Raw genomic sequence first — 50311 nt, 5'->3', positions numbered from 1 at the left:
ACCCCGGACATCCCCGCTGTTGACCCGGCCGCGGCTCAAATGTCCGCCCCCCCGCGTCAACCCCGCGGCGCCTTGGTCTAACTCAACCCGTGTTTGATCCCGGGCGTTCGGGGCCGCGCGGCCCGCCACTCCTTTCGCGTCGAAGGGAGGCTGCGTAACGCGAAGAGTGCGAAAACCTCTTTCCTGAGGGCCGCAAACAGGCCTTCAGGAAACGGGTTTTCTCCCGTTTCTGGCCCGCCGCCAATTGGCGCCGGGTGAAAAGACAAGAAGCCGCCGACAGGCGGTGGGCAACAAGACAGGGCCGCCAAGGTGGCCCGAGATGCAAGGCGAGCCGCGGCGAGGCTCGTCCCGAGAATTGAGCTAAGGAGCGACGATGGCCCAGACCCAGACTTTCAATGGCCGCAGACGCGTACGCAAGTTTTTCGGAAAGATCCCGGAAGTTGCGGAGATGCCGAACCTGATCGAGGTTCAGAAGGCATCCTATGACCAGTTCCTGATGGTGGAGGAGCCCAAGGGTGGGCGTCCTGACGAGGGACTGCAGGCAGTTTTCAAGTCGGTCTTCCCGATTTCCGATTTTTCCGGCTCCTCGATGCTGGAATTTGTGAAGTATGAGTTCGAGGGACCGAAATTCGACGTTGACGAATGCCGTCAGCGCGACCTGACCTATGCGGCGCCGCTCAAGGTGACGCTGCGCCTCATCGTGTTCGATATCGACGAGGATACCGGCGCCAAGTCGATCAAGGACATCAAGGAGCAGGACGTCTACATGGGCGACATGCCGCTCATGACCTTGAACGGCACCTTCATCGTCAACGGCACCGAGCGCGTCATCGTCTCGCAGATGCACCGTTCGCCAGGCGTCTTCTTCGACCATGACAAGGGCAAGTCGCACTCGTCCGGCAAGCTCCTGTTTGCCGCGCGCGTCATTCCCTATCGCGGTTCGTGGCTCGACATCGAGTTCGACAGCAAGGACGTCGTGCATGCCCGCATCGATCGCCGCCGCAAGATTCCGGTGACGTCGCTGCTGATGGCGCTCGGCATGGACGGCGAAGAGATCCTGTCGACCTTCTACAACAAGATCACCTACAAGCGCGCCGGCGACCATTGGCGCATCCCGTTCAACGTCGAGCGTTTCCGCGGCCTCAAGGCCGTTGGTGACCTGGTCGACGCCGACACCGGCGAAGTCGTCGTCGAGGCCGGCAAGAAGATCACCGCCCGCCAGGCCAGGGCGCTCGGCGAAAAGGGTCTCAAGGCGATCAAGGCGACCGACGAGGATCTGCTCGGCAACTACCTTGCCGAGGATATTGTCAACTACGCGACCGGCGAGATCTTCCTCGAAGCCGGCGACGAGATCGACGAAAAGACGCTGAAGGTGCTGCTTGGCACCGGTGAGGATGAGATCAAGGTCCTCGACATCGACCACGTCAACGTCGGCGCCTACATCCGCAACACGCTCAACGTCGACAAGAACGAGAGCCGCCAGGACGCGCTGTTCGACATCTACCGCGTCATGCGCCCCGGCGAGCCGCCGACGCTGGAAACCGCTGAAGCCATGTTCAACTCGCTGTTCTTCGACAGCGAGCGCTACGATCTGTCGGCCGTCGGCCGCGTCAAGATGAACATGCGCCTCGAGCTCAAGGCCGAGGATACCGTGCGCGTGCTGCGCAAGGACGACATCCTGGCCGTGGTCAAGACGCTGGTCGAACTGCGCGACGGCAAGGGCGAGATCGACGACATCGACAATCTCGGCAACCGCCGTGTGCGCTCGGTCGGCGAGCTGATGGAGAACCAGTACCGCGTCGGCTTGCTGCGCATGGAGCGCGCGATCAAGGAACGCATGTCCTCGATCGAGATCGACACGGTGATGCCGCAGGACCTGATCAACGCCAAGCCGGCGGCTGCCGCCGTGCGCGAGTTCTTCGGTTCCTCGCAGCTGTCGCAGTTTATGGATCAGACCAACCCGCTTTCGGAGATCACCCACAAGCGCCGTCTTTCGGCGCTTGGACCGGGCGGTCTGACCCGCGAGCGTGCCGGTTTCGAAGTGCGCGACGTGCACCCGACGCATTACGGCCGCATCTGCCCGATCGAGACGCCGGAAGGCCCGAACATCGGCCTGATCAACTCACTTGCGACCTTCGCGCGCGTCAACAAATACGGCTTCATCGAGAGCCCGTACCGCAAGATCGTCAATGGCAAGCTGACCAATGAGGTCGTTTACCTGTCGGCTATGGAAGAGGCCAAGCACCACGTCGCGCAGGCCAATGCCGAGCTCGACAAGAATGGTCATTTCGTCGACGAATTCGTCATTTGCCGCAACGCCGGCGAAGTGATGATGGCGCCGCGCGAAAACGTCGATCTGATGGACGTGTCGCCGAAGCAGATGGTGTCGGTGGCCGCGGCCCTGATCCCGTTCCTCGAGAACGACGACGCCAACCGTGCGCTGATGGGCTCGAACATGCAGCGTCAGGCCGTGCCGCTGGTGCGCGCCGAAGCGCCGTTCGTCGGCACCGGCATGGAGCCTATCGTCGCCCGTGACTCGGGCGCCGCCATCGGCGCCCGCCGCGGCGGCATCGTCGACCAGGTGGACGCGACGCGCATCGTCATCCGCGCCACGGAAGATCTCGATCCCGGCAAGTCCGGCGTCGACATCTACCGGCTGATGAAGTTCCAGCGTTCGAACCAGAACACCTGCATCAACCAGCGTCCGCTGGTGCGCATGGGCGACCGGGTCAACAAGGGCGACATCATCGCCGACGGCCCGTCGACCGAGCTCGGCGATCTGGCCCTCGGCCGTAACGTGCTGGTCGCGTTCATGCCGTGGAACGGCTACAACTACGAGGATTCCATCCTCCTGTCCGAGCGCATCGTCGCCGACGACGTCTTCACCTCGATCCATATCGAGGAGTTCGAAGTCATGGCCCGCGACACCAAGCTGGGGCCGGAGGAGATCACGCGCGACATTCCCAACGTCTCGGAAGAAGCGCTGAAGAACCTCGATGAGGCCGGCATCGTCTACATCGGTGCGGAAGTGCAGCCGGGCGACATCCTGGTCGGCAAGATCACGCCGAAGGGCGAAAGCCCGATGACGCCGGAAGAAAAGCTGCTGCGCGCCATCTTCGGTGAAAAGGCCTCGGACGTGCGCGACACCTCGATGCGCATGCCTCCGGGAACCTTCGGCACCGTCGTCGAAGTGCGTGTCTTCAACCGCCACGGCGTCGAGAAGGACGAGCGCGCCATGGCCATCGAGCGCGAGGAGATCGAACGCCTCGCCAAGGACCGCGACGACGAGCAGGCGATCCTCGACCGCAACGTCTATTCGCGTCTTTCCGACGTTCTCGTCGGCAAGGAAGCGATTGCCGGGCCGAAGGGCTTCAAGAAGGGCTCGAAGCTGTCGAAGGACACGCTCGACGAGTATCCGCGTTCGCAGTGGTGGCAGTTTGCCGTGGAGAACGAAAAGCTCCAGAGCGAACTGGAAGCCCTGCGTGGCCAGTACGACGATTCCAAGAAGGCGCTCGAGCAGCGCTTCATGGACAAGGTCGAGAAGGTGCAGCGCGGCGACGAGATGCCTCCGGGCGTCATGAAGATGGTCAAGGTCTTCGTGGCCGTGAAGCGCAAGATGCAGCCCGGCGACAAGATGGCTGGCCGACACGGCAACAAGGGTGTCGTGTCGCGGATCGTTCCGGTCGAGGACATGCCTTTCCTCGAGGACGGCACGCATGCCGACATCGTGCTCAACCCGCTGGGTGTGCCGTCGCGCATGAATGTCGGCCAGATTCTGGAAACGCACCTGGGCTGGGCCTGCGCCGGAATGGGCAGGAAGATCGGCGATCTGATCGATGCGTACAAGACAGCGGGCGACATCAAGCCGCTGCGCAAGACGCTCGAGAGCTTCATGCCGGCCAACGACCGCAACGAGCCGGTCCGCGAATATGACGACGAGAGCATCGTTCGCCTCAGCGAGCAGATGCGCCGCGGCGTCTCCATCGCGACACCGGTGTTCGACGGCGCGCACGAGGCCGACATCAACATCATGCTGGAGCAGGCGGGCCTGCACACCAGCGGTCAGTCGCAGCTCTATGACGGACGCACCGGCGAGCCGTTCGATCGCAAAGTGACGATGGGCTACATATATATGCTCAAGCTTCACCACCTTGTGGACGACAAGATCCACGCGCGTTCGATCGGTCCGTACTCGCTCGTTACCCAGCAGCCGCTGGGCGGCAAGGCGCAGTTCGGTGGCCAGCGCTTCGGCGAGATGGAGGTCTGGGCGCTCGAAGCGTACGGCGCCGCCTACACGCTGCAGGAGATGCTGACGGTGAAGTCGGATGACGTCGCCGGACGCACCAAGGTCTACGAGGCGATCGTCAGAGGCGACGACACCTTCGAGGCCGGCATTCCCGAGAGCTTCAACGTTCTCGTCAAGGAAATGCGGTCTCTCGGCCTCAATGTCGAGCTGGAGAACACCAAGCTCGACGACAACCCGATCCGGCTGCCCGACGCGGCCGAGTAAGCAAGACGTCCGGCCGCGGTCTTCCCGCGACCGGACGCACCAAATTCTCGGCCGATGGCCGATCAAGTCGGCGGGCGTTTGGCCCGCGCTAGATGCAAGGGGTTTTCGAGGACCCCGAAAAGGAGAACGGCATGAACCAAGAGGTCATGAATCTCTTCAATCCCCAGGCGCCCGCGCAGGTGTTCGATTCCATCCGGATCTCGCTTGCCAGCCCTGAGAAGATTCTGTCCTGGTCGTTCGGCGAGATCAAGAAGCCGGAGACCATCAACTACCGCACCTTCAAGCCGGAGCGTGACGGCCTGTTCTGCGCGCGCATTTTTGGCCCGATCAAGGACTATGAGTGCCTGTGCGGCAAGTACAAGCGCATGAAATACAAGGGCGTCATCTGCGAGAAGTGCGGCGTCGAAGTCACGCTGTCGCGCGTCCGCCGCGAACGCATGGGCCATATCGAGCTGGCGGCACCGGTCGCCCACATCTGGTTCCTGAAGTCGCTGCCGTCGCGCATCGGCACGCTGCTCGACATGACGCTGAAGGACATCGAGCGGGTCCTCTACTTCGAGAACTACATCGTTACCGAACCCGGCCTCACCGCGCTGAAGGAGCACCAGCTGCTCAGCGAGGAAGAGTACATGATGGCCGTCGACGAGTATGGCGAGGATTCGTTCACCGCCATGATCGGCGCCGAGGCGATCCACGACCTTCTGGCCGGCATGGACCTCGAGAAGATCGCCGGCGACCTGCGTTCTGAGCTGGCTTCGACCACCTCCGAGCTCAAGCAGAATAAGTACCTGAAGCGGCTCAAGGTCGTCGAGAACTTCATGGAGTCCGGCAACCGTCCGGAATGGATGATCATGAAGGTGGTTCCGGTGATTCCGCCGGACCTGCGCCCGCTTGTCCCGCTGGACGGCGGCCGTTTCGCCACGTCGGATCTGAACGACCTCTATCGCCGCGTCATCAACCGCAACAACCGCTTGAAGCGGCTGATCGAGCTGCGCGCGCCCGGCATCATCGTGCGCAATGAAAAGCGCATGCTGCAGGAAGCCGTCGATGCGCTGTTCGACAACGGCCGCCGCGGCCGCGTCATCACCGGCGCCAACAAGCGTCCGCTGAAGTCGCTGTCCGACATGCTGAAGGGCAAGCAGGGCCGGTTCCGCCAGAACCTGCTCGGCAAGCGCGTCGACTATTCCGGCCGCTCGGTCATCGTCACCGGTCCGGAGCTCAAGCTCCACCAGTGCGGCCTGCCGAAGAAGATGGCGCTCGAACTGTTCAAGCCCTTCATCTACGCCCGTCTCGACGCCAAGGGCTACTCCTCGACCGTCAAGCAGGCGAAGAAGCTGGTCGAGAAGGAGCGTCCGGAGGTCTGGGATATCCTCGACGAGGTCATCCGCGAGCATCCGGTGCTGCTGAACCGCGCACCGACGCTGCACCGCCTCGGTATCCAGGCGTTCGAGCCGATCCTGATCGAAGGCAAGGCGATCCAGCTGCACCCGCTGGTCTGCACGGCCTTCAACGCCGATTTCGACGGCGACCAGATGGCGGTCCACGTGCCGCTGTCGCTGGAAGCGCAGCTCGAAGCCCGCGTGCTGATGATGTCGACCAACAACATCCTGCACCCGGCTTCCGGTGCGCCGATCATCGTGCCGTCGCAGGACATGGTTCTCGGTCTCTACTATCTCTCGATCGTCAATCAGAACGAGCCTGGCGAGGGCATGGTGTTTGCCGACATGGGCGAACTCCAGCACGCGCTCGAGACCAAGGCGGTGACGCTGCATGCCAAGATCAAGGGGCGCTTCCGCACGGTCGACGCCGACGGCAAGGTCGTGTCGAAGATCTACGACACCACGCCTGGCCGCATGATCATCGGCGAGCTGCTGCCGAAGAACCACAACGTGCCCTACGAGACCGCCAACCAGGAGATGACCAAGAAGAACATCTCCAAGATGATCGACACCGTCTACCGCCATTGCGGTCAGAAGGAGACGGTCATTTTCTGCGATCGCATCATGGCTCTCGGCTTCAGCCACGCCTGCCGTGCCGGCATTTCGTTCGGCAAGGACGACATGCTGATCCCGGACGCCAAGATCAAGCTGGTCTCCGACACCGAGGCTTTGGCCAAGGAGTACGAGCAGCAGTACAATGACGGTCTGATCACCCAGGGCGAGAAGTACAACAAGGTCGTCGACGCCTGGGCCAAGTGCTCGGAAAAGGTCGCCGACGAAATGATGGCCCGCATCAAGGCGGTCGAGTTCGAGGACAACGGCCGTCAGAAGCCGATGAACTCGATCTACATGATGTCGCACTCCGGTGCGCGCGGCTCGCCCACCCAGATGCGCCAGCTCGCCGGCATGCGCGGCCTGATGGCCAAGCCTAGCGGTGAAATCATCGAGACGCCGATCATCTCGAACTTCAAGGAAGGCCTCACCGTGCTCGAGTACTTCAACTCGACCCACGGCGCCCGCAAGGGGCTGGCCGACACCGCCTTGAAGACGGCGAACTCGGGTTACCTGACGCGTCGTCTCGTCGACGTGGCGCAGGACTGCATCGTCAACTCGCTCGACTGCGGCACCGACAAGGGCCTCACCATGCAGCCGATCGTCGATGCCGGTCAGGTCGTCGCCTCGGTTGGTCAGCGCGTTCTCGGCCGCACCTCGCTCGACGACATCACCCACCCGGTCACCGGCGAGGTTCTGGTCAAGGCCGGAACGCTGATGGACGAGCGTGACGTGGAACTGATCGAAAAGGCCGGCGTGCAGTCGGTCCGCATCCGTTCGGCGCTGACCTGCGAGGTCAGGGTCGGCGTCTGCGCGGTCTGCTACGGCCGCGATCTGGCCCGCGGCACGCCCGTCAACCAGGGCGAGGCTGTCGGCGTCATCGCGGCGCAGTCGATCGGCGAGCCGGGCACCCAGCTCACCATGCGTACCTTCCACATGGGCGGCACGGCGCAGGTGGTGGATTCCTCGTTCCTTGAAGCCTCGTACGAGGGCAAGGTCGAGATCCGCAACCGCAACGTGGTGCGCAACTCCGACGGCCAGCTGATGGTCATGGGCCGCAACATGGCGGTGCTGATCCTCGACGAAGCCGGCAAGGAACGCGCCACGCACCGCGTCACCTACGGTTCGCGTATCTTCGTCGACGATGGCGACAAGGTGAAGCGCGGCCAGCGCATTGCCGAGTGGGATCCTTATACCCGCCCGATCCTCACCGAAATCGAGGGCAGGGTGGCATTCGAGGATCTGGTCGATGGCATTTCCGTTCAGGAAACCGCCGACGAATCGACCGGCATCACCAAGCGCGAGGTCATCGACTGGCGTTCGACGCCACGCGGCAACGACCTCAAGCCGGCGATCGCCGTCCTGGATGCCAAGGGCAAGGTCGGCAAGCTGTCGAAGGGCGGCGACGCCCGCTTCCTGCTCTCGGTCGAGGCCATTCTTTCGGTCGAGCCGGGCGCACAGGTTCGCCCCGGCGACGTGCTGGCGCGTATCCCGATGGAAAGCGCCAAGACCAAGGACATCACCGGCGGTCTGCCGCGTGTGGCCGAACTGTTCGAGGCACGCCGTCCGAAGGATCACGCCATCATCGCCGAGATCGATGGCACGATCCGCTTCGGCCGCGACTACAAGAACAAGCGCCGCATCATCATCGAGCCGCATGACTCGACGCTTGAGCCGGTCGAATACCTGATCCCGAAGGGCAAGCCGTTCCATCTCCAGGACGGCGACGTCATCGAGAAGGGCGACTACATCCTCGACGGTAATCCGGCGCCGCACGACATCCTGGCGATCAAGGGCGTGGAGGCGCTTGCCTCCTACCTCGTCAACGAGATCCAGGAAGTCTACCGACTGCAGGGCGTGTCGATCAACGACAAGCACATCGAGGTGATCGTTCGCCAGATGCTGCAGAAGGTCGAGATCACCACGCAGGGCGATTCGACCTACATTCCGGGCGACCACGTCGACGTGATCGAGCTGGAAGAGGTCAATGAGCGCCTGGTCGAGGAAGGCAAGAAGCCGGCCGAAGGCCAGCCGGTGCTGCTCGGCATCACCAAGGCCTCGCTGCAGACGCCGTCCTTCATCTCCGCCGCTTCCTTCCAGGAGACGACGAGGGTGCTGACCGAAGCTGCGGTTGCGGGCAAGACCGACATGCTGCAGGGTCTGAAGGAAAACGTCATCGTCGGCCGGCTGATCCCGGCCGGTACCGGCGGTACGATGAGCCAGATCCGGCGCATCGCCACCTCGCGCGACGAGTTGATCATCGACGAGCGCCGCAAGGCGTCCGGCGTCGAGGTCGCCGAGCCGATGCTGACCGACATGGTTAACGCGGCGCAGTAAGCGCGCAAGAAAGAGAAGATAGAAAAGGGGCCCAAGTGGCCCCTTTTCGCGTTGTGGTTCCCCAATCGGATCGGAGGAGAACGATGAGCAGGAAGATCTGGGCTTCTGTCGACGACTACATTGTCGAAGCTCTTTTCGAGGCGGATCCCGCCCTCGATGCCGTTCTGGCGGCCAACCATGATCAGGGCCTGCCGCCTATCGACGTTTCCCCGGCACAAGGCAAGCTGCTCTCACTTCTTGCGCGAATGCAGGGAGCGAAGAAGGTACTCGAAATCGGCACGTTGGGCGGTTATTCGACAATCTGGATGGCGCGAGCATTGCCGATGGACGGCAAGGTCGTGACGCTCGAGCTTGATCCGCACCACGCCAGTGTCGCGCGGTCGAACTTTGAACGAGCAGGGGTGTCTGACCGTGTGGAACTGCGGGTCGGACCGGCGCTTCAATCGCTTGCGGCCTTAGGCGCCGAGAATGCCGGGCCGTTCGACTTCATCTTCATCGACGCCGACAAGCCGAACAACCCGCACTATCTGTCCTGGGCCATGCGTCTTTCGAGGCCGGGGACCGTCATCGTCTGCGACAATGTCATCCGTGACGGCGCGGTGGTGAATGAAGATGGTCGCGATGCCAATGTCGAAGGGGCACGCGCGGCGTTCTCGTTCATCGGCAGCGACAAACGTCTGGAAGGCACCGCGATCCAGACTGTTGGCGCCAAGGGCTATGACGGCTTTGCAATAGCGATCGTTAATTGAATTTGTGCGGTGCGCCGGCCGGACCTGCGATCCGGCGGCGCCCACTGATCAATCGAAAAAAGCTTCCACCACATTGCGCTTGCCGAGCATGAAGGCGTCGGCGACGTGCTGCAGGGGCGCGAGATCGACGTCGGAGGTGCCGGCGCGCACGATCTCGGCGAAGCGCTTGTAGAGCATCGGATATTCGGCTTCCGGCTCCTCGTGAACGACGCGGCCATCGATGGCGAGCGTTGAGCCGCCGCCAGAAAGCACCATCGATCCGGCCTCGGTATCGGCCAGGATGTCCCAGCTTTGCGGGCCGGTCTGACGCCAGTCGAGTTCCATCGTCACCGGCAGACCGTTCGAAGTGCGGAAAGCGATATGGGCGGCGATCGGTGCCGCGCGGTTCTCGGGGAAATCGAGTTCTGCCGAGCTGATGAACATCGGCGGCAGGATGTGGGTAGCGATCGACAGGGCGTTGATGCCGGGATCGAACACGCCAAAGCCGCCGGGAGCCCAGATCCATTCCTGATTCGGATGCCAGCGGCGCACGTCTTCTTTCCAATTGATGGCGGCCGACCTGATCGTTGTCGATCCAAGGAATGCGCGCGCAGCTTCGACAGCCGGCGCATAGCGTGAATGCCAGCTGGCGAACAGGCAGACGCCGTTCGCTGTCGCCAGCGCCTTCAGGTCTTCGACCTCGCTGACCGTGGCGCCGGGCGGCTTTTCCAGGAAGACATGCTTTTTCGCCGTGAGCGCCAAGCGCGCGGCGTCGTAACGAAACTGCGGCGGCATGCACAGCGACACCGCCTCGAGCTCCGGCACCGCGTCGAGCATCGCCTCGATCGTCGGGAAATTCGGGATGTCTTCGACTTTGCCGTGGCGGCTGGCTGCGGCGACCAGGCGATAATCCTGGTCCTTCGCCAAGGCCGGCAGGTGCTGGTCGCGGACGATCTTTCCCACGCCGACGATGCCGAGCTTGATGGGATTAGAGGACATGGGAGCTCCGCAGGTTAAGTGTGCTTGGTTTTGCCAGAGGTCGCTTCTTAGCAGAGAACTTGTGCCGGGCAAGTCGCCGGGCTTTGTCGCCGGCCCGTGAGATCGACCGCGATTCAGATCTCTTCAGATCGGCACATCGAACGTCACGATCGACACTTCGCCTTCGAGCGCGCCCTGATAGGCGGACAGATGCGGCTCCTCGTCGGGCACGCCGTCCAGGTCGCCGATCTGATCGAGCTCGGCCTCGGCATAACCTTCCGCGGCAAGTGATTCGAGAGCGCGGCGCACCGCCGAATCGTCGTCCGGCGCGACCAGCATCACATGCACGCCTTCCGGCTTGCCGCCTTTGCGCTTCCACACCCGGCCGGTAATAATGGTGACCGGGCGCTCCTCATTGTCATTCACGGGTTCGTACCTCCGGGCGAGGGGGTTTGGGCTGCTCATGCCGCCTTTTCGCACGAAGCACGGCCTGGAAACAGCCGCAAGCCGGTCACTTTCTGGCTTCCTCTTGAAAAACGGCGCAAGAAAATTACATGCGCTTTTCGCATGGCTGCCACGCCTCGGGTTCAGCGCAATATTTGCCGCTCCGGGGTTGACGGACAGTGGCCATACGAGTAGAAGCCGCCCAGTCAGAACCGATGTGAGGCTCTTGCTTCCGAAGCGACACGCTTTGGAGTTTGCCTCAAACAGGGTTCGTTTTACGAGCGAAAAGACATTTCCGGCGTGCATGAAGCGGCTTCCGCTTCCTCTGCCATTTGTTCGGGCAAGACCGCGAGGCGCGGTTTGTGGCCCGAATTTGCGTATGGAAATGACGCTTTGAGCGGCCCTGACCGGGCGAGACACGGAATTGAGAGACAAGAGGGTTTAATGCCTACCGTCAACCAGCTGATCCGCAAGCCGCGCATTGCGCCGGTGAAGCGCAACAAGGTCCCGGCCATGCAGCAGAACCCGCAGAAGCGGGGCGTCTGCACGCGCGTCTACACCACGACGCCGAAGAAGCCGAATTCGGCGCTGCGCAAGGTGGCCAAGATCCGCCTGACCAATGGTTTTGAAGTGATCGGTTACATCCCCGGCGAAGGCCACAACCTTCAGGAGCACTCGGTGGTGATGATCCGCGGCGGTCGCGTCAAGGATCTTCCGGGCGTCCGCTACCACATCATCCGCGGCGTGCTCGACACGCAAGGCGTGAAGAACCGCAAGCAGCGCCGTTCGAAATACGGCGCCAAGCGTCCGAAGTGACCGAAGCGTAGCCAAGGTCGTTCCGGGCGGCGTCAAGCGACGATCCGGGATCCAGGCCACCGCGTAGAATTGAGGCAGAGAAAAAATGTCCCGTCGTCACAGTGCAGAAAAGCGTGAGATCAATCCGGACCCCAAGTTCGGCGATCTGATCGTCACCAAGTTCATGAACGCCGTCATGTATGACGGCAAGAAGTCGGTTGCCGAGACCATCGTCTACGGCGCGCTCGACCAGGTTCAGTCCAAGACCAAGCAGGAGCCGGTCACCGTCTTCCATCAGGCGCTCGACAATGTCGCGCCGCATGTGGAAGTGCGTTCGCGCCGCGTCGGCGGCGCCACCTACCAGGTTCCAGTCGATGTGCGCCCCGAGCGCCGTCAGGCATTGGCCATCCGCTGGTTGATCGCCGCCGCCCGCAACCGCAACGAGACCACTATGGTCGACCGCCTCTCCGGCGAGCTGATGGACGCGGCCAACAACCGCGGCACCGCCGTCAAGAAGCGTGAAGACACCCACAAGATGGCAGAAGCCAACCGCGCTTTCGCGCACTACCGCTGGTAAAGCGCGAACGAGACTGAAGAGGCACCTCCCATGGCCCGCGAATATAAAATCGAAGACTACCGCAATTTCGGTATCATGGCGCACATCGACGCCGGCAAGACGACGACCACCGAGCGCGTCCTCTATTACACGGGCAAGTCGCACAAGATCGGCGAAGTCCACGACGGCGCTGCCACGATGGATTGGATGGAGCAGGAGCAGGAGCGCGGCATCACCATCACGTCGGCCGCGACCACGACCTTCTGGAAGGGTCGCGACGGCAAGATGCACCGCTTCAACATCATCGACACCCCCGGCCACGTCGACTTCACCATTGAAGTCGAGCGTTCGCTGCGCGTGCTCGACGGCGCCATTGCGCTGCTCGATGCCAATGCCGGTGTCGAGCCGCAGACGGAGACCGTCTGGCGCCAGGCCGACAAGTATCGCGTGCCGCGCATGATCTTCTGCAACAAGATGGACAAGATCGGCGCCGACTTCTACCGCTCGGTCGAGATGATCGGATCGCGCCTCGGTGCGCATGCCGTCGTCATGCAGCTGCCGATCGGCGCCGAGACCGAGTTCAAGGGTGTCGTCGACCTCGTCGAGATGAACGCGCTGGTCTGGCGCGACGAGACGCTGGGCGCTGCCTGGGACATCGTCGAGATCCCTGCCGACCTCAAGGCTCGTGCCGAAGAATACCGCGAGAAGATGATCGAGGCCGCCGTCGAAATGGACGAGACGGCGCTCGAGAATTACCTCGAAGGCAAGATGCCGAGCAACGACGAGATCCGTGCGCTCATCCGCAAGGGCACGATCGCGGTGAAGTTCTATCCGATGTTCTGCGGCTCGGCCTTCAAGAACAAGGGCGTGCAGCCGCTGCTCGACGCCGTCGTCGAATATCTGCCGTCGCCGGCCGATGTCCCGGCCATCAAGGGCGTCGACGCCAAGACCGACGCCGAGATCGAGCGTCATGCCGACGACAACGAGCCGCTGTCGATGCTTGCCTTCAAGATCATGAACGACCCGTTCGTCGGTTCGCTCACCTTTGCCCGCATCTATTCGGGCAAGCTCACCAAGGGCATCTCGGTCGACAACACCGTGAAGGGCAAGAAAGAGCGCATCGGCCGCATGCTGCAGATGCATGCGAATTCGCGCGCCGACGTCGAAGAGGCGTTTGCCGGCGACATCGTCGCCCTCGCTGGCCTCAAGGACACCACCACCGGCGACACGCTCAGTGATCCGCTGCATCCGGTCATCCTCGAGCGCATGGAATTCCCCGATCCGGTCATCCAGATCGCCATCGAGCCGAAGACCAAGAACGACCAGGAAAAGATGGGTCTCGCCCTTCACCGCCTGGCCGCCGAGGATCCGTCCTTCCGCGTCAAGACTGACGAGGAATCGGGCCAGACGATCATTTCCGGCATGGGCGAGCTTCACCTCGACATCATCGTCGACCGCATGCGCCGCGAGTTCAAGGTCGAGGCCAATGTCGGCGCGCCGCAGGTGGCCTACCGCGAGACGATCACCCGCAAGCACGAGCAGGACTACACGCACAAGAAGCAGACCGGCGGTACCGGCCAGTTCGCCCGCGTCAAGATCCTGTTCGAGCCGAATCCGGAAAGCAGCGAATTCGAGTTCGAAACCAAGATCGTCGGCGGCGCTGTGCCGAAGGAATACATCCCCGGTGTCGAAAAGGGCATCAACAGCGTCATGACCTCGGGCCCGTTCGCCGGCTTCCCGATGATCGGCGTCAAGGCGACGCTGATCGATGGCGCCTACCACGACGTGGACTCGTCGGTTCTGGCCTTCGAAATCGCCGGCCGCGCCTGCTTCCGTGAAGCAGCCCCCAAGCTTGGCGTGCAGTTGCTCGAGCCAATCATGAAGGTCGAAGTGGTGACGCCGGAAGATTACGTCGGCAGCGTTATCGGCGACCTGAACGGCCGTCGCGGCCAGATCCAGGGCCAGGAAGCCCGTGGCGTGGCTGTGGTCATCAACGCGATGGTGCCGCTCGCCAACATGTTCAAATACGTGGACAACCTTCGCTCGATGAGCCAGGGCCGCGCGGCCTACACGATGCAGTTCGACCACTACGAGCCGGTCCCGACCGCGGTCGCCCAGGAAGTCCAGAAGAAATACGCGTAACTCGAAACGAGTTGCATCAGTAACTTAATTCAAGGCCCGCACGGGCTGGCAGGAATGGAGAGATCACATGGCAAAAGGTAAATTCGAGCGCACTAAGCCTCATGTGAACATCGGCACGATTGGTCACGTCGATCATGGCAAGACGTCGCTGACGGCGGCGATCACCAAGTATTTTGGCGAATACAAGCGCTACGACCAGATCGATGCGGCACCCGAAGAGAAGGCGCGCGGCATCACCATTTCGACGGCGCACGTCGAATACGAGACCGCCAACCGCCACTATGCCCATGTCGACTGCCCCGGCCACGCCGACTATGTGAAGAACATGATCACCGGTGCCGCGCAGATGGACGGCGCGATCCTGGTGGTGTCGGCCGCCGACGGCCCGATGCCGCAGACCCGCGAGCACATCCTTTTGGCCCGCCAGGTCGGCGTGCCCTCGATCGTGGTGTTCTTGAACAAGGTCGACCAGGTCGACGACGCCGAGCTGCTCGAGCTGGTCGAGCTCGAGGTGCGTGAGCTTTTGACCAAGAACGAGTTCCCCGGCGACGACATTCCGATCGTCAAGGGTTCGGCGCTTGCCGCCCTTGAAGATTCCGACAAGAAGATCGGCGAGGACGCCATCCGCGAATTGATGGCTGCGGTCGATGCCTACATCCCGACGCCGGTGCGTCCGCTCGACAAGCCGTTCCTGATGCCGATCGAGGACGTATTCTCGATCTCGGGCCGTGGCACGGTTGTGACCGGCCGCGTCGAGCGCGGCGTCGTCAAGGTCGGCGAGGAGCTGGAGATCGTCGGCATCCGTCCGACCACCAAGACGACCTGCACGGGCGTCGAGATGTTCCGCAAGCTGCTCGACCAGGGCCAGGCCGGCGACAACATCGGCGCGCTGCTGCGCGGTGTCGACCGTGAAGGCGTCGAGCGCGGCCAGGTCCTGGCCAAGCCCGGCACCGTCAAGCCGCACAAGAAGTTCGTTGCCGAAGCCTACATCCTGACCAAGGACGAGGGCGGCCGCCACACGCCGTTCTTCACCAACTACCGTCCGCAGTTCTATTTCCGCACGACGGACGTGACCGGCATCGTGTCGCTGCCGGAAGGCACCGAGATGGTGATGCCGGGCGACAACATCACCGTCGATGTCGAGCTGATCGTGCCGATCGCCATGGAAGAGAAGCTGCGCTTCGCCATCCGTGAAGGCGGCCGCACCGTCGGTGCCGGCATCGTCGTCACCATCACAGAGTAATTTGGACTTAAACCGATCTGTCGCGGGCGCTGCCCGCGCCGCGCCAGAACAAGGAAGTGACGCATGAACGGACAGAATATCCGCATCCGCCTGAAGGCGTTTGATCACCGGGTGCTCGACGCCTCGACACGGGAAATCGTGTCGACCGCCAAGCGCACCGGCGCCAACGTCCGCGGCCCCATTCCGCTGCCGACGCGGATCGAAAAGTTCACGGTCAACCGGTCGCCTCACGTCGACAAGAAGAGCCGCGAGCAGTTCGAGATGCGCACGCACAAGCGTCTGCTCGACATTGTCGACCCGACCCCGCAGACGGTCGATGCTTTGATGAAGCTCGACCTGGCCGCCGGTGTCGACGTCGAGATCAAGCTGTAAGGAACCAGAGGTCAGCGGGGCGACCCGGAACTCTGAAGGAACAAGAGGCGTGGAGGGGCGACAGCCCCGACAGGGAACTCTAAAGGAATTGAACCGATGCGTTCAGGTGTGATTGCAAAGAAGGTGGGAATGACCCGCATCTACAACGATGCCGGGGAACATGTTCCCGTCACTGTTCTCCAGATGGAGAACTGCCAGGTCGTGGCGCAGCGCACGCAGGAGAAGAACGGCTATACCGCCGTCCAGCTCGGCGTTGGCCTTGCCAAAGTGAAGAACACGTCGAAGGCGATGCGCGGCCATTTCGCGACCGCTTCCGTCGAGCCCAAGGCCAAGGTTGCCGAGTTTCGCGTCTCTGCCGACAACATGATCGATGTTGGCGCCGAGATCACTGTCGAGCACTTCGTCGTCGGCCAGAAGGTCGATGTGACGGGCACCACGATCGGCAAGGGCTTCCAGGGCGTCATCAAGCGGCACCACATGGGTGGCGGCCGCGCAACACACGGCAACTCGGTGTCGCACCGTACACACGGCTCGACCGGCCAGCGCCAGGATCCGGGCAAGGTGTTCAAGGGCAAGCATATGGCCGGCCACATGGGCGACACCCGCGTCACCACGCAGAATGTCGAGGTCGTCTCGACCGACGCCGATCGCGGCCTGATCCTGATCCGCGGTGCGGTCCCGGGTTCGAAGGGTGCATGGATCCTGGTCCGCGACGCGGCCAAGGTGGCGCTTCCGGCCAATGCGCCGAAGCCCGCCGCGATCCGCGCCCTTGCGACTGACGGTGCCGCCACGAACGAGGCCCCGGCCACAGAGGGAGCGGAATAATGGACCTCAAGATTACAACGCTTGGCGGCAAGGACGCCGGCAAGCTGAAGCTCTCCGAAGAGATTTTCGGCCTCGATCCGCGCGAGGACATCCTGCAGCGCGTCGTGCGCTGGCAGCTTGCCAAGAAGCAGCAGGGCACGCACAAGGCCAAGGGTCGCGCGGAAATCGCCCGCACCGGCGCCAAGATGTACAAGCAGAAGGGTACAGGCCGCGCCCGCCACCATTCGGCTCGCGCTCCGCAGTTCCGCGGCGGCGGCAAGGCCCACGGCCCGGTCGTGCGCAGCCACGAGCACGATCTGCCTAAGAAGGTGCGTGCGCTCGGCCTGAAGCATGCCCTCTCGGCCAAGGCCAAGAGCGCGTCGATCATCATCATCGACGAGCTGAAGCTGACCGAGGCCAAGACCAAGGCGCTGATCGCGAATTTCGCGACGCTGGGCCTGAGCAACGCCCTGGTGATCGGCGGCGCCGAGCTTGACAAGAACTTCAAGCTGGCGGCGACCAACATCCCGAACATCGACGTGCTGCCCATCCAGGGCATCAACGTCTACGACATTCTGCGCCGCGGCACGCTGGTCCTTTCCAAGGCCGCCGTCGAGGCTCTCGAGGAGCGCTTCAAATGACCGACCTTCGTCATTACGACGTGATCGTCTCGCCGGCGATCACTGAAAAGTCGACCATGGCTTCCGAGCAGAACCAGGTCGTCTTCAATGTCGCCAAGAAGGCGTCGAAGCCGGAAATCAAGGCCGCCGTCGAAGCGCTGTTCGGCGTCAAGGTGATGGCCGTGAACACGCTTGTCCGCAAGGGCAAGATCAAGCGCTTCCGCGGCGCGATCGGCCGCCAGAGCGACGTCAAGAAGGCGGTTGTGACGCTGGCCGAAGGCCAGTCGATCGACGTCGCGACGGGTCTCTGAGCAAGGTCGCGAGGACAGAACAATGGCACTGAAAAAATTCAACCCGGTAACGCCGAGCACCCGTCAGCTGGTCATCGTCGATCGCTCGGGCCTCTACAAGGGCAAGCCCGTCAAGGGTCTGACCGAGGGCCTGACCAAGTCGGGCGGCCGCAACAATTACGGCCGCATCACAGCCCGCTTCATCGGCGGCGGTCACAAGCGCACCTACCGCATCATCGACTTCAAGCGCCGCAAGTTCGACGTCGTCGGCACGGTCGAGCGTATCGAGTACGATCCGAACCGCACCGCCTTCATCGCGCTGATCAAGTATGACGATGGCGAGCTGTCCTACATCATCGCCCCGCAGCGTCTGGCTCCCGGCGACAAGATCGTGGCCGGTGAATCGGCCGACGTGAAGCCGGGCAACGCGATGCCGCTGGCCTCGATGCCGGTCGGCACGATCGTCCACAATATCGAGCTGAAGCCCGGCAAGGGCGCTCAGGTCGCCCGTTCGGCCGGCGGTTATGGCCAGCTCGTCGGCCGCGACCAGGGCATGGCGATCCTGCGCCTCAATTCGGGCGAGCAGCGTGTCGTCCACGGCTCCTGCATGGCCACTGTCGGCGCCGTGTCCAACCCGGACCACGGCAACATCAATGACGGCAAGGCAGGCCGCACCGTGTGGCGCGGCAAACGTCCGCACAATCGCGGCGTGACCATGAACCCGGTCGACCATCCGCATGGCGGCGGCGAAGGCCGCACCTCGGGTGGCCGCCATCCGGTTTCGCCCTGGGGCAAGCCGACCAAGGGCAAGAAGACGCGGTCCAACAAGGCGACCGACAAGTTCATCCTGCGCTCGCGCCATCAGCGCAAGAGCTAAGAAGAGGTAACGCCAAGTGACTCGTTCGATTTGGAAAGGCCCCTTCATCGACGGCTACCTTCTGAAGAAGGTGGACAAGGTTCGTGAAGGTGGTCGCAATGAGGTGATCAAGATGTGGAGCCGCCGCTCCACCATCCTGCCGCAGTTCGTCGGCTTCACCTTCGGTGTCTACAACGGCCAGAAGCACGTTCCCGTCTCGGTGAACGAGGACATGGTCGGTCACAAGTTCGGTGAATTCGCTCCGACCCGGACCTATTACGGTCACGGCGCGGATAAGAAGGCGAAGAGGAAATAATCATGGGCAAGGCCAAAGCTCCGCGCAGGCTTGCTGACAACGAAGCGCGCGCCGTGTTGCGCACGATCCGTATCAGCCCGCAGAAGCTGAACCTGGTTGCCGCGCTGATCCGCGGCAAGAAGGTCGCGACAGCGCTTTCCGACCTCGAATTCTCGGCCAAGCGGATTTCCGGCACGGTCAAGAAGACGCTGGAATCGGCGATCGCCAACGCGGAAAACAACCACGACCTCGACGTCGATGCGCTGATCGTGGCGGAAGCCTATGTCGGCAAGTCGATCGTCATGAAGCGGTTCCATGCCCGTGGCCGTGGGCGCGCCAGCCGTATCGAGAAGCCGTTCTCGCACCTCACGATCGTCGTTCGTGAAGTCGAAGAAAAAGGGGAGGCCGCATAATGGGCCAGAAAGTCAATCCGATCGGTCTGCGTCTCGGCATCAACCGCACCTGGGATTCGCGCTGGTTCGCGAACACCGGCGAGTACGGCAAGCTGCTGCACGAGGACATCAAGATCCGCAAATATCTTGAGAAGGAACTCAAGCAGGCTGCGATCTCGAAAGTCGTGATCGAGCGTCCGCACAAGAAGTGCCGCGTCACCATCCATGCGGCGCGTCCGGGCCTGATCATCGGCAAGAAGGGCGCCGACATCGAGAAGCTTCGCAAGAAGCTGATGGAGATGACCAAGTCCGAGACGCATCTGAACATCGTCGAAGTGCGCAAGCCGGAGATCGACGCGACCTTGGTCGCCCAGTCGATCGCCCAGCAGCTCGAGCGCCGCATCGCGTTCCGCCGCGCCATGAAGCGTGCCGTGCAGTCGGCGATGCGCCTCGGTGCCGAAGGCATCCGCATCAACTGCGCCGGCCGTCTCGGCGGCGCCGAGATCGCGCGCATGGAATGGTATCGTGAAGGCCGCGTGCCGCTGCATACGCTGCGTGCCGACGTCGACTACGGCACGGCCGAGGCGAATACGGCCTACGGCATCTGCGGCGTCAAGGTCTGGGTGTTCAAGGGCGAAATCCTCGAGCACGACCCGATGGCTTCGGAGCGCCGCGCCACCGAGGGCGATCATGCGCATGGCGGTGGTGGTGAGCGCGAACGCGGTCGCCGTCGCGAAAACGCGTAAGACATTTAGGAATTTGGAGTTAGAACGATGCTGCAGCCAAAGCGCACAAAGTTCCGCAAGCAGTTCAAGGGCCGCATCCACGGTACCGCCAAGGGCGGCACCAACCTGGATTTCGGCGGTTTCGGGCTGAAGGCGCTTGAGCCGAACCGCGTCACCGCGCGTGAGATCGAGGCGGCCCGCCGCGCGATCACCCGCGAGATGAAGCGTGCCGGCCGCGTGTGGATCCGTATCTTCCCGGACGTGCCGGTGACGTCGAAGCCGACCGAAGTCCGTATGGGTAAGGGCAAGGGCGCGGTCGACTACTGGGCGGCACGCGTCAAGCCGGGCCGCATCATGTTCGAGATCGACGGCGTCAACGAGGAAACCGCCCGTGAGGCGCTGCGTCTCGGCGCGGCCAAGCTCTCGGTCAGGACGCGCTTCGTACAGCGCATCGCAGAATAAGGACGGGCTGATCATGAAAGCCGAAGACATCCGGACCAAGACCCAGGACCAGCTGACCGACGACCTGGCCAGCCTGAAGAAGGAGCAGTTCAACCTGCGCTTCCAGAAGGCCACCGGCCAGCTTGAGAAGACCGCGCGCGTGAGGCAGGTCCGCAAGGACATTGCGCGTATCAAGACCATCGCTGCGGAAAAGTCCGCGGCCAAGAAGGCTTAAGGACGAAAACCATGCCAAAGCGCATTCTGCAGGGCACCGTCGTCAGCGACAAGAACGAGAAGACGGTTGTCGTCAAGGTCGAACGGCGCTTCACGCATCCCGTGATGAAGAAGACCGTGCGCATGACCAAGAAGTACAAGGCGCACGACGAGAACAACGCCCACAAGGTCGGCGATCAGGTGTTCATCCAGGAATCGAAGCCGATTTCCAAGGACAAGCGCTGGGTCGTGGTGTCTTCGGACCAGGCCTGATCAGGGCCAACGAAACGAATTTTGGACAGACCGGGGAGGGGTGAGAAACCCGTCCCGTTAGAAAAGAAGAAGGCGGCCAGTCATGATTCAGATGCAAACAAACCTCGACGTCGCGGATAATTCCGGCGCCCGTCGTGTCATGTGCATCAAGGTGCTGGGCGGCTCGAAGCGGAAATACGCTTCCGTGGGCGACATCATCGTGGTGTCGATCAAGGAAGCCATCCCGCGCGGCCGCGTCAAGAAGGGCGATGTGATGAAGGCGGTCGTGGTTCGCACGGCCAAGGACATCCGCCGCCCGGACGGCAGCGTGATCCGTTTCGACAAGAACGCAGCCGTTCTCGTCGACAACAAGAAAGAGCCGATCGGCACGCGTATCTTCGGACCGGTTCCGCGCGAACTCCGCGCCAAGAACCACATGAAGATCATCTCGCTCGCGCCTGAAGTGCTGTAAGGAGCCGGACCAATGCAGAAGATTAGAAAAGGCGACAAGGTCGTCGTGCTGGCCGGCAAGGACAAGGGCCGTTCGGGCGAAGTCCTCTCGGTACAGCCGAAGGACGACACCGCGCTGGTGCGCGGCGTCAACCTGATCCGTCGTCACCAGAAGCAGTCCCAGTCCCAAGAGGGCGGGATCATCACCAAGGAAGCGCCGATCCAGCTGTCGAACATCGCGCTGGCCGACCCCAAGGATGGCAAGCCGACCCGCGTCGGCTTCATCTTCCAGAAGGACGGCAAGAAGGTGCGCGTCGCCAAGCGCTCGGGAGAAGTCATCAATGGCTAAGGCTCAAACCAAGCAGGCAACTGCCCAGAACACGCCGCGCCTCAAGCAGGTCTACAACGAGACCATCCGCAAGGCGCTGCAGGAGCAGTTCGGCTACGAGAACGAGATGCAGGTTCCGCGCATTGACAAGATCGTGCTGAACATGGGCGTCGGCGAGGCGACCGGCGATTCGAAGAAGCCTTCGATCGCGGCGGAAGACCTTGCGATGATCGCCGGCCAGAAGGCCGTCGTCACCCGCGCCCGCAACTCGATCGCCGGCTTCAAGGTCCGCGAGAAGATGCCGATCGGCGCCAAGGTCACGCTGCGCAAGGAACGCATGTACGAGTTCCTCGACCGCCTCGTGAACATCGCACTGCCGCGCGTCCGCGACTTCCGCGGACTTAATCCGAAGAGCTTCGATGGCCGTGGCAACTATGCCATGGGCATCAAGGAACACATCGTGTTTCCGGAGATCAACTACGACAAGGTTGATCAGATCTGGGGCATGGACGTCATCGTTTGTACGACTGCGAAGACGGACGACGAAGCCAGGGCATTGCTCAAGGCCTTCAACTTCCCCTTCCGCCAGTAACGGCAGCGAGAAAAGGAAAAATCTGAAATGGCAAAGACCAGCTCAGTCGAGAAGAACAACAGGCGCCGCAAGCTTGCGGACCAGTTCGCTGCCAAGCGCGAGGTGCTCAAGGCGATCATCATGGATCAGTCCAAGCCGATGGAAGAGCGCTTCCGCGCCCAGCTGAAGCTTTCGGCGCTGCCGCGCAACTCGGCCAAGACCCGCATCCGCAACCGCTGCGAAGTCACCGGACGTCCGCGTGCCTATTATCGCAAGCTCAAAGTATCGCGTATCGCGCTTCGTGATCTCGGCAATAACGGCCAGATCCCGGGCCTGGTCAAGTCGAGCTGGTAAGGAGGACATAACATGTCATTGAGCGATCCTCTCGGCGATATGCTGACCCGCATCCGCAACGCATATGGCCGCAAGAAGTCGAGCGTTTCGACGCCGGCCTCGCGCCTGCGTACCCGCGTCCTCGACGTGCTGAAGGCGGAAGGCTATATCCGCGACTACAGCCAGACCGACTTCGACAACGGCAAGTCCGAAATCGAGATCGAGCTGAAGTATTTCGATGGTGCGCCGGTGGTGCGCGAAATCGCTCGGGTCTCGAAGCCCGGCCGCCGCGTCTACGTTTCGGCCAAGTCGATACCGCACGTCGCCAACGGCCTCGGCATCGCCATCCTTTCGACGCCGAAGGGCGTGATGGCCGACCACGAAGCGCGTGAACAGAATGTCGGCGGGGAAATCCTCTGCCAGATCTTCTGATCTGGTATGTGACCCGGTTGGAAACAGGTTTTCGGGATCTAGTCCCGAAAGCCGAGACCTGAAACAAGAGAAGTGACGAGGACAACAAAATGTCTCGTATTGGAAAGAAACCCGTTTCGCTGCCGCAGGGCGTGACCGCGACAGTCAACGGCCAGACCGTGACGGCGAAGGGTCCGAAGGGCGAGCTGAAGTTCGTGGTGAACGACGAAGTGCTGGTCAAGATGGAAGGCAGCGAGATCGCTGTCCAGCCGCGCGACCAGACCAAGACTGCCCGTTCCAAGTGGGGCATGTCGCGCACGCAGATCGTCAACATCCTGCAGGGCGTCAAGGACGGCTTCGAAAAGAAGCTCGAGATCACCGGCGTCGGCTATCGTGCCGCCATGCAGGGCAAGAACCTGCAGCTGGCGCTCGGCTTCAGCCATGACGTCGTCTACGAGACGCCGCAGGGCGTGACGATTTCGGTGCCGAAGCCGACGGAAATCACGGTGACCGGCATCGACAAGCAGCAGGTCGGCCAGGTCGCCGCCGAGATCCGCGAGTATCGCAGCCCCGAGCCCTACAAGGGCAAGGGTGTCCGCTATGCTGGCGAGAAGATCGTCCGCAAGGAAGGCAAGAAGAAGTAATTTTAACGCCGCGGGGAGCGGTCGCGGGAGGCTTGTCCTACCGCATATGGTCGCCCCCGTTTTTTGAAGGCAAGGAACTGATATCATGGGCTCGAAAGAATCCACCCAACGCCGCGCCCAGCGCGTCCGCCGCCAGATCAAGAAGGTTGCCGGCGATCGTCCGCGCTTGTCGGTCCATCGCACATCGAAGAACATCTACGTCCAGGTGATCGATGACGCCAAGGGCCACACGATCGCGGCTGCTTCGACGCTCGAGAAGGAGCTCAAGGGTTCGCTCAAGACCGGCGCCGACACGGCGGCGGCCGCTGCCATCGGCAAGCTGATCGCCGAGCGTGCCTCGAAGGCCGGCGTCAAGGAAGTCGTCTTCGACCGCGGCGCCTACATCTACCACGGCCGTGTCAAGGCGCTGGCCGAGGCTGCCCGTGAAGGTGGTCTGAGCTTCTAGAGCATGATTCCGAAAAGTTGCAGACGTTTCGGATAAGATCATGCGAAGGAAAAAGAGTTTTCGCCCCCGGCGACCCACAGAGGCGCCGGATATCATCATCAACCGTGCTTCCGGAAAAAAACAAGGAACAGGATATGGCACAGGAACGTAGGGATGGCGGCCGCGGCCGTGATCGCGAAGAGCGCGACGACGGCATGGTCGACAAGCTCGTCCACATCAACCGTGTCGCCAAAGTCGTCAAGGGCGGCCGGCGCTTCGGCTTTGCGGCACTTGTTGTCGTCGGCGACCAGAAGGGCCGCGTCGGCTTCGGCCACGGCAAGGCGCGCGAAGTGCCGGAGGCGATCCGCAAGGCGACCGAATCGGCCAAGCGCGACATGATCTTCGTGCCGCTGCGCTCAGGCCGCACGCTGCACCACGACGTCGAGGGACGCTGGGGCGCGGGACGCGTTCTGCTGCGCGCCGCCAAGCAAGGTACCGGCATCATCGCCGGCGGCCCGATGCGCGCCGTTTTCGAAACGCTCGGCATGCATGACGTGGTCGCCAAGTCGATGGGTTCTTCGAACCCCTACAACATGGTTCGTGCCACGTTCGACGCGCTGAAGAGCCAGATGCATCCGAAGGATGTGGCTGCAGCGCGCGGCATCAAGTATTCGACCCTTCAGGCCCGCCGCGGCACCGCCGTTGCGGCTGAAGAATAGTCGACGCTGACCAGGGATTTGACCATGGCCAAGAAAGCAACCAAGACCATCACCGTCGAGCAGATCGGTTCGCCGATCCGCCGGCCGAAGGAGCAGCGCGCAACGCTGGTCGGCCTCGGCCTCAACAAGATGCACAAGCAGCGCACGCTGGAGGATACGCCCTCGGTGCGCGGCATGATCGCTGCCGTCCAGCATCTCGTCCGCGTCGTGGACGAGGGCTGAACCAGAGCGCAGGAGAACCCAGATGAAACTCAATGATCTGCGTGACAAGGACGGCGCGACGCACTCCAAGAAGCGTCTCGGCCGTGGCATCGGCTCCGGTTCGGGCAAGACCGCCGGTCGCGGCGTCAAGGGCCAGAAGGCGCGCTCCGGCGTCGCCGTCAACGGCTTCGAGGGTGGCCAGATGCCGCTCTACCGCCGCCTGCCGAAGCGCGGCTTCAACAATATCTTCGCCAAGAGCTTCACCGTCGTGTCGCTGGCCCGCATCCAGGCGGCGCTCGATGCCAAGAAGCTCGACCCCAAGACAGTTGTAACGGCCGAGGCGCTGGTTGCGGCTGGCGTCATCCGTCGCGTCAAGGACGGCGTGCGCATCCTTTCAGACGGCGACATCAAGGCCAAGCTTGCCTTCGACGTGGCCGGAGCCTCCAAGGCCGCGATCGAGAAGATCGAAAAGGCCGGCGGCTCGGTGAAGCTGCCTGAGAAGGCAGCCGCCGAGTAACGGCAATTTGAAGCACGGCCGGCAAAGGTGGAATTCGGTTTTGCCTGCGGTCGTGCTTTGATCCGATAGATGTGACGGCCGCATCAACGCGGCCGCTTGCATGTTTGCAGTCCGGAGCTTATCTCGTGAGTTTCGGTGACACGCGCCGCCTGAGCTGCGGGCATCGAGCGTGACCAAGCGGAGAATCAGGCATGGCTTCGGCTGCTGAACAACTAGCCTCGAATCTGAATTTTTCGGCCTTCGCCAAAGCCGAGGATCTGAAGAAGCGCATCTGGTTCACCATCGGCGCGCTGCTCGTCTACCGTCTTGGCACCTATATCCCGCTGCCCGGCATCAATCCGGACGCCTTTGCCCACGCCTTCTCGTCGCAGAGCAAGGGCGTGCTTGGCATGTTCAATATGTTTGCAGGCGGTGCCGTGCAGCGCATGGCGATCTTTGCCCTCGGCATCATGCCCTATATCTCCGCCTCCATCATCATGCAGCTTATGACCTCGGTCATTCCGTCGCTGGAAGCGCTGAAGAAGGAAGGCGAGCAGGGCCGCAAGATTATCAACCAGTATACGCGCTACGGGACCGTGCTTCTGGCGCTGGTCCAGGCCTACGGCATTTCGGTCGGGCTCGAGGGCGGAAACGGCATCGTCAACGATCCCGGCATCTTTTTCCGCATCTCGACCGTCGTCACGCTGGTCGGCGGCACCATGTTCCTGATGTGGCTCGGCGAGCAGATCACCGCCCGCGGCATCGGCAACGGCATTTCGCTGATCATCTTCTCCGGCATTGTCGCCGGCCTGCCGCGCGCCATCTCCGGTACCTTGGAGCTAGGCCGCACCGGAGCGCTGTCGACCGGCCTGATCCTGGCGATCATCGTGCTCGCCATTATCGTTATCGGCCTGATCGTCTTTTTCGAGCGCGCCCAGCGCCGCCTGCTGATTCAGTACCCCAAGCGCCAGGTCGGCAATCGCATGTTCCAGGGCGATACCTCGCATCTGCCGCTGAAGCTCAACACATCCGGCGTCATTCCGCCGATCTTCGCTTCGTCGCTATTGCTGCTGCCGGCGACCGTCGCCGGTTTCTCGCAGACGACGAACATGCCCGCTTGGGCCAGCACCATCCTGGCGTCGCTCGGTCATGGCCAGCCGCTCTACATGGCCTTCTACGCGGCGATGATCGTGTTCTTCGCCTTCTTCTACACGGCGATCGTCTTCAACCCGAAGGACACCGCCGACCAATTGAAGAAGCATTCGGGCTTCATCCCGGGCTATCGCCCGGGCGAGCGCACCGCGGACTATATCGACTATGTGCTCACCCGCATCACCGTCGTCGGCGCCATCTATCTGGTGCTGGTGTGTCTGCTGCCCGAGTTCCTGATTTCAGCGACTGGCGTACCGTTCTACCTTGGTGGCACTTCGCTCCTGATCGTGGTCAGTGTAACGCTCGATACGGTGGCGCAGATTCAGGGTCACCTGATCGCGCACCAGTATGAGGGCCTGATCAAGAAGTCGAAGCTGCGCGGGGGGAAAAAGGCCAGATGAGGTTGATATTGCTTGGACCGCCGGGGGCGGGCAAGGGGACACAAGCACTGAGACTGGTAGAACGACACGGCATCCCACAGCTTTCCACGGGGGACATGCTGCGTGCTGCTGTTCAGGCCGGCACGGAAGTCGGCAAGCGCGCCAAAGCGGTGATGGACGCTGGCGAACTGGTGTCCGACGCTATCGTCAACGCCATTGTGGCCGAGCGCATCGATCAAGTTGATTGCGCAAACGGCTTCATCCTTGACGGGTATCCCCGAACTCTGGTGCAAGCGGACGCCGTTGAGGAAATGCTGTCGGATCGCGGACTGGAGCTAGACGCGGTCATCGAATTTGTCGTCGACGACAAGGCGCTGGTTGGCCGAATCGTCAAGCGAGCCGAAGAAGCCAAGGCCGCAGGCCTGCCGGTGCGCAAGGACGACAGTCCAGCGGTGTTCGAAGAACGCTTGAGGGAATATTACAAGAAAACCTCGCCGCTGATCGGCTACTACTACGCCAAGGGTAAACTCAGGGGCGTCGATGGCATGGCCGACATCGATGCGGTGACGCAGCAGATCGAGGCGGTGCTCAGGGCGACGACCCGGCGGGTTGGCCAGGCGGCCGGCTAGAGAATCGAACGATTGCGCTTGACTGGAGCGGTCCGCTGGGGTATGGCGGCCCGTCTTCCTATCAGGCATGAGGCTTGCTTGTCCGCAAGGGCAAGGCAGGCCGCTTTGAACTGGAAACTCCCGCAAGGGCCGGCCTCCACCGGACGCGGGGCAACTTGAAGCGCCGGCTCGCCCGGCCTATATGGAGAAGAGAAGAACATGGCTCGTATAGCCGGCGTCAACATTCCGACCAACAAGCGCGTTGTCATTGCGCTTCAATACATTCATGGCATTGGCAAGAAGTTCGCCCAGGAGATCGTCGACAAGGTCGGCATCCCGGCCGAGCGCCGCGTCAACCAACTGACCGACGCGGAAGTGCTGCAGATCCGCGAGACCATCGACCGCGACTACCAGGTCGAGGGCGACCTGCGCCGCGAAGTGTCGATGAACATCAAGCGGCTCATGGACCTCGGCTGCTACCGCGGCCTGCGTCACCGTCGCTCGCTGCCGGTTCGTGGCCAGCGCACGCACACCAATGCGCGCACCCGTAAGGGCCCGGCCAAGTCGATTGCCGGAAAGAAGAAGTAATTTAGGGCAGTAAGGGGGTAGGGCAGTAAGGCAATAGGGACGGCAGACATACTGCCCTACTGCCATATTCCCCTACTGCCTTCTCCCTGGTGGAGCCGCTGGCATTACGGCGGTGTAGAGATCAACTGAAAGGACTATCATGGCCAAGGAAGCCGCTCGTGTTCGCCGTCGCGAACGCAAGAATATCTCGTCGGGCGTTGCCCACGTCAATTCGACCTTCAACAACACGATGATCACCATCACCGACGCACAGGGCAATTCGATTGCCTGGTCGTCGGCCGGAGCACAAGGCTTCAAGGGATCGCGCAAGTCGACCCCTTTCGCTGCCCAGATGGCTGCCGAAGATGTTGCCAAGAAGGCTCAGGAACACGGCATGCGCATGCTCGAGGTCGAGGTCTGTGGACCCGGCTCCGGTCGTGAATCGGCGTTGCGCGCACTGCAGGCAGCAGGGTTCACCATCACCTCGATCCGTGATGTGACGCCGATCCCGCACAACGGCTGCCGTCCGCGCAAGAAGCGCCGCGTCTAAAGAATTTACCGAACGCCGCGCGAGCGCCTCAAGGGCGCTCCTCCACGGCATTCCAGGTCGCCCGCCACGATTGGATGGTGGCGGGACAACGGAAGGAAAGCACTATGATCCAGAAAAATTGGCAAGAACTGATCAAGCCGAACAAGATCGAGTTCTCGTCGAAGAAGAAGACGCTGACCACGCTGGTCGCCGAGCCGCTCGAGCGCGGCTTCGGCCTCACCCTAGGCAACGCGCTGCGCCGCGTGCTTCTGTCTTCGCTGCGTGGCGCGGCTGTAACCGCCGTGCAGATCGACGGCGTTCTGCATGAATTCTCGTCCATCGCCGGCGTCCGCGAGGACGTGACCGACATCGTTTTGAACATCAAGGAAATCGCCATCCGCATGGAAGGCGACGGCCCCAAGCGCATGGTCGTCCGCAAGCAGGGACCGGGCGCGGTTCTCGCCGGCGACATCCAGACGGTCGGCGACGTCGAGATCCTCAATCCCGACCACGTCATCTGCACGTTGGACGAAGGCGCTGAAATCCGCATGGAATTCACCGTCGATACCGGCAAGGGCTATGTGCCGGCCGACCGTAACCGCGCCGAGGACGCGCCGATCGGGCTGATCCCCGTCGACAGCCTGTATTCGCCGGTCAAGAAGGTCTCGTACAAGGTCGAGAACACCCGCGAGGGCCAGGTTCTCGACTATGACAAGCTGACCATGACCATCGAGACCGACGGTTCGATTTCGGGCGAGGACGCGGTGGCCTTCGCCGCTCGCATCCTGCAGGACCAGCTCGGCCTGTTCGTCAATTTCGACGAGCCGCAGAAGGAAGTCGCTGCCGAACAGGTTACCGAGCTTGCCTTCAACCCGGCGCTGCTCAAGAAGGTCGACGAACTCGAGCTTTCGGTGCGTTCGGCCAACTGCCTGAAGAACGATAACATCGTCTATATCGGCGATCTGATCCAGAAGACCGAAGCCGAGATGCTGCGCACCCCGAACTTCGGCCGCAAATCGCTGAACGAGATCAAGGAAGTCCTGGCGGCGATGGGCCTTCATCTCGGCATGGAAGTGCCGGACTGGCCGCCGGAAAACATCGAAGACCTCGCCAAGCGTTACGAAGATCAATATTAAGCATGATCCCGAACCGAAGGTCAGCGCAGCAAAAAGTTGCAGACTTTTCGGACAAGATCATGCGGCTAACCAACTGAGGCTCAGGCCTCTTGAAACCGCAATGAAGGAGAAGAGCCATGCGCCACGGATTTAAAGGCCGCCGGTTCGCCCGCAGCATAAGCCATCGCAAGTCGATGTTTGCCAACCTTGCCGTGTCGCTTATCGAGCACGAGCAGATCCTCACCACGCTGCCGAAGGCGAAGGATTTGCGTCCGATCGTCGAAAAGCTGGTGACGCTCGGCAAGCGCGGCGACCTGCACGCCCGCCGCCAGGTTATTGCCCAGATCGGCAATGAAGGCGTCGTCAAGCGCCTGTTCGATACCATCGCGCCGCGCTACGCCACCCGCAACGGCGGCTATCTGCGCATCATGAAGGCCGGCTTCCGCCACGGTGACAATGCCGCAATGGCCGTCATCGAATTCGTCGACCGCGACACCTCTGCCAAGGGCGCCGGCGATCGCGCCCGCATCGAGGCCGAAGGCACCGAAGAGGAAGCCGCAGCCGCATAAGGCTTGGCTTTTCTGAGTGAGTTTAAGGGGCCTGCGGCCCCTTTTTCATTGGGGCGGCTACCTCTTGCCGAGCAAAGGTGAGGTAGTTTCTTCCGCTTATTGACTTCCAATCAATCGCCTTTGCTATTTGCTCGATTGCGGGATGCGAATAGGAATAAACACTGTCGATCTCCGTTCGGTGATCGATATCGCTTATCAATTGGGACACAGTCACGCCGTTCAGATATTTTTCGGCGTCCCGATCTTCGATGAAGTCGGTATCAACGCGGAAATAAATCTGGATCGGACCCGCGCAGATGTTCAGGTCGATGTCGTTCCTCGATGCGATGTAGAAGACCATAGCTTCTTCTGGTGTCCACAGGCCCGCGTTCAGGAATTCCGATGGCTTTGTTCTGCTGTCGAACCCATCCATTGAAAGAGCAAATTGGTCGGTTATGCGCTCGGTCTTGCCGCGGATGGCATGCACATGTTCGATCTGAAACCAATTCAGATCGTGAGGCGGCTCGTTATCAAAGGAAGCTTCGAGCTGACCATATATCCAATAGACGGGAATCGTCTCGGCATACTTGGTGATCCAATCATCCGGCGCGCCGAACGCTTCGGCAATTTCGATCATTTTCATGCCGGGGATAACAGGCCCCAAAGTGCCGGTCATCAAAAAATCACGGAGTGAAACGAGCTGTTTTTTCATTTGCCGACACGGCTTTCCGGTTTCACCTCGACCTATAACCGCTTTGCCGCCCAAAATAATCGGATTTCAGCGGCTTAGCCTTTCATTTTGCACAATCGTCAGGACAATGGCGCCCGACTTGGAGGATTCGGAATGCGCGTTAAACGGCTGTCCCTTGTTCTGATCTGCGCCTTGATGGCGCTGGCCATCGTGCCGGCGGCCAGGCACGCGCTGGCGGAGGAGAACAAGCCAGACCCCGGTTTGTCCGACGTGCTGACGGATCTATTGCATGGCGTCGAAGGCGAAAACGCCACTTCCGGCCCCGACAAGCGCGTGCCGTTCGGCCGCGAGGAGGTGCAACTGTCCTTCGCGCCGCTGGTCAAGCAGACAGCGCCGGCCGTGGTCAATGTCTACGCCTCGCAAACCGCCAAGGTGACGTCGCCCTTCGACGGCGATCCGTTCTTCGAGGAGTTCTTCGGCCGCTCGCAGCCGCGCGCGCAGTCTTCGCTCGGTTCGGGGGTGCTGGTCGATCCCACTGGCGTCGTGGTCACCAATTTCCACGTCGTCAAGAACGCTGACCAGGTCAAGGTAGCGACCGCCGACGGGCGCGAATTCGACAGCAAGGTGCTGCTCAAGGATGAGACGCTCGACCTCGCCGTGCTCAAGATTTCTTCTGACAAGCCGTTCCCGGTGATCGCTATCGGCGATTCCGACGCGCTCGAGGTCGGTGATCTGGTGCTGGCGATCGGCAATCCGTTCGGTGTCGGCCAGACCACCACCAGCGGCATCATTTCGGCCGTGGCGCGCAGCCATATCGGCGTCTCCGATTCCAGCTTCTTCATCCAGACCGACGCCGCCATCAACCCCGGCAATTCCGGTGGCGCGCTGGTCAACATGGGAGGGCAGCTGATCGGCATCAACACGGCGATCTATAGCCGTAGCGGCGGCTCGATCGGCATCGGCTTTGCCATCCCTTCGAACATGGTTCGCGCCTTCGCCGACGCGGCCAAGGCCGGGCTCGACTTCTTCGAGCGGCCGTATGCCGGTGCCGAGTTCGAGGCGGTGACGCCGCAGATTGCCGAATCGCTCGGCATGGACAAACCGACCGGTGCGCTGGTTTCTTCGGTCGAAGAGGCGGGACCCGCCGCCAAGGCAGGGCTCAAGCCGGGCGACGTAGTGCTGTCGCTCAACGGCAAGCCGGTCGAGAGCGTCGGGGCGCTGGACTACCGGATGGCGACGCTGTCGATTGGTACGAATGCCAGCTTCGGCGTTCTGAGCAAGGGTCAGCAGGCGACGATGGACATCGCGCTGGAACGGCCGCCTGAGGGCGCCAAAGCTGCGGAACTCACATTGCGCGGCCGCAGCCCGTTCTCCGGTGCCAAGGTTGCTGAACTGTCGCCACGGCTTGCCCAACGGCTCGGTCTGCGCACCGATGTCAAAGGCGTCACCGTGGTCGACATCAACCGCGATTCGCCTGCTGCCGATTTTGGCTTCCAGCCAGGCGACATCGTGCGTGAGGTCAATGGCCTGACGATCGACAAGGCGGCGACCCTGGAACAGGTAGCCCAGCAGGATACGCGCTGGTGGCGCTTTACCGTCGAGCGCGGCGGGCAGATACTGCGCCAGGTGTTGCGTTACTGAGCCCGACCGTCAGCATGATCGGACTCCAGGCAGAAGAAGTTGCATGGCCGATCTGTTCACAGTCGACGAACCGGAAAAGACGCCGCCCGGCAGGCCGCTGGCGGACCGTCTGCGCCCGAAGAACCTCGGCGAGGTCGTCGGCCAGGAGCATCTGACCGGACCCGACGGCGCGCTGACGCGGCTGATCGGCTCCGGCTCGCTCGGCTCGATGATCTTCTGGGGCCCGCCCGGCACCGGCAAGACAACGGTCGCACGGCTGCTTGCCGGCGAGACAAGCCTCGCCTTCGAACAGATCTCGGCCGTGTTTTCCGGCGTTGCCGACCTGAAGAAAGTGTTCGAGGCAGCGAAGCTGCGCCGCTCGAACGGCCGCCAGACGCTGCTGTTCGTCGACGAGATCCATCGCTTCAACCGCGCCCAGCAGGACAGTTTTCTGCCCGTGATGGAAGACGGCACCGTCGTGCTGGTCGGCGCCACCACGGAGAATCCATCCTTCGAGCTTAACGCCGCGCTTTTGTCGCGCGCGCGTGTGCTGGTCTTTCACTCACTCGGCGAGGACAGTATCGCCAAGCTGCTGGCGCGGGCCGAAGAGGCAGAGGGCAGGGCGCTGCCGCTCGATGAAGACGCGCGGGCGATGCTCATCCGCATGAGCGACGGCGACGGCCGCGCGGCGCTGACGCTCGCCGAAGAGGTCTGGCGCGCAGCGAAATCAAAGGAGGTGTTCGGCGCCGAAGCTCTGCAGCGCATCGTCCAGCGCCGCGCGCCGATCTACGACAAGGGACAGGACGGCCACTACAATTTGATCTCCGCCTTGCACAAATCGGTGCGCGGCTCCGACCCCGACGCGGCACTCTACTATCTCGCCCGCATGTTCGACGCCGGCGAAGATCCGCTTTATCTCGGGCGCCGGTTGGTGCGCATGGCGATGGAGGATATCGGGCTGGCCGACCCGCAGGCGCTCGTCGTCGCTAACGCCGCCAAGGACGCCTATGACTATCTGGGCTCGCCCGAGGGCGAACTGGCCTTCGCCGAGGCGACCGTCTATCTCGCCACCGCGCCGAAATCCAATGCAGTCTATACCGCGTTCAAGGCCGCCACACAGGCGGCGAAGGAATTCGGTTCGCTGCTGCCGCCCAAGCACATTCTCAATGCTCCGACCAAGCTGATGAAACAGGAAGATTACGGCGCCGGCTATCGCTACGACCACGACGAGCCCGACGCTTTTTCCGGCCAGGACTATTTTCCGGAGAAGATGGGAAGGCAGACATTCTACGACCCGCCCGAGCGCGGCTTCGAGCGCGATATCAGGAAGCGGCTGGATTATTGGGCGAAGCTGCGCAGCGAGCGGGAAAAGTAGCTGCCAGTCGCACACTGGTGTGATCGCCGTTGTCTGGCGGGATAAAAAACCCTATCAAGGTGCGCCTTCGGCCGGCGGACAGGCCAGAAACGTACCGACGATATTCAGAACGGAATCGCGCTTGGCGCGTGGAAAAATGACAAAAAGAACTCGCAAGACCCTCCGGAAGTTCGCCATAGCGATCCCGCTGCTGGCGCTCGGCTTCTATTTCATTCCCATCCTGACGACAATTTTCATTGTCCTCGGCCTGATCGACGTGTTGCGCAACGACAACAAGAACTGGGCCCTGTTCAGTGGTTATTTCCTCGGCAACGGCATCTTCACCTGGCTGCTTTCGCCCTTCAATCTGCTGGTCGATCTGCTGTGCTACAGAAACCGCGGTGTCTGGAAACTGGACCAGTTTCCTCCGGACTATCAGCGTGAGGTCAACGAGGTTCTGGACGTCTTCAAAGCGCGCAAGGACGAGATCATCGCCGATATCGACGCCAATTTCGGCAGCGGCCGGCGCGGCATGTATGTCTACCAGTGGTATGGCAAGCACAAAATCGACAACGTTGCCGAATTCAACAAGGATTTCAAATACATCAAGACCATCGCCGTGTCGGTGTTCAGGGGCAGGGAATCGACCTCCTGGCATTTCGGACCGCTGCGGCTCAGCCTGCGCATTCTCTACAATCTTCTCCCGGTGAAGGCCGAGGTTTTCGTCGAGTGCAACAACGCCAGGAACTACTGGCACGACAATCCGCTCTATATTTTCGACGACACGCTGCTGCACCGATCGGTCAACGAATATGATGGGCGCCGCTACTGCGTGTTCATGGACATCATCCGGCCATCGCCATTTCCCGGCCTGATCGCCGCTCTTCTCGCCATCGTTTCGGTCAGCGTCGAGCGCATCAATGCCATGTTCTACAAGAACTGGAAGATGATCGGCTCCAGCAAGCCGAAGAAGGCCGGAGCCGCCTGACACCGTGGTGTGACCGGCGCGAGGGAGCACGATGTATTATCTGTTGCTTGTCTGCCTTGGTGGCGCGATCGGTGCAATGGCCCGCTTCTTCCTGTCCGGCTTCGTCGCCCGCCGGGTCGGCGAGACCTTTCCCTGGGGCACTATGGCCGTCAATGTCTCGGGAGCGTTTGCAATCGGTGTCGTTGCGCATGCGGTGGCGCGCGACGGCATGCCCGCCATCTGGGCCTTTACCGTTACCGGCGGCCTCGGCTGCTATACCACGGTTTCTTCCTTCAGCCTGCAGACGCTGGCGCTGGCGCGCGAGGGCGAATGGCGGCGCGCCGGCGGAAATGTGCTGCTTTCGGTTTTTCTGAGCCTCGGCGGCGTGACGCTGGGCTTTGCCGCCGGAAGTCTTCTGATTGGCAGCGGGGCGCGGTGAGCGGCCCGCGGAAGCTCCGCCACGACGGGACGGACACTGCCGCGGCAGGGCATGCGGCGCGCCTCATTGGCCGTCGCAGAACCAACGAAACGGTTCGGCTCTATGCGACCGTGGCCGCAGGCAGCATGATCGGCGGTGTGTTGCGGGCGCTTGCCTCATCGACGAGCACTGCCCTGTGGGGCGCTGGATTTCCCTTCGGCACGCTCCTCGTCAATTTTGTTGGCTCGTTCCTCATCGGCTTCTACGCGACATTGACGGGACCGGATGGTCGCGTCTTCGCCGGTCCGCTGCAACGTCAATTCTTCATGGCCGGCTTCTGCGGCGGCCTGACGACCTTCTCCGCTTTCAGCCTTGAAACACTCATCCTCGCGCAAGGCGGGAGGTTTGTGGCCGCGGGACTCAATATCGCGATCTCCGTGGTGGCCTGGCTTGCCGCCGTCTGGCTTGGCCACATCTTTGCAGTTCGGCTCAACCGGCTGAGAGGGTCCAGGCAATGAAGATACCAACACAGGCACAATTGCTGCGCATCTTTATCGGCGAAAACGACAGGGCAGATGGCCGTCCGCTGTATGAGGTTATTGTGCTGAGGGCCCGCGAAATGCAGATAGCCGGCGCGACCGTCCTGCGCGGCGCGATGGGGTTCGGCCATTCCAGCCGGCTTCACACCACGAAGATCCTCCGCCTATCGGAGGATCTGCCACTCGTCATCGAGATCGTCGATGACGAGGAAAAATTGGCCGCTTTCCTGCCCGTGCTTGAAACAATCATGACAAGTGGTTTGATTACGCTGGAGAAAGTTCAGGTTCTGCAATATGGAACCGACAACGAATAAGCGAGTGAGATTGCGGGTACCGGCGAATGCCGTTGCATGCCTGCAAAACGGCGATTGGAATCATGGCAGGCGTTGAACAGATCACAGTGGACGCCGGCGAGGCGGGCATGCGGCTCGATCGCTGGTTCAAGAGCCATTTCCCCGGTCTCGGTTTCGGTCATCTGCAGAAGCTGCTGCGTTCCGGCCAGATCCGCGTCGACGGCGGCAGGGTGAAGGCCGATACCCGCGTCGAAGCCGGCCAGACGGTGCGTGTGCCACCGCTCGAAGTCGACAAGAAAGGTGAAAGCCCGCTCACCGGTCATTCGATCCGCAACCAGGGCGACGCCGACGTTTTGGCAAAGATGCTGATCCATGAGGACCCGAAGGTCTTCGTCTTCAACAAGCCGGCCGGCCTGGCAGTGCAGGGCGGCTCGGGCGTCACCCGCAATGTCGACGACATGCTGGAAGCCTGGCGCAACCAGAAGGGCGAGAAGCCGCGCCTGGTGCACCGGCTCGACCGCGACACGTCGGGTGTGCTGGTTGTCGCCCGTACAAGGCTCGCCGCCATGAAGCTCGCCGAAGCGTTCCGGGCGCGTGAGACGAAGAAAACCTACTGGGCGCTGGTCAAGGGCGTGCCGCCGAAGCGCGAGGACAAGATCTCGACCTGGCTGATCAAGGAATCGACGCCCGACGGCGATCGTGTGCGTATCGCCAAGCATGGCGAAAAGGGCGCCGATCACGCCGTCTCCTATTACCGCATAGTCGAGCAGGCGGCGCAGACCCTGTCCTGGCTGGAAATGGAACCCTATACCGGGCGCACCCACCAGCTTCGCGTCCATGCCGCCCATATCGGTTGCCCGATCATCGGCGACCCCAAATATTTCGAGGCCGACACCAATTGGGATTTTCCAGGCGGCATGCAGAACCGGCTGCATCTGCACGCGCGCCGCATCGTTATCCCACATCCCGACAAGGGCTTTGTCGACGTCACCGCACCGATGCCGCCGCATATGCGCCAGAGCTGGAACCTGCTCGGTTTCGACGAGCAGAGTGCCGAGGACTAGCGCTGGTGGGCGTCGCCACAGAAACCCTCGACCGCCGTGACGCGGTCGATCTGGCGGCAGCCGCCATCATGGTTGGGTTGACTTTTTCCTGGGGGCTGAACTACGTCGCCGCCAAGATCTCCTACGCCGGCTACGATCCCATTTTCCTGTCGATCGCACGGTCGGTGATCGGCGGCCTGTGTGTTTTCGGCTGGTGCCGCTGGCGCGGCATTGCGCTGTTCACGCCCGACAAGACCCTCGTCGCCGGCATTCTGGCAGGCGCGCTTTTCGGTCTCGAGTTCCTGTTTCTCTATGTCGGGCTCGAGCACACCACTGTCGTGCGCAACACTTTGCTGGTCAACACCATGCCGTTCTGGATGCTGGTCGGCGGTCATTTCCTGCTGGGCGAAAGCATCACGGTACGCAAGCTCGTTGGTCTTCTGCTCGCTTTCGCCGGACTGATCGCGGTGTTTTCGGATAAACTGAGCGCCAATGGCGGCGCAACATTGGGCGGCGATTTGCTCAGTCTCGGTGCCGGCATTCTGTGGGCCGTGACCAATATCGTCATCAAGCGGTCGAAGCTGGTGACGGCCAGCGCCGAAAAGCTGCTGCTCTATCAGCTGGCCGGGGCCGCCGTCATCGGCATTTTGGTGATGCCTTTTGCCGGGCCGCCGGTCCGCAGCTTTGCCGTTCTGCCGACCTTGGCGCTGTTGTTCCAGGCCGTCTACGTCGTCGCCTTCACCTATGTGCTGTGGTTCTGGCTGCTGCGGCGCTACCCTGCATCTGGACTGTCGAGCTTCACTTTCCTGTCGCCGGTGTTTGGTGTGCTGTGCGGCGCCGTGTTCTTGAATGAGCCGCTGACCGTTCGTATCTTCCTGGCACTCGCCCTGATCGCGGCTGGTCTCATCATCGTCAACCGGCCGGTCCGAAAACAAAGTCCCGGATGAGCATGCGCGATATATTGAACGACCTCGAAGCTGGAAAGCAGCTCTCCGATCCGGACCCGGTGCGTCGCGCCCAGATCCAGATGAAGACGCCGCTGCCGAAGCGCTTCTACAAGACCGTCGCGGTAGCACCGGTCGAAGACGGTTTTGCCGTCCATCTCGATGGCAAGCCCGTCCGCACGCCGGCCAAGGCGCTGCTGGCGCTGCCGACCGAAAAGGCGGCTGCTCTGGTCGCCGAGGAATTCGCCGCACAGGAGGAGACCATCAACCCGGTGACGATGCCGGTGATGCGTCTGGTCAATACGGCAATCGATGGCGTCGCCAGTGATCCCCAGGCCGTGCTGGAGGACATCCTGCGCTTTGCCTCGTCCGATCTGCTCTGCTACCGCGCCGATGCGCCCCAAGGACTCGTCGACCGGCAGAACGAGCTTTGGGATCCGGTCATCGACTGGGTGCGCAGCGCTCTCGGCGCCCGGTTCCATCTTGCCGAAGGCGTGATCCATGTCGAACAGCCGCGCGAGAGTATCGCGCTGCTTGGCCAGCATCTTGCCCAACGTGCCGATCCGCTGCGCCTTGCCGCCATCCACGTCATGACGTCGCTGACCGGATCGGCGCTGCTGGCGCTGGCCGTCGACTTCGGCGAGCTCGACGGCGAGGCGGCCTGGGCTGCCGGTCATGTCGACGAGGACTGGCAGGCCGAGCAATGGGGCCATGATGCCGAGGCCGTCGCGCACCGCGCGGCCCGCAAGCGCGACATGATGGCGGCAGTCACGCTGCTCGAAGCTCTCAAAGGCTGACCGCACCGTCGTTTCTATTTCGCACTGCACATTAGACCAAAGTCATAATCCCAAAGACGGTCTGCCTCTGGACGGCGCTTTCTGTCATTTTTTGTACTGGTGGCTGCACTGAGTCTGCGTTCCGAGGAAACGCGGACGATGACGCGCAGCATCGAGGACTGATGGAATCACACGGGAGGATACGCTCATGGCAATGGCATCGACCGCCGGCAAAACAAGCCGCGGCATGACGCGCGAGGAGAAGAAGGTCATCTTCGCTTCCTCGCTCGGCACCGTTTTCGAATGGTACGATTTTTATCTCTACGGCTCGCTGGCAGTGTTCATTGGCTCGACTTTTTTCAGTCCAACCATTCCGGAAGCGACGCGCAATATTTTCGCGCTGCTGGCGTTTGCCGCTGGCTTCCTCGTGCGCCCGTTCGGCGCACTGCTGTTCGGCCGCATCGGCGACCTTGTCGGCCGTAAATACACTTTCCTTGTCACCATGACGATCATGGGCCTGTCGACCTTCCTGGTCGGCTTGCTGCCTGGCTATGCGACTTTGGGCATCGCCGCTCCCGTGATCCTGATCATCTTGCGCATGTTGCAAGGCCTGGCGCTCGGTGGCGAGTATGGCGGTGCCGCCACCTATGTCGCCGAGCATGCACCCGACGATCGCCGCGGCTACTACACGTCGTGGATACAGACGACGGCAACGCTCGGCCTGTTCCTGTCGCTGATCGTCATCCTGATCGTCCAGGGGTCGATGACCAAGGAAACCTACGCCGCCTGGGGCTGGCGCATTCCGTTCATCGTTTCCTTCCTCCTCCTCGGCATTTCGATCTGGATCCGGCTGTCGCTTTCTGAATCGCCGACCTTCCAGCGCATGAAGGACGAAGGCAAAGGCTCCAAGGCGCCGCTGTCAGAAGCCTTCGGTCAGTGGAAGAACGCCAAGATCGCGCTGCTGGCGCTGCTCGGCCTCACGGCCGGTCAGGCCGTAGTTTGGTACAATGGCCAGTTCTACGCGCTGTTCTTCTTGCAGAACGTGCTCAAGGTCGATCCGCAATCGGTCAACATCATGATCGCGATTGCTCTGGCTGTTGGCTCGATCTTCTTCGTCGTGTTCGGCTGGCTCTCCGACAAGATCGGCCGCAAGCCGATTATCATGGCCGGCCTTGCACTGGCGATCGTCTGCACCTTCCCGTTGTTCAAGGCGCTGACCTGGGCAGCCAACCCGGCGCTCGCCACAGCGCAGCAGAACACCCGTGCGACGGTGACCGCGGCACCGGGAGACTGCAAGTTCCAGTTCAACCCGGTGGGCACGGCGAAGTTCACCACGTCCTGCGATATCGCCACCTCGTTTCTGACCAAGAACTCGGTGCCTTATGACGTAGTGGCCACGGCAGCGCCCGGCACTGCTGCGTCGGTCAAAATCGGCAACGAGACGGTTGAGTCGTATGACGCCACCGCAGCCGGCGATCAAGCCAAGGCCAAGGACGCTGTTTTCGCCAAGGCGGTAAACACGGCGCTTCAGGACGGCGGCTATCCGCTGAAACGGGCAGCGGCGAAGGTGCCGGATCAGAAGCTCGAAGCCTTCATCGCGGCCAATCCCGAACTGAAGCTCGATGCGGCCGCGATCCGCGCCGGCGAGAAGGCGATGGTTCCGACCGACCAGGCGATCAAGGACAAGCTGCTGACTGCCGATGAGGCTGCGGGAGCTCCCGAGGTCACCGTCTACACCGTACCGGGCGGCGGTCCCTTCGCCATGTTCGCCGACCCGGCGGCGGTCAACTGGCCGATGACGATCGGTATCCTGCTCATCCTCGTGATCTTCGTCACGATGGTCTACGGGCCGATCGCCGCGATCCTGGTCGAGATGTTCCCGACCCGCATCCGCTACACCGGCATGTCGCTGCCCTACCATATCGGCAATGGCTGGTTCGGCGGGCTGCTGCCGGCGACGGTGTTCGCGCTCAGCGCCTACAAGGGCGATATCTACTACGGACTCTGGTACCCGGTGGTGATCGCGGCGATGTCGCTGATCATCGGCATGGTCTTTGTCAGGGATACGCTCGGAACGGACCTGCACACCAAACAGTAGCCGGCCTGTCCGGTTCAAAGCAAAGCCCGGCGCGAGCGCTCGCGCCGGGCTTTTTCAATTTATCGAGCGCAGGGCTTAGCTCTTCCGATCCTGGTTCGCTTCCTCGATCGCTGCCTCATGATACCAGGCACTTCCGAAATCCGTGCGGTTGCGCAACGAAGCAAGTTCTGCCGCGAACTTAGCCTTTCCGCTTAAATTTGAGGCAGAAGCGCGCGCTGCCACGGGGAACATCAGGATTTTGGCCGACTGACGAGTGGAAGTGATTTCCATTGTCGGTTTCCTTTCTTCGACAGAACCTTGCCGATTCAACCTTTCCCCAACATAGGTTCAGCAATCGAAATAGGCAATATGATTACGAAAAGATCAGTACTTGCATATTATTTGTGCAAAATGTGCTTGTGGATGATCGGAACGCAGCATGACGGCGGACCAGCGATTTTGGGCGGATACAACCTCACTTTTGCCGCATCCATCGCCGGCGAGAATGGCACACGAATTGCATTTTAGTAATCCGGCAGGTCGGCTGCTGGATACGCCGGCTCGCCCCGGCGCCATCCAGGGTTCGGTGATCAAGCAACGAGAGGCTAGAATGACGAAATACAAGCTCGAGTACATTTGGCTCGATGGATACACCCCGGTTCCCAATCTTCGCGGAAAGACGCAGGTCAAGGACTACGCCGAGTTTCCGACGCTCGACCAGCTTCCGCTGTGGGGCTTCGACGGTTCTTCGACCATGCAGGCCGAGGGCCACAGCTCCGACTGCGTTTTGAAGCCGGTCGCCGTGTATCCCGATCCCGCCCGCACCAATGGCGCTCTCGTCATGTGCGAGGTCATGATGCCGGACGGCGTGACGCCGCATGCGTCCAACAAGCGCGCCACCATCCTCGACGACGAGGGCGCCTGGTTCGGCTTCGAGCAGGAATATTTCTTCTACAAGGACGGCCGCCCGCTCGGCTTCCCCGAGAGCGGCTATCCGGCGCCGCAAGGCCCGTACTATACCGGCGTCGGCTACAGCAATGTCGGCTCCGTCGCCAGGCAGATCGTCGAGGAGCATCTCGATCTTTGCCTTGCCGCCGGCATCAACCATGAAGGCATCAACGCCGAAGTGGCCAAGGGCCAGTGGGAATTCCAGATCTTCGGCAAGGGCTCCAAGAAGGCCGCCGACCAGATGTGGATGGCACGCTATTTGATGCAGCGCCTGACCGAGAAATACGGCATCGACATCGAATACCACTGCAAGCCGCTCGGCGACACCGACTGGAACGGGTCCGGCATGCATGCCAACTTCTCGACAGCCTATATGCGCGAAGTCGGCGGCAAGGCCTATTTCGAAGCGCTGATGGCGGCCTTCGACAAGAACCTGATGGATCACATCGCCGTCTACGGGCCGGACAACGACAAGCGTTTGACCGGCAAGCACGAGACTGCGCCGTGGAACAGGTTCAGCTACGGCATCGCCGATCGCGGCGCCTCGATCCGCGTGCCGCACTCCTTCATCAACAACGGCTACAAGGGCTATCTCGAGGATCGCCGGCCGAACTCGCAGGGCGACCCCTACCAGATCGCCTCGCAGATATTGAAGACGATCGCCTCCGTCCCGACCAGCGCCGAGGTTTCGGCCGCGGCTTGAGCATTCGTCACGGCGTGGACCTCAGGTCTGCGCTGTGACTTTCTCTCCAATCGCATCACAATAAAAAAACCCCGGCGTCTCTGCCGGGGGTTTTTCTATTGGCTGCAACAATCCGGATCACACCGAATAATACATATCGTATTCGACCGGATGCGGGGTCATTTCGAAGCGCATCACCTCGGCCATCTTGAGCTCGATGTAGCTGTCGATCTGGTCGTCGTCGAAGACGCCGCCGGCCTTCAGGAAGCCGCGGTCCTTGTCGAGGCTCTGCAGGGCTTCGCGCAGCGAGCCGCAGACGGTCGGGATTTTCTTCAATTCCTTCGGCGGCAGATCGTAGAGATCCTTGTCCATCGGCTGTCCCGGGTGGATCTTGTTCTTGATGCCGTCGAGGCCGGCCATCAGCATGGCGGCGAAGGCGAGATAGGGGTTCGCGCCCGGATCGGGAAAGCGGACCTCGACGCGCTTGGATTTTGGCGATGAGCCGAACGGAATGCGGCAGGAGGCCGAGCGGTTGCGTGCCGAATAGGCGAGCAGCACCGGCGCCTCATAGCCCGGCACCAGGCGCTTGTAGGAGTTGGTCAGCGGGTTGGTAAAGGCGTTGATCGCCTTGGCATGCTTGATGATACCACCGATGTAGAACAGGCAGCTCTCGGACAGGCCGGCATATTCGTTGCCGGCGAAGGTCGGCTTGCCTTCCTTCCAGATCGACTGGTGGACATGCATGCCCGAGCCATTGTCGCCGAACACCGGCTTCGGCATGAAGGTGGCCGTCTTGCCATAGGCGTTGGCAACCTGGTGCACGACATATTTGTAGATCAGCATCTTGTCGGCGTTGCGGACCAGCGTGTCGAACTTGATGCCGAGCTCGTGCTGTGCGGCGGCCACTTCGTGGTGGTGCTTTTCGACGCGCACGCCCATCTCGGCGAGCACGGTGAGCATTTCCGAGCGCATGTCCTGCGCCGAATCGACCGGCGGCACCGGGAAATAGCCGCCCTTGATGCGCGGCCGATGACCGAGGTTGCCGGTCTCGTAGTCGGTGTCGTCATTGGACGGCAGTTCGGTCGAATCCAGCCTGAAGCCGGTGTTGTAGGGATCGGCCTTGTACTTGACGTCGTCGAACACGAAGAACTCGGCTTCAGGACCGACGAAGATCTGGTCGCCGATGCCTTCGGCCTTCATGTAGGCCTCGGCTTTTTTAGCGGTGCCGCGCGGGTCGCGATTGTAGGACTCCCCGGAGATCGGATCGAGGATGTCGCACAGGATGACCATGGTCGACTGCGCGAAGAACGGGTCCATATGCACCGTATCGGAATCCGGCATCAGCACCATGTCGGACTCGTTGATCGCCTTCCAGCCGGCGATCGAGGAACCGTCGAACATGACGCCATCGGCAAACATGTCTTCCTCGACCTCGACGACATCCATCGTAACGTGCTGCAGTTTGCCCTTCGGATCGGTGAAGCGCAGATCGACGAACTTAACGTCGTTGTCCTTGATCTGCTTCATGATGTCTTTGGCTGTCGTCATGTCCCTGCTTCCCTATGTGATGACGTTTTGAACATGGCCTTTTAACGGGAAAATTCAGACGGCGTCCATGCCGGTTTCGCCGGTGCGGATGCGCACCACTTCCTCGATGTTTGAGACGAAGATCTTGCCGTCGCCGATACGGCCAGTCTGGGCCGCCTTGCGGATGGCTTCGATCGCTGCTTCGACCGCATCGTCGCCGAGCACGACTTCGATTTTCACCTTCGGCAGGAAGTCGACGACATATTCGGCGCCGCGATAAAGCTCGGTATGGCCCTTCTGGCGGCCAAACCCTTTGGCCTCGGTAACGGTGATACCTTGCAGGCCGGCCTCCTGAAGCGCTTCCTTCACTTCGTCTAGCTTGAACGGCTTGATGATCGCTTCGATCTTTTTCATGTAAAAAGTGGCCTCCACTGCCAAAAAAGACGGGTTGTGAGCCCCGCTTGCGCCTCAATCAAGCACGAACTGTGCCAATTGATGGGGTGCCGGGTGGGCTCACATGATTTGGATACCACGCTACGCGGGAATGTACATTCGCGTCATTCCCTGCGTCGGATGCGCCATGAGCGCCACGAGCCTAAACAACGCCGCTCCCGTCGTCCGCACAAAAAATGGGCAGATCGGATATTTCATGGGCAGCTGTGGACCTCCGACTCGTCGCTCCGGGCATTGCCGGTGTGTTTCATAACCTTCGTAGTTTGCGTCGGATCAAAAACTGGACAATGCTTCGGCAGATGATGTGCATGTCGCCCGCATGAGCCACGAACTTCTTTCTCCGTCCGAAATGGCCGAGGCCGACCGGCTGGCGATTGCCGCTGGTCCATTCGACGGCATTGGCCTGATGCGCAATGCCGGTGCTGCGGTTGCTGCCGTAGTACTCAAGCGCTACCCGAACGCAACGCGCGTCCATGTGCTTTGCGGCCCCGGCAACAATGGCGGCGACGGCTATGTCGTGGCGCGCATCCTTCGGGAGAGCGCCGTCGACGTCTCGGTATGGGCGTCCGGATCGCCTAAAGGCGGCAGCGATGCGGCAGTCGCTGCCTCGGAGTGCCCGGTTGAAGCTCGGCCGCTGTCGGATTTCGTTGCCGAGACGGGCTCGATCGTGGTCGATGCGCTTTACGGGGCGGGGCTGTCCAAGCCGCTATCCGGCGACCCCGCCAAGGCGATCGATAATGTGGCGGAGTTGAATTCGCCGGTCGTCGCGGTCGACCTGCCGTCGGGCGTCTCCGGTGAGAGCGGCAATGTCCTCGGTCAGGCTTTCCACGCCCGAATCACCGTGACCTTTGCGCGAAAAAAGCCAGGCCATCTTTTGTTACCGGGGCGCGAGCTGTGCGGCGAAATCGTGCTCGCTGATATCGGCATCAGCGACAGTGTTGTTGCGCAGCTTGAACCACGAACATTCGAGAACATTCCGGCGCTCTGGCTTGGCCGCTTTCCGGTTCCGGCCGTCGACGCCCATAAGTATAAACGCGGCCATGTCGGCGTCTTTTCCGGCGGGCCGTCGGCGACGGGTGCTGCGCGGCTGTCGGCGCTTGCCGCGGCCAGGAGCGGGGCAGGGGCCGTCACCTTGCTGTCGCCGGCGAACGCCATCCATGTGAACGCGGCGCATCTGACCTCGATCATGCTGCGCAAGCTAGACACTGTCGCGGATGTGGACGAATTCGTCGGCAGCCGCCGGCCATCGGCCTTCGTGCTCGGCCCGGGATTTGGCATTGGTGAGAAGACGCGCGAATTCGCCCTGGCCGTGCTGAATGGCGCCCATGGGCAGGGCGGCGGGATTGAGGCCTTGGTGCTCGACGCCGACGGCGTCACCTCGTTTCGCGACGCGCCGGATGCCCTGTTCGAAGCCGCCAGCCGGCCGAGCGCGCCGGCTCTGGTGATGACGCCGCATGACGGCGAATTCGCCAGGCTTTTTTCAGATATCGCCGAGGACAAGGACCTGTCCAAACTCGCCAAGGCACGCGCCGCAGCCGAACGGGCCAACGCCACTCTCGTCTACAAGGGTGCCGACACTGTGATTGCGGCCCCCGATGGCCGGGCAGCGATCAACGGCAATGGCGCGCCTTGGTTGGCCACCGCCGGTTCGGGCGACGTGCTGTCGGGTATCATCGCCGCGCTGCTGGCGCAGGGCATGCCGGCCTTTGAAGCGGCCTGTGCGGCAGTCTGGATCCATGCCGAGGCCGGCAGCCGTTTCGGACCGGGGCTGATCGCCGAGGACCTGCCGCTGGCGCTGGTGCCGGTCCTGCGCGAGCTTATCGAAAGTCGCGGGATAGCTGCCGAATGAACCGCATGTTCGCGCTGCTCGTTGCGATCGTCGGCGCCGTATTCATGGCGCAGGCTGCGAACGCCGAAACTCCGCTGACGATCGTCGACGACCCGGCCGTTCTCGCCGCTCTCGACAGCAACGGTTACGGGTTCGCCGGCATTTTCGGCGTCGATGGCAAGGGCGATTTGAAGACGCTTTACGACAAGGCGCCGGCCTATCACGCGATCGTCGAAACGATTGCAAGCGACGTCGCGGCATTGCGGGCCGAGATGAAGGCCGGTGGTCGGCCGCTCTACGAGGTGACCGACGGCAATGTTGGCCGTGTCATGGACATGCGCTGGCTGAGGACCGATGCCGCGCGCTTCCGCCTCGTCGGCATCGTCAACCGGCTCGACCGGCGCGACTTCGCCGCGCTGCAAGGCGATACGAGTTGCGGCGAAGTGCGCTTCGTCTATCGCTTATCCTATAGTTTCAAGAAAAACGGCAAGGTTCTGGCCTCGCGCCTGCCGTTCAATTTCAGTGCCGTCTACGATGCCGCGCCGGATGCCGACGGCGGTTGTGTCGGCGTCGCCGGACGCTGGGCACCACAACTCGACGAGAGCGTCGATGCCGGCTGGCTGACCGGTGGGCCGCTGGAAAGGACGGCGCTCACCTTCAAGCAGCTCGAGCTCAATGCGCAAGTGGTGCGCTTCCCCTCCGGCCAAGAGACCGAATTCGGCGGGCAGGCTGCCTATCTCATGCGAATTTTCGGCATCGACGGAGCGGCTGTCAGCGAAAAGCCGCTGGAAAACACGCCCGACACGGCACGTCTCGCCGAAGATGCTGCGCTGAAAGCAAGACTTGCCGACTATGTCCGCACCAATGTCGCGGCGGTCGATCTCGGCGTCTACCAAATCCCCGATGAATTCTTGGCAAGGAAGGTCATTTCGTGGTCGACCTTCGGCAGTGCAAGGCAGGCCAACCACCCGTTCACGCCACTGTTCCAGCCCGCGGATTTCGCTGGTGTCGATTTCTCCGCGCTGAAGCTGGTGCGCACGCCGGAGGCATTGGTCGAGCGGCTGGACAACGGCGCCTGCCAGGGCTGCCATCAGGCGGGCTCGACCGCCGGCTTCCATTTCATCGGACTTGACGACAAGACGACCTCGCCGCTCAACCGCATTGAGGTCGGCATTTCCCCGCATCTCCACGCCGACATCCCGCGCCGCGTCGCCTGGCTGCGCGCGACTGCCGACGGCAAGGAACCGAACCGCTTTCGCCCGTTATCGTTCGCGCCGCCGGCGACCTGGAACGATGCCGGCGAAATCGCCTATTCGCCGGCCGAAATGGCGATGCCGTGCCTGATGCCGGCGGATGCGGCCCGCTTCGGCGCAACATGGCAATGCGGCGCCGGCACCGTCTGCACGCCGCTGGCAACCGCGTCCGGCGTGCACACCAAGCTGGCGCAATGCCTGTTGCCCAAGGACAGCGAAGACATGTTTTCCGGCCACCCCTGTTTAACGGGATACATCGCCAGCAACGCGGCACAGCCTTTCAATGACCACTATACCATCACCAGTCAGTTCGCCGCGTTCGCACCAAGCATTTCGCGCGCCGCCTACACCTGCCGACCGCCGAAGATCGGTGTGCCGGCGGGTATCGCCTATCGCGGCTGCGACGACCGGGATCGCAGCTTTGCCGCCTTCAAGACGGGCAAGCCGATGCCGAACGAGATTTGCGGGCTGGTCGGCGGCAAAAAATTCGACACCTGCGTGGCGACCAATAATTTCGACCAGTGCCTGGGCGGCGCCGTCAATCGCGGCAATCGTCCTGCCTGCTCGGCCGACCATTTCTGCCGCGAGGATTACATGTGTCAGTCGCTGCCGCCCGATACACCCGGTATCGGCAAAGTGAAGGGCATCGGCTTCTGCTCGCCGACCTATTTCATCTTCCAGATGCGCATCGACAATCACGCCACGCCGTGGTCGGGCGCCGTCCGCGCGACGATGGGAGCCGGGTTCGGAGCAGCGGAAGCGGAATAGCCTGCGCCGACTGGGCATTAGCCGCTATAGTTTCAGGTGGATAGCTATCGATCGAGATAGTCGGCGATCTTCGATGTCCATTCGCCGTCGAAATGGCGGACATGTTCGGCGACGATCTCATCGCTCAGCAGGCTCGACAAGGCGGAAACCAGAACTGGTTTTATCTCTGGAGCCGAGCTAAATCCAAGAGCAGTCAAACGTTCGGACCAGGGCGGATGATCCGCGCTTTCGTTATCTGGCGCGTCCCAGGCCTTTTGCGCATATTCTTGCAGGATGGGAAGCCTCGACAGGTGACTGGCGGCCGCCAGAACTCTTTCAAGTGGTGGACGAGGCGGTACCATGGTGCCAAGCAGTTCACGTTTAAGCGGAATATACACTTGGTCATCGAAGAGCGCACTGGCAGCACCGATCAGCAGCATGGCGCGCGCCGTTTCATATGCATCGCCGGACATCGCTGCATGACGATCTGCGTCAATTTCCGCCCGCCGCGACAACCGTATTTCTTCGCGCTCCAGCGTGCGCGACAGCGGGCCAAGCATCCAGTAGAACAGGCTGCCCGAAACGGTTTTTCCCGGTGGGGCGAAGTCGAAGATTAGATCGAAGCTCATTTCGAGTTCGGCCAGGTTGAGCCCGCCATTTGTATCTTTATTTTTCAGATGGGCGTCCTCATGGGCCAAGATCGCCGCAAACCCCTTTTGGTCGGTCGCTGCGAGCAGCGGCAGGCCCACGGTGAGAATTGCCCTGCGACCAAGCAGGCCCAGAAACGGCCGCTCTTCACCGATGCTAGCGTTGAGATCGTCGCTCAGGATGATGTTCGTGCGGCTGGCGCGGTGTTTGCCGGCAATACTCTCCCAGACAGCCCACAATTTCGGGGCTGATTCCCGAGTAATCCCGTCCACCTTGCTGGGTCGAAAACCGGCGAACAATGTCCCGATCAACAGAACGATGGCCAGCATCGCGGCCGGGATCGCAACAACGCCAGTCGCGATGACAGCGAGCGGATAGCAATCGAGGAACCAGAACCACAGGAGTATTGGGCAAAACAGCGGCAGGGCGAAGAGCAGGATGGCAAACCTGCCGAAACGCGCTCCTACATAGAGGACCAGGCGCGACATCAACCCTCACAGCGGAATGTTGTCGTGCTTCTTCCAGGGGTTTTGCATATCCTTGTTGCGCAGCATCCTGAGCGCGCGGGCGATGCGGCGGCGGGTCGAATGCGGCATGATCACCTCGTCGACATAGCCACGCTCGGCGGCAACGAAGGGGGACAGGAAGCGATCCTCGTAAGCTTTTGTGTGCGCTGCAATTTTCTCCGCGTCGCCGATATCCTTGCGATAGATGATCTCGACTGCGCCCCTGGCGCCCATCACCGCAATCTGCGCCGTTGGCCAGGCATAGTTCATGTCACCGCGCAAATGCTTTGACGCCATGACGTCATAGGCGCCGCCATAGGCCTTTCTGGTGATGACGGTGATCTTTGGCACGGTCGCTTCGGCATAGGCGAACAGAAGCTTGGCGCCGTGCTTGATCAACCCACCATATTCCTGCGCGGTTGGGGCCCAGAAAACCCGCCCCCACCCCAACGGGTCAGAGCAGGAGACCTCAAACAAGCAAGAAACAACCCAACAACCCCCCCACCGGGGGGCCCTCAAGAAGAGCACCCCCCCCCC

General features: G+C 61.9%; 54 protein-coding genes and 1 pseudogene. 47 read left to right on the top strand and 8 right to left on the bottom strand.

Annotation, left to right across the window (positions count from 1 at the left end; all coding sequences use genetic code 11):
• The first annotated feature begins 373 nt into the window (after positions 1–373).
• From rpoB to NKH04_RS27025, 3 genes are all read left to right on the top strand, one after another.
• The gene (gene rpoB, locus NKH04_RS27035) at positions 374–4510 is read left to right on the top strand and encodes a DNA-directed RNA polymerase subunit beta (RefSeq protein WP_352874931.1); all 4137 of its coding nucleotides are present in this window, start codon (positions 374–376) and stop codon (positions 4508–4510) included.
• A gap of 131 nt (positions 4511–4641) precedes the next feature.
• Positions 4642–8838 carry a DNA-directed RNA polymerase subunit beta' gene (rpoC, locus tag NKH04_RS27030; protein WP_352975142.1) on the top strand — a complete coding sequence of 1399 codons (4197 nt, stop codon included), beginning with the start codon at positions 4642–4644 and terminating at the stop codon, positions 8836–8838.
• An 83-nt stretch (positions 8839–8921) separates the two neighbouring features.
• Positions 8922–9587, top strand: a complete 666-nt coding sequence (locus NKH04_RS27025) for an O-methyltransferase (RefSeq protein ID WP_023680445.1) — start codon at positions 8922–8924, stop codon at positions 9585–9587.
• Between the two features lie 48 nt (positions 9588–9635).
• Here NKH04_RS27025 and NKH04_RS27020 read toward each other — a convergent pair whose 3' ends face one another.
• Both NKH04_RS27020 and NKH04_RS27015 read right to left on the bottom strand, forming a co-directional pair.
• A complete protein-coding gene (locus tag NKH04_RS27020) occupies positions 9636–10565 on the bottom strand; it encodes a Gfo/Idh/MocA family protein (RefSeq protein ID WP_352975140.1) in 930 nt (309 codons plus the stop codon).
• Between the two features lie 123 nt (positions 10566–10688).
• Positions 10689–10970, bottom strand: coding sequence for a transcriptional regulator (locus NKH04_RS27015; RefSeq protein ID WP_254817147.1), 282 nt, complete (start codon positions 10968–10970; stop codon positions 10689–10691).
• Between the two features lie 462 nt (positions 10971–11432).
• Here NKH04_RS27015 and rpsL point away from each other — a divergent pair, with 462 nt between their 5' ends.
• The 31 genes from rpsL (at position 11433) to rplQ (ending at position 30481) form a co-directional block, all read left to right on the top strand.
• Positions 11433–11804 carry a 30S ribosomal protein S12 gene (rpsL, locus tag NKH04_RS27010; RefSeq protein WP_006333356.1) on the top strand — a complete coding sequence of 124 codons (372 nt, stop codon included), beginning with the start codon at positions 11433–11435 and terminating at the stop codon, positions 11802–11804.
• Positions 11805–11889: 85 nt separating this feature from the next.
• The gene (gene rpsG / locus NKH04_RS27005) at positions 11890–12360 is read left to right on the top strand and encodes a 30S ribosomal protein S7 (RefSeq protein ID WP_008875664.1); all 471 of its coding nucleotides are present in this window, start codon (positions 11890–11892) and stop codon (positions 12358–12360) included.
• A 30-nt stretch (positions 12361–12390) separates the two neighbouring features.
• Positions 12391–14481, top strand: coding sequence for an elongation factor G (fusA, locus tag NKH04_RS27000; protein WP_023680448.1), 2091 nt, complete (start codon positions 12391–12393; stop codon positions 14479–14481).
• A 67-nt stretch (positions 14482–14548) separates the two neighbouring features.
• On the top strand, positions 14549–15724 hold the full coding sequence (gene tuf, locus NKH04_RS26995; RefSeq protein ID WP_352614181.1) for an elongation factor Tu: 1176 nt from the start codon (positions 14549–14551) through the stop codon (positions 15722–15724).
• 63 nt (positions 15725–15787) lie between these two features.
• A complete protein-coding gene (gene rpsJ, locus NKH04_RS26990; protein WP_006205468.1) occupies positions 15788–16096 on the top strand; it encodes a 30S ribosomal protein S10 in 309 nt (102 codons plus the stop codon).
• A 96-nt stretch (positions 16097–16192) separates the two neighbouring features.
• On the top strand, positions 16193–16921 hold the full coding sequence (gene rplC, locus NKH04_RS26985; protein ID WP_352451050.1) for a 50S ribosomal protein L3: 729 nt from the start codon (positions 16193–16195) through the stop codon (positions 16919–16921).
• On the top strand, positions 16921–17541 hold the full coding sequence (rplD, locus tag NKH04_RS26980) for a 50S ribosomal protein L4 (RefSeq protein WP_023675140.1): 621 nt from the start codon (positions 16921–16923) through the stop codon (positions 17539–17541). Before rplC ends, rplD begins: the two co-directional genes overlap by 1 nt.
• Positions 17538–17831 (top strand): 50S ribosomal protein L23, encoded by a 294-nt coding sequence (locus NKH04_RS26975; RefSeq protein ID WP_352975227.1) that lies wholly within the window; start codon positions 17538–17540, stop codon positions 17829–17831. The genes rplD and NKH04_RS26975 overlap by 4 nt, the downstream gene beginning before the upstream one ends.
• A 22-nt stretch (positions 17832–17853) precedes the next feature.
• A complete protein-coding gene (gene rplB / locus NKH04_RS26970) occupies positions 17854–18687 on the top strand; it encodes a 50S ribosomal protein L2 (RefSeq protein ID WP_353045225.1) in 834 nt (277 codons plus the stop codon).
• A 16-nt stretch (positions 18688–18703) separates the two neighbouring features.
• The gene (gene rpsS / locus NKH04_RS26965; protein ID WP_006205463.1) at positions 18704–18982 is read left to right on the top strand and encodes a 30S ribosomal protein S19; all 279 of its coding nucleotides are present in this window, start codon (positions 18704–18706) and stop codon (positions 18980–18982) included.
• Positions 18983–18984: 2 nt separating this feature from the next.
• Complete coding sequence (rplV, locus tag NKH04_RS26960; RefSeq protein ID WP_006205462.1) at positions 18985–19374, top strand: 50S ribosomal protein L22; 390 nt, start codon at positions 18985–18987, stop codon at positions 19372–19374.
• A complete protein-coding gene (gene rpsC / locus NKH04_RS26955; RefSeq protein WP_023675137.1) occupies positions 19374–20099 on the top strand; it encodes a 30S ribosomal protein S3 in 726 nt (241 codons plus the stop codon). The genes rplV and rpsC overlap by 1 nt, the downstream gene beginning before the upstream one ends.
• A 27-nt stretch (positions 20100–20126) precedes the next feature.
• Positions 20127–20540 carry a 50S ribosomal protein L16 gene (rplP, locus tag NKH04_RS26950; RefSeq protein ID WP_006205460.1) on the top strand — a complete coding sequence of 138 codons (414 nt, stop codon included), beginning with the start codon at positions 20127–20129 and terminating at the stop codon, positions 20538–20540.
• Positions 20541–20553: 13 nt separating this feature from the next.
• Entirely contained in the window at positions 20554–20754 is a 201-nt protein-coding gene (rpmC, locus tag NKH04_RS26945) for a 50S ribosomal protein L29 (protein ID WP_006205459.1), read from the top strand.
• 11 nt (positions 20755–20765) lie between these two features.
• Positions 20766–21005 (top strand): 30S ribosomal protein S17, encoded by a 240-nt coding sequence (gene rpsQ / locus NKH04_RS26940; protein WP_023675136.1) that lies wholly within the window; start codon positions 20766–20768, stop codon positions 21003–21005.
• 82 nt (positions 21006–21087) lie between these two features.
• Complete coding sequence (gene rplN, locus NKH04_RS26935; RefSeq protein WP_006205457.1) at positions 21088–21456, top strand: 50S ribosomal protein L14; 369 nt, start codon at positions 21088–21090, stop codon at positions 21454–21456.
• A 12-nt stretch (positions 21457–21468) separates the two neighbouring features.
• A complete protein-coding gene (gene rplX, locus NKH04_RS26930) occupies positions 21469–21783 on the top strand; it encodes a 50S ribosomal protein L24 (RefSeq protein ID WP_254817150.1) in 315 nt (104 codons plus the stop codon).
• Positions 21776–22354 (top strand): 50S ribosomal protein L5, encoded by a 579-nt coding sequence (rplE, locus tag NKH04_RS26925; protein ID WP_008875670.1) that lies wholly within the window; start codon positions 21776–21778, stop codon positions 22352–22354. The genes rplX and rplE overlap by 8 nt, the downstream gene beginning before the upstream one ends.
• 27 nt (positions 22355–22381) lie before the next feature.
• A complete protein-coding gene (gene rpsN / locus NKH04_RS26920; RefSeq protein WP_352451046.1) occupies positions 22382–22687 on the top strand; it encodes a 30S ribosomal protein S14 in 306 nt (101 codons plus the stop codon).
• Between the two features lie 12 nt (positions 22688–22699).
• On the top strand, positions 22700–23098 hold the full coding sequence (gene rpsH, locus NKH04_RS26915) for a 30S ribosomal protein S8 (protein ID WP_006205453.1): 399 nt from the start codon (positions 22700–22702) through the stop codon (positions 23096–23098).
• Between the two features lie 89 nt (positions 23099–23187).
• Positions 23188–23721 (top strand): 50S ribosomal protein L6, encoded by a 534-nt coding sequence (rplF, locus tag NKH04_RS26910; protein ID WP_023675133.1) that lies wholly within the window; start codon positions 23188–23190, stop codon positions 23719–23721.
• Between the two features lie 85 nt (positions 23722–23806).
• Positions 23807–24166, top strand: coding sequence for a 50S ribosomal protein L18 (gene rplR, locus NKH04_RS26905; protein WP_023675132.1), 360 nt, complete (start codon positions 23807–23809; stop codon positions 24164–24166).
• Between the two features lie 134 nt (positions 24167–24300).
• Positions 24301–24864, top strand: coding sequence for a 30S ribosomal protein S5 (rpsE, locus tag NKH04_RS26900; protein WP_006333394.1), 564 nt, complete (start codon positions 24301–24303; stop codon positions 24862–24864).
• 24 nt (positions 24865–24888) lie between these two features.
• Entirely contained in the window at positions 24889–25086 is a 198-nt protein-coding gene (rpmD, locus tag NKH04_RS26895; protein WP_006205449.1) for a 50S ribosomal protein L30, read from the top strand.
• Between the two features lie 22 nt (positions 25087–25108).
• Positions 25109–25582, top strand: a complete 474-nt coding sequence (rplO, locus tag NKH04_RS26890) for a 50S ribosomal protein L15 (RefSeq protein WP_352975256.1) — start codon at positions 25109–25111, stop codon at positions 25580–25582.
• A 191-nt stretch (positions 25583–25773) separates the two neighbouring features.
• Complete coding sequence (gene secY / locus NKH04_RS26885) at positions 25774–27114, top strand: preprotein translocase subunit SecY (RefSeq protein ID WP_352471807.1); 1341 nt, start codon at positions 25774–25776, stop codon at positions 27112–27114.
• Complete coding sequence (locus tag NKH04_RS26880; RefSeq protein WP_352975263.1) at positions 27111–27722, top strand: adenylate kinase; 612 nt, start codon at positions 27111–27113, stop codon at positions 27720–27722. Before secY ends, NKH04_RS26880 begins: the two co-directional genes overlap by 4 nt.
• A gap of 198 nt (positions 27723–27920) precedes the next feature.
• Entirely contained in the window at positions 27921–28289 is a 369-nt protein-coding gene (gene rpsM, locus NKH04_RS26875; RefSeq protein ID WP_006205445.1) for a 30S ribosomal protein S13, read from the top strand.
• Positions 28290–28428: 139 nt separating this feature from the next.
• On the top strand, positions 28429–28818 hold the full coding sequence (gene rpsK, locus NKH04_RS26870) for a 30S ribosomal protein S11 (protein ID WP_006205444.1): 390 nt from the start codon (positions 28429–28431) through the stop codon (positions 28816–28818).
• Positions 28819–28922: 104 nt separating this feature from the next.
• Positions 28923–29933, top strand: a complete 1011-nt coding sequence (locus NKH04_RS26865; RefSeq protein WP_023675128.1) for a DNA-directed RNA polymerase subunit alpha — start codon at positions 28923–28925, stop codon at positions 29931–29933.
• 116 nt (positions 29934–30049) lie between these two features.
• Complete coding sequence (gene rplQ / locus NKH04_RS26860; protein WP_023675127.1) at positions 30050–30481, top strand: 50S ribosomal protein L17; 432 nt, start codon at positions 30050–30052, stop codon at positions 30479–30481.
• A 22-nt stretch (positions 30482–30503) separates the two neighbouring features.
• Here the strand turns inward: rplQ and NKH04_RS26855 are convergent, their stop codons facing one another.
• Positions 30504–31172, bottom strand: coding sequence for a hypothetical protein (locus NKH04_RS26855; protein ID WP_352975271.1), 669 nt, complete (start codon positions 31170–31172; stop codon positions 30504–30506).
• 132 nt (positions 31173–31304) lie between these two features.
• Here NKH04_RS26855 and NKH04_RS26850 point away from each other — a divergent pair, with 132 nt between their 5' ends.
• The 10 genes from NKH04_RS26850 to NKH04_RS26805 all read left to right on the top strand — a co-directional run bounded on the left by NKH04_RS26850 (position 31305) and on the right by NKH04_RS26805 (position 41203).
• The gene (locus NKH04_RS26850) at positions 31305–32792 is read left to right on the top strand and encodes a DegQ family serine endoprotease (protein WP_352541987.1); all 1488 of its coding nucleotides are present in this window, start codon (positions 31305–31307) and stop codon (positions 32790–32792) included.
• Between the two features lie 43 nt (positions 32793–32835).
• Positions 32836–34146: a replication-associated recombination protein A gene (locus tag NKH04_RS26845; protein WP_352975278.1), complete on the top strand. Its 1311-nt coding sequence runs from the start codon at positions 32836–32838 to the stop codon at positions 34144–34146.
• Positions 34147–34282: 136 nt separating this feature from the next.
• Positions 34283–35113 (top strand): aspartyl/asparaginyl beta-hydroxylase domain-containing protein, encoded by an 831-nt coding sequence (locus tag NKH04_RS26840; protein ID WP_352614176.1) that lies wholly within the window; start codon positions 34283–34285, stop codon positions 35111–35113.
• A 31-nt stretch (positions 35114–35144) separates the two neighbouring features.
• A complete protein-coding gene (crcB, locus tag NKH04_RS26835) occupies positions 35145–35531 on the top strand; it encodes a fluoride efflux transporter CrcB (RefSeq protein ID WP_352822252.1) in 387 nt (128 codons plus the stop codon).
• 125 nt (positions 35532–35656) lie between these two features.
• On the top strand, positions 35657–36028 hold the full coding sequence (locus NKH04_RS26830; RefSeq protein ID WP_352766955.1) for a CrcB family protein: 372 nt from the start codon (positions 35657–35659) through the stop codon (positions 36026–36028).
• Positions 36025–36363: a DUF190 domain-containing protein gene (locus NKH04_RS26825; RefSeq protein ID WP_352451038.1), complete on the top strand. Its 339-nt coding sequence runs from the start codon at positions 36025–36027 to the stop codon at positions 36361–36363. The genes NKH04_RS26830 and NKH04_RS26825 overlap by 4 nt, the downstream gene beginning before the upstream one ends.
• A gap of 62 nt (positions 36364–36425) precedes the next feature.
• Positions 36426–37406, top strand: coding sequence for an RluA family pseudouridine synthase (locus tag NKH04_RS26820; RefSeq protein WP_352975291.1), 981 nt, complete (start codon positions 36426–36428; stop codon positions 37404–37406).
• A gap of 68 nt (positions 37407–37474) precedes the next feature.
• On the top strand, positions 37475–38332 hold the full coding sequence (locus NKH04_RS26815) for a DMT family transporter (protein WP_502896534.1): 858 nt from the start codon (positions 37475–37477) through the stop codon (positions 38330–38332).
• 2 nt (positions 38333–38334) lie between these two features.
• Positions 38335–39126: an ATP12 family chaperone protein gene (locus tag NKH04_RS26810; protein ID WP_352919803.1), complete on the top strand. Its 792-nt coding sequence runs from the start codon at positions 38335–38337 to the stop codon at positions 39124–39126.
• A 187-nt stretch (positions 39127–39313) separates the two neighbouring features.
• Positions 39314–41203 carry an MFS transporter gene (locus NKH04_RS26805; protein ID WP_352822244.1) on the top strand — a complete coding sequence of 630 codons (1890 nt, stop codon included), beginning with the start codon at positions 39314–39316 and terminating at the stop codon, positions 41201–41203.
• Positions 41204–41278: 75 nt separating this feature from the next.
• On the opposite strand, the gene NKH04_RS26800 is transcribed toward NKH04_RS26805, so the two are convergent.
• Positions 41279–41473, bottom strand: a complete 195-nt coding sequence (locus NKH04_RS26800) for a DUF2735 domain-containing protein (protein ID WP_352451032.1) — start codon at positions 41471–41473, stop codon at positions 41279–41281.
• Between the two features lie 319 nt (positions 41474–41792).
• Between NKH04_RS26800 and NKH04_RS26795 the strand changes: the two genes are divergently transcribed.
• Positions 41793–42833: a glutamine synthetase beta-grasp domain-containing protein gene (locus NKH04_RS26795; RefSeq protein WP_023717535.1), complete on the top strand. Its 1041-nt coding sequence runs from the start codon at positions 41793–41795 to the stop codon at positions 42831–42833.
• Positions 42834–42950: 117 nt separating this feature from the next.
• Here NKH04_RS26795 and glnA read toward each other — a convergent pair whose 3' ends face one another.
• Together glnA and NKH04_RS26785 are read right to left on the bottom strand one after the other, a co-directional pair.
• Complete coding sequence (gene glnA, locus NKH04_RS26790; protein WP_352457514.1) at positions 42951–44360, bottom strand: type I glutamate--ammonia ligase; 1410 nt, start codon at positions 44358–44360, stop codon at positions 42951–42953.
• Positions 44361–44414: 54 nt separating this feature from the next.
• Entirely contained in the window at positions 44415–44753 is a 339-nt protein-coding gene (locus NKH04_RS26785) for a P-II family nitrogen regulator (RefSeq protein WP_019857988.1), read from the bottom strand.
• 358 nt (positions 44754–45111) lie between these two features.
• On the opposite strand from NKH04_RS26785, the gene NKH04_RS26780 reads away from it, so the two are divergent.
• Both NKH04_RS26780 and NKH04_RS26775 read left to right on the top strand, forming a co-directional pair.
• The gene (locus NKH04_RS26780) at positions 45112–46641 is read left to right on the top strand and encodes an NAD(P)H-hydrate dehydratase (protein ID WP_352822239.1); all 1530 of its coding nucleotides are present in this window, start codon (positions 45112–45114) and stop codon (positions 46639–46641) included.
• Positions 46638–48641, top strand: coding sequence for a hypothetical protein (locus tag NKH04_RS26775; protein WP_352822236.1), 2004 nt, complete (start codon positions 46638–46640; stop codon positions 48639–48641). Before NKH04_RS26780 ends, NKH04_RS26775 begins: the two co-directional genes overlap by 4 nt.
• 44 nt (positions 48642–48685) lie before the next feature.
• Here NKH04_RS26775 and NKH04_RS26770 read toward each other — a convergent pair whose 3' ends face one another.
• Together NKH04_RS26770 and NKH04_RS26765 are read right to left on the bottom strand one after the other, a co-directional pair.
• Complete coding sequence (locus NKH04_RS26770) at positions 48686–49756, bottom strand: M48 family metallopeptidase (RefSeq protein WP_352748814.1); 1071 nt, start codon at positions 49754–49756, stop codon at positions 48686–48688.
• A gap of 6 nt (positions 49757–49762) precedes the next feature.
• Positions 49763–50206 (bottom strand): annotated as a pseudogene (locus NKH04_RS26765) (carboxyl transferase domain-containing protein); the annotation flags it as partial.
• Between the last annotated feature and the right edge of the window lie 105 nt (positions 50207–50311).

Source organism: Mesorhizobium sp. M1365 (assembly GCF_040317865.1).
GTDB lineage: Bacteria > Pseudomonadota > Alphaproteobacteria > Rhizobiales > Rhizobiaceae > Mesorhizobium.
Note: the sequence above shows the minus strand (reverse complement) of the source record. Positions and strands in the feature narration are given on the sequence as shown.

Bases quoted from the DNA above. Each gene is read 5' to 3' on its own strand.
- rplN (WP_006205457.1), top strand. From the start codon at position 21,088: ATGATTCAGATGCAAACAAACCTCGACGTCGCGGATAATTCCGGCGCC.
- rplE (WP_008875670.1), top strand. From the start codon at position 21,776: ATGGCTAAGGCTCAAACCAAGCAGGCAACTGCCCAGAACACGCCGCGC.
- NKH04_RS27025 (WP_023680445.1), top strand. From the start codon at position 8,922: ATGAGCAGGAAGATCTGGGCTTCTGTCGACGACTACATTGTCGAAGCT.
- rpsH (WP_006205453.1), top strand. From the start codon at position 22,700: ATGTCATTGAGCGATCCTCTCGGCGATATGCTGACCCGCATCCGCAAC.
- rpsK (WP_006205444.1), top strand. From the start codon at position 28,429: ATGGCCAAGGAAGCCGCTCGTGTTCGCCGTCGCGAACGCAAGAATATC.
- NKH04_RS26805 (WP_352822244.1), top strand. From the start codon at position 39,314: ATGGCAATGGCATCGACCGCCGGCAAAACAAGCCGCGGCATGACGCGC.
- rplP (WP_006205460.1), top strand. From the start codon at position 20,127: ATGCTGCAGCCAAAGCGCACAAAGTTCCGCAAGCAGTTCAAGGGCCGC.
- rplB (WP_353045225.1), top strand. From the start codon at position 17,854: ATGGCACTGAAAAAATTCAACCCGGTAACGCCGAGCACCCGTCAGCTG.
- fusA (WP_023680448.1), top strand. From the start codon at position 12,391: ATGGCCCGCGAATATAAAATCGAAGACTACCGCAATTTCGGTATCATG.
- rplQ (WP_023675127.1), top strand. From the start codon at position 30,050: ATGCGCCACGGATTTAAAGGCCGCCGGTTCGCCCGCAGCATAAGCCAT.
- rpmC (WP_006205459.1), top strand. From the start codon at position 20,554: ATGAAAGCCGAAGACATCCGGACCAAGACCCAGGACCAGCTGACCGAC.
- NKH04_RS26785 (WP_019857988.1), bottom strand. From the start codon at position 44,753: ATGAAAAAGATCGAAGCGATCATCAAGCCGTTCAAGCTAGACGAAGTG.
- rplR (WP_023675132.1), top strand. From the start codon at position 23,807: ATGGGCTCGAAAGAATCCACCCAACGCCGCGCCCAGCGCGTCCGCCGC.
- rpsC (WP_023675137.1), top strand. From the start codon at position 19,374: ATGGGCCAGAAAGTCAATCCGATCGGTCTGCGTCTCGGCATCAACCGC.
- NKH04_RS26855 (WP_352975271.1), bottom strand. From the start codon at position 31,172: ATGAAAAAACAGCTCGTTTCACTCCGTGATTTTTTGATGACCGGCACT.
- NKH04_RS26830 (WP_352766955.1), top strand. From the start codon at position 35,657: ATGATCGGCGGTGTGTTGCGGGCGCTTGCCTCATCGACGAGCACTGCC.
- rpoC (WP_352975142.1), top strand. From the start codon at position 4,642: ATGAACCAAGAGGTCATGAATCTCTTCAATCCCCAGGCGCCCGCGCAG.
- rpsG (WP_008875664.1), top strand. From the start codon at position 11,890: ATGTCCCGTCGTCACAGTGCAGAAAAGCGTGAGATCAATCCGGACCCC.
- tuf (WP_352614181.1), top strand. From the start codon at position 14,549: ATGGCAAAAGGTAAATTCGAGCGCACTAAGCCTCATGTGAACATCGGC.
- rpsM (WP_006205445.1), top strand. From the start codon at position 27,921: ATGGCTCGTATAGCCGGCGTCAACATTCCGACCAACAAGCGCGTTGTC.
- NKH04_RS26815 (WP_502896534.1), top strand. From the start codon at position 37,475: ATGGTTGGGTTGACTTTTTCCTGGGGGCTGAACTACGTCGCCGCCAAG.
- rpoB (WP_352874931.1), top strand. From the start codon at position 374: ATGGCCCAGACCCAGACTTTCAATGGCCGCAGACGCGTACGCAAGTTT.
- NKH04_RS26865 (WP_023675128.1), top strand. From the start codon at position 28,923: ATGATCCAGAAAAATTGGCAAGAACTGATCAAGCCGAACAAGATCGAG.
- rpsL (WP_006333356.1), top strand. From the start codon at position 11,433: ATGCCTACCGTCAACCAGCTGATCCGCAAGCCGCGCATTGCGCCGGTG.
- NKH04_RS26780 (WP_352822239.1), top strand. From the start codon at position 45,112: ATGAGCCACGAACTTCTTTCTCCGTCCGAAATGGCCGAGGCCGACCGG.
- rplF (WP_023675133.1), top strand. From the start codon at position 23,188: ATGTCTCGTATTGGAAAGAAACCCGTTTCGCTGCCGCAGGGCGTGACC.
- NKH04_RS26775 (WP_352822236.1), top strand. From the start codon at position 46,638: ATGAACCGCATGTTCGCGCTGCTCGTTGCGATCGTCGGCGCCGTATTC.
- crcB (WP_352822252.1), top strand. From the start codon at position 35,145: ATGTATTATCTGTTGCTTGTCTGCCTTGGTGGCGCGATCGGTGCAATG.
- NKH04_RS26975 (WP_352975227.1), top strand. From the start codon at position 17,538: ATGACCGACCTTCGTCATTACGACGTGATCGTCTCGCCGGCGATCACT.
- NKH04_RS26825 (WP_352451038.1), top strand. From the start codon at position 36,025: ATGAAGATACCAACACAGGCACAATTGCTGCGCATCTTTATCGGCGAA.
- rplX (WP_254817150.1), top strand. From the start codon at position 21,469: ATGCAGAAGATTAGAAAAGGCGACAAGGTCGTCGTGCTGGCCGGCAAG.
- NKH04_RS26820 (WP_352975291.1), top strand. From the start codon at position 36,426: ATGGCAGGCGTTGAACAGATCACAGTGGACGCCGGCGAGGCGGGCATG.
- rpsJ (WP_006205468.1), top strand. From the start codon at position 15,788: ATGAACGGACAGAATATCCGCATCCGCCTGAAGGCGTTTGATCACCGG.
- NKH04_RS26770 (WP_352748814.1), bottom strand. From the start codon at position 49,756: ATGTCGCGCCTGGTCCTCTATGTAGGAGCGCGTTTCGGCAGGTTTGCC.
- NKH04_RS26810 (WP_352919803.1), top strand. From the start codon at position 38,335: ATGCGCGATATATTGAACGACCTCGAAGCTGGAAAGCAGCTCTCCGAT.
- secY (WP_352471807.1), top strand. From the start codon at position 25,774: ATGGCTTCGGCTGCTGAACAACTAGCCTCGAATCTGAATTTTTCGGCC.
- NKH04_RS26800 (WP_352451032.1), bottom strand. From the start codon at position 41,473: ATGGAAATCACTTCCACTCGTCAGTCGGCCAAAATCCTGATGTTCCCC.
- rpmD (WP_006205449.1), top strand. From the start codon at position 24,889: ATGGCCAAGAAAGCAACCAAGACCATCACCGTCGAGCAGATCGGTTCG.
- rplO (WP_352975256.1), top strand. From the start codon at position 25,109: ATGAAACTCAATGATCTGCGTGACAAGGACGGCGCGACGCACTCCAAG.
- rpsN (WP_352451046.1), top strand. From the start codon at position 22,382: ATGGCAAAGACCAGCTCAGTCGAGAAGAACAACAGGCGCCGCAAGCTT.
- rplC (WP_352451050.1), top strand. From the start codon at position 16,193: ATGCGTTCAGGTGTGATTGCAAAGAAGGTGGGAATGACCCGCATCTAC.
- NKH04_RS26795 (WP_023717535.1), top strand. From the start codon at position 41,793: ATGACGAAATACAAGCTCGAGTACATTTGGCTCGATGGATACACCCCG.
- NKH04_RS26840 (WP_352614176.1), top strand. From the start codon at position 34,283: ATGACAAAAAGAACTCGCAAGACCCTCCGGAAGTTCGCCATAGCGATC.
- NKH04_RS27020 (WP_352975140.1), bottom strand. From the start codon at position 10,565: ATGTCCTCTAATCCCATCAAGCTCGGCATCGTCGGCGTGGGAAAGATC.
- NKH04_RS26850 (WP_352541987.1), top strand. From the start codon at position 31,305: ATGCGCGTTAAACGGCTGTCCCTTGTTCTGATCTGCGCCTTGATGGCG.
- NKH04_RS26880 (WP_352975263.1), top strand. From the start codon at position 27,111: ATGAGGTTGATATTGCTTGGACCGCCGGGGGCGGGCAAGGGGACACAA.
- NKH04_RS26845 (WP_352975278.1), top strand. From the start codon at position 32,836: ATGGCCGATCTGTTCACAGTCGACGAACCGGAAAAGACGCCGCCCGGC.
- glnA (WP_352457514.1), bottom strand. From the start codon at position 44,360: ATGACGACAGCCAAAGACATCATGAAGCAGATCAAGGACAACGACGTT.
- rplV (WP_006205462.1), top strand. From the start codon at position 18,985: ATGGGCAAGGCCAAAGCTCCGCGCAGGCTTGCTGACAACGAAGCGCGC.
- rpsQ (WP_023675136.1), top strand. From the start codon at position 20,766: ATGCCAAAGCGCATTCTGCAGGGCACCGTCGTCAGCGACAAGAACGAG.
- rplD (WP_023675140.1), top strand. From the start codon at position 16,921: ATGGACCTCAAGATTACAACGCTTGGCGGCAAGGACGCCGGCAAGCTG.
- rpsE (WP_006333394.1), top strand. From the start codon at position 24,301: ATGGCACAGGAACGTAGGGATGGCGGCCGCGGCCGTGATCGCGAAGAG.